Genomic DNA, 57,671 nt, shown 5'->3' with positions numbered 1-57,671 from the left:
CCGCCTCCTACACCCCGCCCATGGACCTGCACCTCACGCCCCAGGCCCTCGCCTTCCGCGACCAGCTGCGCACCTGGCTGCGCGCGAATCTGCGCCGTCCGTGGCGCGAGGAGCTGCGCGACCCGGCGGCGACCGAGGACAGCCTCATCGCGCTGCGCCGCGCCTGGCAGAAGATGCTCTACGAGGCCGGCTACCTCGGCATGGACTGGCCCGCCGAGTGGGGCGGACGCGGCGCGACGGAGGTGGAGAAGTCGATCTTCGACGCCGAGCTGTCGCAGGCCGACGCGCCGCCGATCCTGAACATCCTCGGCATCGGCCTCCTCGGCCCGGCGCTGATCCACCACGGCAGCGAGGAGCAGCGTCGCCGCTTCATCCCGCCGATGCTGGCGGGCGACGAGATCTGGTGTCAGGGCTTCAGCGAACCCGGTGCCGGCAGCGACCTCGCGTCGCTGAAGACGAGCGCCGTCCTCGACGGCGACCACTTCGTCCTGAACGGCCAGAAGGTGTGGACGACGTTCGGGCCGTGGGCGGACTGGATCTTCGTCCTCTGCCGCACCGACCCGAAGGACCGCTACGGCGGCATCTCCTTCGTGCTCGTGAAGCTCGACACGCCCGGCGTCACGGTGCGGCCGCTGCGCCAGATCACGGGCGAGAGCGAGTTCGGCGAAGTGTTCTTCGAGGACGCGCGCGTGCCGAAGGAGCATCTCGTCGGACAGGTCGGCGACGGCTGGCGCATCGCCATGACGGTGCTCGCCTACGAGCGCGGCGCCAGCTCCCTCGCCTACTCCGAGCGCTACGACCGCGACCTCGGCTGCCTTGCCGAGGCGTGCCGCAGCGCCGGCCGCCTCACCGGCGCGGCGCGCGAGAAGATCGCGCGGCTCCTCGTCGAGAACGAGGTCATGCGCGCGAACGGCATCCGCATGCTGGCCACGTTCGCCGAGGGCAAGGCGCCTGGCACGGAGTCGTCGCTCGAGAAGATCTACTGGAGCGAGTTCGACAAGCGCTTCCGCGAGACGGCGCTCGATCTCCTCGGGCCCGGCGGGCAGCTGCTGCGCACGAGCCCGGGCGCGCGGCCCGACGTCGACTGGGCGCGCGAGTTCCTGTGGTCGCGCGCCGGCACCATCTACTCCGGCTCCTCCGAGATCCAGCGCAACATCGTCGCCAAGCGCGTGCTCGGCCTGCCCCAGGCCTGAAGGACCCCGATGCGATTCGAGCTCTCCGACGACCAGCAGCTCCTCCGCTCCTCCACCCGCGACTACTTCCAGAAGGCCGCGCCGCTCGAGGAGAGCCGGCGCACGATGGAGCACGCAGCCCAGGGCTTCGAGCCGGCGCAGTGGCGCCAGCTCGCCGAGATGGGCTACGCCGGCCTCGTCGCGCCCGCCGGCGCCGGCGGCCAGGGCCTCGGGGCGGTCGAGCTGGCCGTCGTCTGCGAGGAGGCGGGTCGCGTGTGTCTGCCCGGGCCGCTGCTCGACACGAACCTCGCCGCAGCTCTGCTCGCCCAGACGTCGTCCGATCTCCTCGCGCCGCTCTGTGCCGGCACGAAGCTCGTCACCATCGCGCGCGCCGACGCCCTCTTCGCGGGCGGCCCGCCCGAGCCGCTCCAGACGAGCGGCGGCCGCCTGCGCGGCACGCGGCACTTCGTGCCCTTCGCCGCCGCGGCCGACGCGCTCTGCGTCGTCGCCCCCGACGGCGTGTGGCGCGTCGACGGCCCGTTCCGCACGACGCCGACGCCGACCATCGATCCGGGGCAGCGCTTCGCCAGCGTCGCGTTCGACGGCGCGGCGACGCGGCTCGGCGACGCGGCGCTGCTCGAACGCGTCGACCGCCTCGCCGCCGTCGGCGCCGTCGCCATGTTGCTCGGCCTCATGCAGCGCGCCCTCGAAACGACGCTCCAGTACGTGCAGACGCGCTCCACCTTCAACCGCCCGATCGGCGCGTTCCAGGCGCTCCAGCATCGGCTCGCCGACATGCTGCTGCGGGTCGAGTCGACGCGCTCGGCCGTCTACCGCGCCGCCTGGTGCGTCGATGCCGGCGACGCCGACACCGCCCTCGCCTGCGCCGCGGCCAAGGCCTACGCCGGCGACGCCGCCCGCCTCGTCTGCGGCGAGGCGATCCAGATGCACGGCGGCATCGGCTTCACCTGGGAGCTCGACCTGCACTTCTTCTTCAAGCGCGTGAAGACGCTCGAGCAGTTCTACGGCTCGACCGAGACGCGCCTCGAGGAGGCGATGGTCGCGGCCGGGCTGTAGCCGCGCAGCGGCACGTCGTCAGGGAGGGTGCGCGCGATGCGGGTCCTGTTCGTTCACCCCAGCCCGCTGATCTTTTCCGAGATCTATCTGCGTCTCGAGCCGCTCGGGCTCGAGACGGTCGCCGGCGCGGCCGAGGCGGCCGGACACGAGGTGCGGCTGCTCGATCTGCAGGTCTTCCGCCCCGCCGACTACCGCCGCGCGCTCGGCACCTGGCGGCCCGACGCCATCGGCTTCTCGCTCAACTACCTCGCCAACGTGCCCGAGGTGGTCGCGATGGCAGCGGAGGCACGCACGCAGCTGCCCGACTGCCGCATCGTGGTCGGCGGCCACAGCGCGTCGTTCACCGCCGCCGACCTGCTCCGCCACGCCGGCGGCGCGATCGACTGCGTCGTCCGCGGCGAGGGCGAAGGCGTCATCGCCCGCGTGCTGGACGCCTTCGCGGGCGGCGCTGCGCTCGAAACCATCCCCGGCGTGGTCACGGCGGCCGGCAGCGGGCCTGCCCCGCTCCTCGAGCCCGACCTCGACGCACGACCGCCCGCCCGCCATCTCACCCGCCGCCGGCGCAAGTACTTCATCGGCGAGCTCGACCCCTGCGCGTCGGTCGAGTTCACGCGCGGCTGCCCGTGGGACTGCGCGTTCTGCAGCGCGTGGACGTTCTACGGCCGCAGCTACCGCAAGCGCTCGCCCGAGGCCTGCGCCGCGGAGCTGGCGCGCATCGCCGAGCCCAACGTCTTCCTCGTCGACGACGTCGCGTTCGTGCGCCCCGAGGACGGCATGGCGATCGCCGACGCGATGGAGCGGCGGGGCGTACGCAAGCAGTTCTACCTCGAGACCCGCGCCGACGTGCTGCTGCGCCACCCCGAGGTCTTCGCGCGCTGGGCGAAGCTCGGCCTGCGCTACATGTTCCTCGGCATCGAGGCGATCGACGAGGAGGGCCTCCGGCTCCATCGCAAGCGCGTCCACCTCGGCGACAACACCCGTGCGCTCGAGGTCGCGCGCCATCTCGGCATCGTGGTCGCGATCAACCTCATCGCCGACCCCGACTGGGACGAGCGCCGCTTCCAGGTGGTGCGCGAGTGGGCGCTCGAGGTTCCGGAGATCGTCAACCTGACGGTCAACACGCCCTACCCCGGCACCGAAACCTGGCACACCGAGTCGCGCCGCTTCACGACCCGCGACTACCGCCTCTTCGACGTCCAGCACGCCGTGCTCCCGACGCGCCTGCCCCTGCGCCGCTTCTACGAAGAGTTCACGCGCACCATCGACGTGCTCAACAGGAAGCACCTCGGCTGGCGGGCGCTGTGGGACGTCTTCGGCGTCACCGCGCGCCTGCTCGCGCGCGGGCAGACGAACTTCCTGCGCATGCTGTGGAAGTTCGGCGGCGTCTACGACGTCGACCGCCTGCTCGCCGACCACGCCCGACCCGTGACCTGCGAGCTGTCGCTGCCGGGCGGGACCCACGTCCGGCCCCCGGCGGAGGCGCTCTACGTGCACCGCGCCAGCGCGGTCGCCGGCGCCTGATCCGCGCCGCGACGTCACGTCGCGCGTTGACGACCGGGCGGCCTCCCCGCATCCTGCGCCCCGTGCAAGCGCGCGGCATCGCTCCCTACGGGATCGCGCTCCTCGCCGTCGGCGTCGCGACGGTGACGAAGCTCGCGCTCGATCCCGTGCTCGGCGGGCAGGTGCCCTTCATCCTCTACTTCGGCGCCGTCGTGCTGTCGGCCTGGGCCGGCGGCGTCGGCCCGGGCCTCGCCGCCGCCGCCGCGTCCGGCCTGATGGCGGCGCTGGTCTTCGCGCCGCCGCCGGCCTCGCCGCTGGCGCAGCTCGTGCGCCTCGGCATCTTCCTCGCCGAGGGCGCGCTCATCAGCCTCGTCGCCGGTCGCCAGCGCGCCGACCGCGACCGCCTCGCCGCCGAGCTCGCCCACCGGCGCGCGGCGCAGCAGCGGCTCGTCGAAAGCGAGAGCCGATTTCGCGCCGTGGTCGAGTCGAACATGATCGGCATCCTCTTCTGGCACGACGACGGCCGCATCACCGACGCGAACGACGCCCTCCTGCGCATGCTGGGCTACGACCGCGAGGCGCTGGCGCGCGGCGAGCTCGACTGGCGCACCCTGGTCGGCGCCGATCGCCTCGCGCGCCACGAGCGCGCCCTCGACGAGATCCACATGCGCGGCGTCTGCGCGCCGTTCGTGTCCGACATCCGCCGGCGCGACGGCTCATACCTTCCGATCCTGTGCGCCGGCGCGCGCGTCCGTCCCGGCGAGGGCGTGAGCTGGCTCATCGACCGCACCGCGCAGCAGCGCGCCGAGGACGCGCTGCGCGAGACCGCCGAGATCCTCGACACCGTGAACCAGGTCGGGCAGCGGCTGGTCGCCGAGCTCGACGTCGACCGTCTCGTGCAGTCGGTGACCGACGCCGCCGTGCAGGCGAGCGGCGCCCGCTTCGGCGCGTTCTTCTACAACAAGGTCGACGCGCAGGGAGAGTCGTACACGCTCTATACGCTCTCGGGCGTGCCGCGCGACGCGTTCGCGCGCTTTCCCCTGCCGCGCAACACCGCCCTCTTCGGCCCGACGTTCCGCGGCGAGGGCAACGTCCGCCTGGGCGACGTGCGCCGGGACGCGCGCTACGGGCAGAACCCGCCCCACCGCGGCATGCCCGAAGGCCACCTGCCGGTCGCGAGCTACCTCGCCGTCCCGGTCGTGTCGCGCGACGGGGCCGTCCTCGGCGGCCTCTTCTTCGGCCATCCCGAGCCGGGCGTCTTCACCGAGCGCGCCGAGCGGGTGGTGAGCGGCCTCGCCGCGCAGGCGGCGATCGCGCTCGACAACGCGAGCCTCCTCGAGCGCGAGCGCGGCGCCCGCGAGGCCGCCGAGGCGGCGACGCGGGTGAAGGACGAGTTCCTGTCGGTGCTCTCGCACGAGCTGCGCACGCCGCTCACCGCCATCCTCAACTGGCTGCGCGCGCTCCGGCGCGAGGCCGATCCGACCCGCATCACGCACGGGCTCGCCGGCATGGAGCGCGCGGCGCGCGCGCAGTCGCGGCTGATCGAGGACCTGCTCGACGTGTCACGCATCGTGGCCGGCCGCCTGCGTCTCGAGCCGCGCCCGGTCGACGTCCGCGAGTCGATGCGCGCCGCCGTCGAGATGCTCGCTCCGACCGCCGAGGCCAAGGGCGTGACGCTCCGTCACGAGCTGCCCGACCTGCCCCTCGTCGTCGCCGGCGACCCGCATCGCCTCCAGCAGATCGCGTGGAACCTGCTCAGCAACGCCGTCAAGTTCACGCCGCGCGGCGGCGAGGTGTGCGTCGCCGTCGTCCGGCACGACGACGCGGTGCGGATCGTCGTGCACGACTCCGGCTGCGGCATTCCGTCCGACTTCGTGGACCGCGTCTTCGATCGCTTCGTGCACCGCGAGGCCGCCGCGACGCGGCGCGAGGGCGGGCTCGGCCTCGGCCTCGCGATCGTGCGCCACCTCGTCGAGCTGCACGGCGGCCGCGTCGAAGCGGCGAGCGACGGCGACGGCCGCGGCGCCACCTTCACGGTCACGTTGCCCGCGGCGGAGATGGCTGCGCCCGCTACGTTGCCGTCCGACGCCGTTCCGGATAGCGGAGCATCGAGCGTCGCCGAGGGAAGTCGAGGATGACGATGGGACACAAGCCGATCCTGGTGGTGGAGGACGACGCCGACGTACGCGAGTCGCTGGTCGCGCTGCTCGAGTCCGAGGGCTACACGGTCGCCGCGGCCGCGGACGGCGGCGAAGCCCTGACGCTGCTGCGCGCCGACGGCGCCTGCATGGTCGTGCTCGACCTCTTCATGCCGGTGATGAACGGCTGCGCCTTCCTCGACGCCCAACGCCAGGACGCGAGCGTGGCCGACGTGCCCGTCGTGGTGATCACCGCCGACCCCAGCGCCGCCGACAAGGTGCGCAGCCGCGTCGTCGACGCGCTGGTGAAGCCGCTCGACCACGAGCGGCTCCTGCAGATGGTCGCGACCTACTGCTGACGCCATGCCGCATCGCGTGGTGGTCTGGGGGACCGGCAACGCAGGCAAGCCCGCGATCCGGGCCGTCGTCGCCAACCGCGCCCTCGAGCTGATCGGCGTCCTCGTCTCGGATACGGCCAAGGTGGGCCGCGACGCCGGCACGCTCGCCGGCCTCCCCGCGACGGGCGTCGTCGCCACCAACGACGTCGACGCCGTCCTCGGCCTGCGTCCCGACGCCGTCGTCTACACCGCCACCGGCGACACGCGTCCCGGCGACGCGGTCGACGACGTGCTGCGCTGCCTCGCCGCCGGCGCCAACGTCGTCTCGAGCGCGATCTACCTGCTGCTGCATCCGCCGTCGGTGCCGGACGACCTCCGCACCCGCGTGGAGGAGGCCTGCCGCGGCGGCGGCACGTCGATCTTCGTCTCCGGCATCGATCCCGGCTGGGCCGTCGACCTGCTGCCGCTCGTCCTCTCGGGCGTCGCCACCCGCATCGACGAGCTGCGCTGCCGCGAGATCTTCGACTACGCGACCTACGACCAGCCGCACGCCGTCCGCAACCTCATCGGCTTCGGCCGCCCCCTGGGCGAGACGCCGCCGATGCTCTTCCCCGGCGCGCTCGACATGGTGTGGGGGTCGATGGTGCGCGTCCTCGCCGACGGGCTCGGCGTCCGCCTCGACGGCGTCGAGATCGTGGTCGAGCGGCGGCCGCTCGCGCGCACCATCGACACGCCGGAGATGGGCGTCTTCGAGGCGGGCACGCAGGGCGCGTTCCGCTTCGAGGTGCAGGGCGTCGTCGCCGGCCGGCCGCGCGTCGTCTGCGAGCACGTCACCCGCATCGACCCGACGTGCGCGCCGGAGTGGCCGCAGCCCGCCCCCGGCCAGCGCGGCAGCTACGCCGTCCTGGTGACGGGCGAGCCGTCGTTCGAGGTCGCCGTCACGCTGCACGCCGGCGGCGGCAGCGCCGCCGACGCGGGCAACGCGACGGCGGCCGCACGCCTCGTCCATGCGATCCCCGCCGTCTGCGCGGCGCGGCCGGGCATCCTCTCGACGCTCGACCTGCCGCTGGTGACGGGGCGCGGGCTCCTCTAGCCGCGCTTCAGTGGGCGCAGGCGCCCGCGTTCCAGGTGCAGCCCGACGGCAGGCGGCCGTCCTTCAGGAGCGAGCACTCGGCCTTGCAGTCGAACTCCGTGACGCTGGCCTTGCAGGTCGGCGCGCCCCCCGCCTCGGCCGGCGGATAGCAGCAGCACCCGGTCGGCGCACCCTTCGGCTCGCCCGTCTTCGGGTTGATGTCGTCGAGGCACGACTCGGCGATCCACCCCCCGCTCATCGGCCGCGCCTCCTGCGTCTTCGAGGCCTCCACGAACTTGCCCCAGGCCGCCTTCCAGTCGGCCTTGGTGTCGAACTTCGGCGCCTGCGGCTCCTGCTTCAGGCACTCCGCCTGCGTCAGGTCCGAGCACCGGTAGGCGATCCCGTCGGTGACGCAGCAGCATCCCGTCCCCGCCTGCCCCATCTGCGCGCCCGCCGTCGCCGCCACCACGAGCACGATCCCGATCCCGAGCCACGTCGCACGCCCGCTTCGCCGATCCGCCATCACGAGTCCTCCCCCTTGGGTGGGTCGAAAGTGCGGCGGACATAGCAGGGCGCATGGCGGCAGGTGAAGCGGGGATGACGATCCCACGCGATAGACCGCATCAGCCCAAGGCGAGCGGACATCACCCGAGAACGCGCTCCGCATTGTGCCAGTCGAGCAAACGCTCGTCGGGCCGCTCCGCGGGGCGGCGTGGCCGACGAGCCGGGGCGCCCGTGGCAGCCTCGAGCACCGGTAGCGAGTGCTCCGCCGTCACCGCGCACGCGCTCTCGTACGCCGTCGTCCCTCGCCTGCGGTGAGATCGTAACCTTGGCCACGGAGGTTGAACTTCGCCCAATCGTGCGGCTGTCGTACCCAGCCTCACGCGGGAAGAAGACCGGACTGGCGAGGAGGATGCATCCGATTCTGGTGGCATTCTTCCCGTCCCGACCTACCGCCGTCGCATTCGAGCTCCGGTAGGCGCCGATCCGCTTGCGCATCGTCGCGAAGTCGCGGGTTGGTTAGCGTTCTTGCGGCGCCCTGGGCAACTTCGCCATGTGCCCCCGGGGCTTTCCCCGTCCGCGCCCGCTGGTGTAGGCACCGAGCCGCCCGCCCACCCGCACCAAGGAGGACCCGTCATGCGCGCCGCCGTACTCGAAGCCATCCGCAAGCCGCTCGTCGTTCGCGACATGCCCGATCCGCAGTGTCCGCCGAACGGCGCGATCATCCGCGTCGAGGCGAACGGCATCTGCCGGACCGACTGGCATCTCTGGACGGGGGACTGGAGCTGGGTCGGGATCGTGCTGCCGATGCCGCACGTCATGGGGCACGAGTTCTGCGGCGTGATCGAGGAGGTCGGGCCGGAGACGCGACGCTGGAAGAAGGGCGATCGCGTGATCGTGCCCTTCTCGCAGGGCGAGGGCACCTGCGAGTGGTGCCGCAGCGGGCATCAGAACGTCTGCGACACGCCGCTCGTGCCGGGCGTCGCCTACGGGGGCGGGTACGGGCGCTACGTCGGCATGCCCAACGCCGACGTGAACCTCGTCGGGCTGCCCGAATCGGTCTCCTTCGTCGACGCCGCCAGCATGGGCTGCCGCTACATGACCGCGTTCCACGCCGTCGTCGACGAGGGCCAGGTGCGCGCCGGCGAGTGGGTCGCCGTGCACGGCTGCGGCGGGGTCGGGCTCTCGGCGGTACAGATCGCGGCGGCGCAGGGCGCCAACGTCATCGCCGTCGACGTCTCCGACGAGAAGCTCGCGGCGGCGAAGACGGAAGGCGCGATGCACACCATCAACGCCGCCAAGGACGAGCCGATCGGCGCCATCATGGGCCTCACCGGCGGCGGCGCGCACGTCTCGCTCGACGCCCTCGGCATCGCCGCCACCTGTCGCAACTCGGTGATGTGCGTGCGCAAGCGCGGGCGGCACGTGCAGGTCGGCCTCACCTCGGGCGCCGAGAAGGGCGAGATCGCGCTGCCGATCGACATCATCGTGCTGAAGGAGATCCGCATCCTCGGCTCGCTCGGCATGCAGGCGCCGCACTTCGCGGGCATGCTGCGCATGGTCGAGGCCGGGCGGCTCGATCCCGGCAAGCTGGTCACGAGGACGATCGGGCTCGAAGAGGCGAGCAGCGTCCTCGAGGCGATGGACCAATACCGGACGCTCGGGGTGACGGTGATCGGGCAGTACTGAGCGAACACCACGGACCGGCGCGCGCGGGCCGCGGCCCGTCCTTGTCGCGCCGGAGCGCCGCCGCTAGAACCGGGACCCCATGAGCGCCGATCCCTGGTTCCAGTCCCTCTTCGCCGAGCGCATCGGCGGTGCCGGCTACGGCAAGGGCACCGACATCTACAAGTTCGAGAAGATCAAGCGCGCCAAGCGGCAGGCGCTGGCCGAGCACCCCGAGCGTACGCTCATCGACTTCGGCATCGGCGAGAACGACGGCATGGCGCCGGCCGCCGTGCGCGAGCGGATGAAGGCGGAGATCGACCGCCCCGAGAACCGCGGCTACGCCGACAACGGCATCGCCGAGTTCAAGGAGGCCGTCGCGCGCTTCATGCAGCGCACCTTCGGCGTCGGGCTCGACGCCGCCACGCAGGTGAACCACTGCATCGGCTCGAAGCCCGCGCTGGCGATGGTGCCGGCGTGCTTCATCGACCCCGGCGACGTGACGCTCATGACCGTCCCCGGCTATCCGGTCGCCGGCACCGCCACGCGGTACTTCGGCGGCGAGGTGCACCGCCTGCCGCTGCTGCGCGAGAACGGCTTCCTGCCGGATCTCGACGCCATCCCCGCCGACGTGCGCCGGCGCGCCAAGCTGCTCGTCATCAACTACCCGAACAGCCCGACCGGACGCCTCGCCACCACCGACTTCTACCGCCGCGTGGTCGACTTCGCGCGCGCCAACGAGGTCATCGTCGTGCAGGACGCCGCGCACGGCCTCCTCTGCTACGACGGCGAGCCCCTCTCCTTCCTGTCCGTCCCCGGCGCGATGGACGTCGGCCTCGAGATCCATTCGCTGTCGAAGGGCTTCGACATGATCGGCTGGCGCCTCGGCTGGTTCTGCGGCCACCCGACGCTCGTCCAGGCGCTCGCCGACGTGAAGGACAACGGCGACTCCGGCCAGTTCATCGCCATCCAGAAGGCCGCCGTCGCCGCGCTCGACGACCCCGCCATCTGGCAGGGGATACGCGCGAAGTACCGCCGCCGGCTCGAGAAGCTGGTGGCGATGCTCGGCCGCTGCGGCTTCACCTGCGCGATGCCGGGGGGTACCTACTTCCTCTACACCCCGTCGCCGAAGGGGACCGCGAGCGGCCGCACCTTCGAGAACGCCGAGGCCGCGAGTCAATTCCTCATCCACGAGCACTCGATCGTGACGGTGCCGTGGGACGACGCGGGGCCCCATCTGCGCTTCTCGGTCACCTACGAGGCGGCCGACGAGCGCGCCGAAGACGCCCTCATGGCGGCCGCCGAGGAGCGGCTGCGCTCGATCCAGCCCGTGTTCTGACCGCCGGCGCTCAAGTCCGCGGCGGTTCCGGCCGAAGCAGGGCTTGATGGATTCGCGCCAGGACCACGTCCGGCACGCAGCTAGCTAGCGGGGACAGGTGATGGACGCGGCACCCCTCGCGCTCGTGCCGTCGGCAGGATCTGCCGGGCGGCCGCACGCCCCGGAGGAACGGCTCGACCCGGCGCTGGGCACGCTCGTGCGTAGCCTCGGCGCGACGGGCGGCGCCGTCTGCCTGTTCGGCTGGGGCGAGGCGACGCTGCGCCTGGCGGCCGAGGTCGGGCTGTCGGACGAGGGCTGCCGCATCCTGCGGATCATGCGCGCCGGCGACGGCGGCTGGGACGCCGCCCTCGCCTGCCTGCGCGACCGCCGGCCGCGGGTGGTCGTCGCGAGCGACGAGGCCCCCCTGCCCGTGCTCGTGCCCGACGGGGAGCCGGCCGGCGCGATCGCCTGCCTGCCGCTCGTCGTCGACGGCCGCCCGCTCGCCGTCGTCCTCCTCGTCGGAGCCGACGCCGACACCTTCGCCGACGCCGCGCTCGTCGGCGGCGGCGAGCGCCTGGCCGTGATCGCGCGGCTCGTCGAGACCATCCATCACCGCGCCCGCGCCGGGCAGCGCCGGCGCCGGACGACGCCCGCGCTGCTCGACACGATCGCCGAGCAGGCGCTGCGCGGCGTCGCGCCGGTCGTCGCCGAGGTCGGCCGGCTGCTCGAGTGGGCGCGCGCGCTGCCGGGCGTCGGCGCCGTGGCCGATCAGCTGGCGACGCGGTGTGGAGCCCGAGCGCCGCGAGCGCCTGCGCCGCGTGCTCTCCGGGCTCGGAGGTCGAGAACGCCCGCTCCGGCGACGAGCGCTCGCGCGCCGCCGTCGACGCCGAGGGCGCCCTCGCGACCGAGCGCCGGCGCGAGCGCGCTGGCCGCCGAGCCTGCGGCGTCGCGGAGCGGGCTCGGCCATCGCCGACGAGATCGCCGGCGCTCGTCGCCCGCGCGACGGTCGACCGCGAGGAGACCTGGCGCGCCGCCCAGGTGAGATCACCGCCGCCGCCGAGGCGCAGCGGGGCTGCCGCCGTCGCCGACGCCGAGGGCGCCTCGCACCGCGCCTCGCGACCGCCGACACGACGATCCTCGCCCTGCGCGACGAGGTGCGCCGCGCGACTGCGGAAGCGGAGCGCCCCGCCGGCGCCGAGCACGGCGCCTGCGTCGCGCGCGAGCAGTGCAGCGTGCCGCCGACGAGCTGCGGGCGCGGGCAGCGGCCGCGACCGAGCGCGCCGAGGCGCTCGCGGCCGTCGCCGAGAGCCTGCGCGAGGAGCGCGGCGGTTTGATCGCGCGCTGGCGCGACGAGGCGGGCACACGGCGCACGCCGCCCTGCCGACGCGGAGGCGGCCCTCGCCGAGGCCCGCACCCGCGGCCGCGCGCTCGAGGACCAGCACGAGCGGCAGGCCGCGGGGCTGGCTGCCGCCCAGGCGCGCGCGGCGCGCCTCGAGGATACGCTCGCGGTGACGCGGGCGGGGCACGAGGACGAGCTCGGGGTGGTCCGCGCGCAGCTGTCGGCCACCGAAGCCGCGCGCGTGCTGGCCACGACGGAGCTCGAGGCCCTGCGCGAATCGCTCGCCGAGGCGCAGGCCATCATCCTCCACATGGAGGCGGTCGCCGTGCTCGACGAGCAGGGTGCCGCGGACCGCGAGCGCTTGCTGCGACAGACGGCCGACCTCGGCCGGCGCGCCGAGACCGCGCGAGCGGCGGCGGCCGGCGAGCTGGCGCAGGTCCGCACGCAGCTCGGCGAGGCACAGAGCGAGGCGCGCCTCGCGCGCGACCAGATCGTGCGCCTCACCGACGAGACGGCTCGCCTGCGGATGGCGCACGACGCCGCCACGGCCGCGCAGGCCGCGCTCGACGCCGAGCTGACGGCGGCGCGGGCCGGGCACGCCGACCGCGACGCCGAGATGGCCGCGCTGCGCACGCTGCGCGAGGAGCTCGAGCGCAGCGCCGACGCCGCCCGTGCCGAGATCGTCGCCGCCGAGACGCGGTGGAGCGCGCAGGTCGCCGCCGCGGAGGACACGGCCGTGCAGGCCCGCGAGCGCGCGAGCGCACTCGAGAGCGAGCGCGATCGCCTCGCCGCCGAGCTCGAGGAGACGGTCGCGGCGCAGTGGCGCGCGCGCGACGAGCTCGCCGGCGCACTCGAGCGCGCCGGCGCCGATCGCGACGCGACGCTGGAGCACGCCCGCTCGCTCACCGAAACGGCCGAGCAGGCCCGCGCCCACGCCGTCGCCGAGGCGGAGGCCCTGCGCGGCGCCCTCTCGGAGGCGCAGCGGCAGATCCTCGCGCACGACGACGAGACCCGCCGGGTCGCCGCCGAGATCGCACGCCTCACCGCCGGCGAAGCCGCGGCACGGGCGGAGATCGAGCGCCTGCGCACGCCGTCGGTGCCCCCAGACGCCGCGCCGGACGCCGCGCCGGCCGTGCGCCGCGAGGCGGCGCCCGACGGCCCGATCGTGCTGCTCGACGCCGACCCGGCGGTGTGGCCCGCCGACGACGGCGTCGTCGCGCTCGCGGCGGGCGGCGACATCGCCGCCCGCGTCGCGGCCGCGGCCCCCGGACGCATCCTCGTGAACCTGTGCGGACCCGGCACGCTCGCCGCGATGGCCGCGCTGCGCGCCGCCGGCGTGTCGGCACCGATGCTGGGCTGTCTCGTGGAGCCGGGCAGCGACGACGTGCTCCTGCTCGGCCGCGTCGAGCCCGCCGCGCGCCCGCCGGACCCCGACGCGCTGCTCGCGTTGCTCGCGCCCGTCGCGGCTCGCGGCGGCCGCGTGCTCGCCGCGGGAACCGACGCGAACGCCCTCATCAGCCTGCGCCAGGCGCTCACCCGCGCCGGCATGTCGGTTTCGATCGGCTGGGACGCGAAGCAGGCGGCCGACCTCGTCGAGATCGTCCATCCGCACTTCCTCGTCGTCGACCTCGCGCTGCCGCCGCGCGGCGCGTGCGGGCTCGTCGCGCAGCTCGCGGCGCCCGAGAACACGCCGATGGCGGTGCTGATCCCCGGCTCGGCGGACCCGGCCCCGAGCTTCGCCGCCGCGCTCGCGGAGCGTCGCACGACGACGCCGACGTTGTCGCGCGCCCGCGCGCTCGAGCACGTCGTGCGCGCACGCGGCTGAGCCTGCGTTGCCCTTGACCCCGCGGGTCCCGACGCGCAAGCAGGGGCCCACCATGCGACGCGGGGCGTGCGATGCGGGGCTCGGGGGGCGGCTCGTGGTGGGCATCGTCTGGCTCGCCGGCGCCGCCGCGGCGCTGGCCGCGGAGGCGACGGTCGTCCAGTTCGTCCCGCAGGGCACGGTGAAGACGCCGCGCCAGGTGACGGCGCGCTTCTCGGCGCCGATGGTCCCCTTCGGCGACCCGCGCGCGGCGGCGCCGCCCTTCACCGTCGACTGCCCCGAGGCGGGCAGCGGCCGCTGGATCGATCCGCGCACCTGGGTCTACGACTTCGAGCGCGACGTGCCGGCCGGCCTGCGCTGCACGTTCACGCGCCGCGACGACCTCGCGACGCTCGCCGGCGACCCCGTCGGCGGCGAGGCGACCTTCGGCTTCGACACCGGCGGCCCGGCCGTCCGGCGCGCCACGCCCGACGACGGCGACACCATCGTCGAGGATCAGGCCTTCGTGCTGCTGCTCGACGCCGCCGTCGATCCCGCCTCGGTGCCCGAGCACGTGTCCTTCGCGATCGAGGGCCTGCCCGAGCGGGTGCCGGCGAAGGTGGTCGACGCGAGCGAGCGCGACGCCATCCTCGCCGCGCTGTGGGAATGGCAGAAAGACGGGCCGACGGTCGTCGTCGCGTCGCCGCAGCGCTTCCCCAACGACGCCCGCGTCGAGCTGCACTGGGACGCCGGCGTGCGCACCACCGACGGCGTCCCGACGACGTCGCCGCAGACCTATTCCTGGAAGGTCCGCCCGCGCTTCACCGCCGAGTTCCGCTGCGCGCGCGAGAACGCCGATCGCGGCTGCGTGCCGCTGCTGCCGATGGAGCTGCGCTTCTCCGCGCCGGTCGCACGGGCGATGGCCGCGCAGATCGCCCTGATCGGCCCCGACGGCGCGCGCATCGCCCCCGAAGCGCGCGACGACGACGCCGCGACCACGACGGGCGTCACCTTCGCCGGTCCCTTCCCCGCCGCGGCCACGTTCCGGGTCGAGCTGCCTGCCGACGTGCGCGACGACGCCGGACGCGCGCTCGTCAATGCCGACAGCTTCCCGCTGACGGTGAAGACCGATCCCTACCCGCCCCTGGCGAAGTTCTCGTCGCGCTTCGGCATCCTCGAATGGAAGGGCGATCCGACGCTGCCCGTCACCGTGCGCGACCTCGAGCCCGGCGCCGGCGGCCAATCGCTGCGCGTGCGCGGCAACGTGGCGAAGATCCCGGCCGAGGACCCCGCCGCCATGATCCACTGGCTGCGCCGCGTCGCCGTGGCGCCGCGCGACGCGTCCGTCTTCGGCAAGACGCCGCCGCCCGGGCTCGACGCGTTCAAGCTGCCGCGCGTGCACGGCGACCAGGCCTTCGAGGTGATCGGCATCCCGCTCGCGTCGCCGGGGCTGTGGGTCGTGGAGCTCCAGAGCCGCCGCCTCGGCGCCTCGCTCCTCGGGCGCGACGTGCCGTTCTTCGTCCCCACCGCAGCGCTGGTGACGAACCTCTCCGCCCACCTCAAGTGGGGCCGCGAGCGCTCGCTGGTCTGGGTGACGACGCTCGAGAGCGCGACGCCGGTCGAGAACGCGCGCGTCACGGTGCACGACTGCCACGGCAACACGCTCGCGCGCGGCACGACCGATGCGCGCGGCGTCGCCGACGTCCCCCTGCCGCAGTGGCCCGAGGTCCCCAGCTGCCACGAGGAGCGGTTCCAGGTGCCCGAGGAGTTCTTCGATTGGTCGCAGATCCGCGCCATCGACGACCTCGGCGGCGGCCTCTTCGTGGTCGCCCGCACCGACGACGACATGACCTTCGTGCACTCGTCGTGGGACGAGGGCATCGAGCCGTACCGCTTCGACCTGCCATCGGAGCCGTGGACCGGGCCCGCGCTCGTCCACACCATCCTCGACCGCGCGCTCTTCCGCGCCGGCGAGACGGTGCACATGAAGCACCTGCTGCGCGAGCGCACGCTCGCCGGCTTCGGGGCCGTCGCCGCGGCCGACCGGCCGATCACGCTGCGCATCCGCAACACCGGCACCATGGAGACCTGGGAGCAGTCGCTCGCCTGGAACGAGCGCGGCGCCGCCGAATCCACCTGGACGATCCCGAAGACCGCCAAGCTCGGCAGCTACGCCGTCTCCCTCGTGACGCGCGCGAAGCCGGGCGAGCCGTGGACCGCGCGCGAGCTCGAGGGCGCCTCGTTCCGGGTCGAGGAGTTCCGCGTCCCGCTCATGCAGGCGACGCTGCAGCTGCCCGCCGTCCCGCTGGTGGCGCCGAAGAAGGTGTCGGCCGAGGTCGCGGTGCGCTGGCTCGCCGGCGGCGCCGCGGGCAAGGTGCCGGTGCGCGTGCGCGCCGAGGAGCGGCCGGCGGGCTTCGAGCCGCCCGCCGACGCCGGCGACTACCGCTTCGCCGAGGGCACGGTGCGCACCGGCATCGAGCGCAGCGGCACCGGCATCGCCAACGAGGAGGACGGCGCCCCCGCCCACGACGGCCTGCGCCAGCTGCCGCGCCAGGACCTCGTCCTCGACGGCACCGGTACGACGCGTGCCCGCCTGCGCCTCGGCCGGCCGGCGCCGACGCCGCGCGAGCTCACCGTCGAGCTCGAGTACCGCGATCCGAGCGGCGTCGCGCACACCGTCTCGCGCTCCGTGCCGCTGTGGCCGGGCGACTGGATCCCGGGCATCGCCGCCGAGCGCTGGATCCTCTCCGAGGGCGATCTGCACGTGAAGAGCCTCGTGCTCGACGTCGAGAAGAAGCCGGTCGCCGGGGCAAAGGTCGTCTTCACGGTCTTCGACCGCACCACGTTCACGACCCGCAAGCGCGTCGTGGGCGGCTTCTACGCCTACGAGAACGTGAGCGAGGTGAGGCACGTCGGGCCGCTCTGCGAAGCGCCCACCGACGCGCAGGGCCGCGCCGAGTGCAGCGGCCGGCCCGACGTGAAGGGCACCGCCATCGTCGAGGCCAGCGTCACCGATCCGGACGGGCACACGGTGTCGACGTACACCTACGTCTACGTCTCCGCCGAGCGCCCGCACTGGTTCGAGCCCGGCGACGCCGACCGCATCGACGTCGTGCCCGAGCGGCGCAAGTGGGAGCCGGGCGAGACCGCGCGCTTCCAGGTGCGCATGCCGTTCCAGAAGGCGACGGCGCTGGTCACCGTCGAGCGCGAGGGCGTCGGCGACACGTGGGTCGTGCCGATCACGGCCGAGAAGCCCGTCGTCGAGGTGCCGATCACGGGGGCGCACGCGCCGAACGTGTTCGTGTCGGTGCTGGTCGTGCGCGGCCGCGTCGGCGACGTGCAGCCGACGGCGATGGTCGACCTCGGCCGGCCGGCCTTCAAGCTCGGCATCACCGGCATCGACGTCGGCTGGAAGACGCACACGCTCGACGTCGCCGTCGCCAGCGACCGTCCCGTCTACCGCGTGCGCGACACGGCGAAGGTCGCGGTGGCGGTGCGCAATGCCGACGGCACCGCGCCGGGCCCCGACGCCGAGGTCGCGATCGCCGCCGTCGACGAGGGCCTGCTCGCGCTGGCGCCGAATCCCACCTGGAAGGTGCTCGACGCGATGATGGCCCGGCGCGGCTACGCCGTGCGCACCGCGACGGCGCAGATGCAGGTGATCGGCAAGCGCCACTACGGCAAGAAGGCCGTCGCCGGCGGTGGCGGCGGCGGGCGCCAGTCGACGCGCGAGCTGTTCGACACCCTGCTCCTCTGGGCGGCGCGCGTGCCGCTCGACGCCGACGGCCGGGCGACGGTCGAGGTGCCGATCAACGACTCGCTCACGGCCTTCCGCATCGTCGCCGTGGCGACCGCGGGCCTCGGCCGCTTCGGCACCGGCGTCACGACGATCCGCACGACGCAGGACCTGATGGTGGTGCCCGGCCTCGCGCCGCTCGTGCGCGAGGGCGACGCGACCCGGGCCGAGTTCACCGTGCGCAACACCACCGAGCGCCCGATCACCGCCGTGGTGGCGGCCACGGTCGAGGGACTCGGCGCGACGCTGCCGGAGCAGACGGTGCCGCTCGCCGCGGGCGAGGCGAAGCTCGTGGCGTGGGACTTCACCGTGCCGTCCGACGTCGCGCGCCTGGAGTGGACGGTCGGCGTGCGCGAGGGGGACGGGGCCTCCGACCGCGTGAAGGTCGGCCAGGACGTCCGCCCGGCCGTGCCGGTGCGCGTGCTCCAGGCGACGCTCTTCCAGTGGACCCCGGGCGCGCCGCCGCTGCCCCTCGCCCGCCCCGCCGACGCGATCCCGGGACGCGGCGGCATCGACGTCGTGCTCGCGCCCTCGCTCGTCGCCGGGCTGGACGGCGCCGAGGCGTGGCTGCGCGCCTACCCCTACGGCTGCCTCGAGCAACGCGTATCGCGCGCCATCGGCCTGGGCGACGACCAGGTCTGGGCGCAGGTGACGGCGACGATGCCGGCGCACCAGGACGGCGACGGCCTGCTCAAGTACTTCCCGAACATGGATCAGGGCAGCGAGGTCCTGACGGCGTACGTGCTGGCGATCGCCGACGCCGCCGGCCGCCCGCTGCCCGACGGCGTGCGCGACGCCGCGCTCGAGGGCCTGCGCGGCTTCGTGCGCGGCACCCTCCAACGGCCGTCGCGCATGGCCGACCTGGTGCTGCGCAAGCTCGCGGCCGTCGAAGCGCTGGCGCGCTACGGCAAGGCGGAGCCGGAGCAGCTCGACGGCATCGTCGTCGAGCCCGAGCTGTGGCCGACCTCGGCGGCGCTCGACTGGTGGAGCATCCTCCGCCGCGTCGACGGCGTCCCCGACCGTGCCAAGCGTCTCGCCGCCGTCGAGAACGCCGTACGCGCGCGCCTCGACCTCTCCGGTACCACGCTGCGCTTCTCGACCGGCGGCGACGACGCGCTCTGGTGGCTCATGACCGGGCCCGAGGCGAACGGCGGCCGCCTGCTGCTGCTCCTCGTCGAGGGCGACCTCTGGCGCGAGGACACGCCGCGCGTCGTGCGCGGGCTGCTCGCCATGCAGCAGCGCGGCGCCTGGGCGACGACGACGGCGAACGCCTGGGGCAGCGTGGCGGTGCGGCGGTTCGCGGCCGCCTACGAGCGCACGCCGGTCGGCGGCACCACCGCCGCGACGCTCGGCACCGCGTCGGAGGAGCTGGCGTGGACCGCGAGCCCGGCGGGCGGGACGCTCGCCTTCCCCTGGCCGGACGCGCCGAGCACGCTCTCGGTCGCACAGCACGGGACGGGCGCGCCGTGGGTGACGGTGCAGTCGAAGGCCGCCATCCCGCTGCGCGAGCCGCTCGCGAGCGGCTATCGCATCACCAAGTCGGTGAGCGCCGTCGAGGTCGCCGAGGCCGGCACCTGGCACACCGGCGACGTCGCCCGCGTACGGCTCGAGCTCGACGCCCAGGGCGACATGGGCTGGGTCGTGGTCGACGATCCCATCCCGGCGGGCGCGTCGCACGTCGGCACCGGGCTCGGCGGCGACTCGGCGATGCTCGCCGCCCAGGGCGCCGACGTGAACGCGGAGGAGCCGACGTTCGTCGAGCGAGGGTTCGCCGGCTGGCGCGGGTACTGGGCGTGGCTGCCGAAGGGCAGGACGGTGGTCGAGTACGTCGTGCGGCTCGGCCAGCCGGGCACGTTCCAGCTGCCGCCGACGCGTGCCGAGGCGATGTACGCGCCGGAGCTGTTCGGCGAGATCCCGAACCCGCCATGGGTGGTCCGCTGAGCGACGCGGCGCTCTCCGTCGACGCGCTCGACGCCGGCGGCGGCGACGACCGCCTGCGGCGCGCGATCGGGCTCGCGCTCGCGCCGCTCGTCTTCGCGGGGCTGTGGCTCGCGCCGCTCGAGCTATCTGCGCCGGCGCATCGCCTCGCCGCGATCCTCGGTACGGTCGTCGTGCTGTGGGTCACCGAGGCCATCCCGATGGTGGTGACGGCGCTCCTCGGCGTCGCCGCGGCGGTGGCGCTCGGCGTGGCGCCGGCGAAGGAGGCCTTCGCGGCGTTCGCCGACCCGCTCGTCTTCGTCTTCGTCGGCACGTTCATCACCGCGCGCGCCATCTTCTTCCACGGGCTCGATCGGCGCTTCGCCTACGGCATCCTCGCCCTGCCCTTCGTCGAGGCCCGCCCGCGCCGCGTGCTCGCGGCCTACGTGGCCACCGGCGTCCTGATCTCGATGTGGATCAGCAACACGGCGACGGTGGCGATGCTCTACCCGATCGGGCTGTCGCTGCTCACCGTGCTGGAGTCGCGCGGCGCGACCGGCCCGCGCTACGCCAGCGCGCTGCTGCTCGGCGCGTCGTTCGCGGTCGCGATCGGCGGCCTGGCCACGCCGGTCGGCACGCCGCCGAACATGATCGGGCTCGGCTTCCTGCGCAACGAGATCGCCTACGACCTGCCGTTCTTCTCCTGGATGGCGCTCGGCGTGCCGGTGAGCGCGGTGCTGGCCGTCGCCTGCGTGCTGCTCCTCGGTCGCACGGCGCCGGCGGGCGGCCGCGTCGAGGCGCTCGCGCACGCCATCGCCGCGGAGCGGCGGGCGCTCGGGCCGTGGACGCTCGGGCAGGTGAACGCGCTGATCGCCTTCGCCGTGACCGTGCTCCTCTGGGTCGCGCCCGGCTTCATGGCCCTCGCCTGGGGCACGCAGGACCCGCTCTACAAGGCGTTCACGACCTACGTGCCCGAGCCGGTGGCGGCGCTGATCGGCGCTTCGCTGCTCTTCGTCCTCCCCGTCGACGTGCGCCGGCTCGAGTTCACGCTGCCGTGGGAGGAGGCCGTCCGCATCGATTGGTGGATCGTGTTCCTCTACGGCGGCGGGCTGGCGCTCGGCACGATGGCGTTCCAGACCGGCCTCGCCGAGGCGATGGGACGCGCCCTCGTCGGGCTCCTCGGCGTGCACGGCGAGCTCGGGCTGCTCGCGTTCTCCACGGCGATGGCCACCGTGCTGTCGGAGACGACGAGCAACACCGCGGCGGCGAACATGATCGTGCCGATCGCCATCGCGCTGGCCGAGGCGGCGGGGACGGATCCCGTGCTGCCCGTATTGGGCGCGTCGCTGGGGTCGTCGCTCGGCTTCATGCTGCCCGTGTCGACGCCGTGCAACGCCATCGTCTACGCGTCCGGCCGTATCCCGCTGCGCGACATGATGCGCCGCGGGATCGTGATGGACGTCGTGGGCGTGGTGCTCATCGTCGCGACCCTGGCCGTGCTCGGGCCGCTCGTCCTGGAGCCGCGCTGAGCTGCGGGCGCGCACGCAGCAGCGTACAGGTCGCGAGCGTGCGGCAGCGGCAGCGCAGCCCGCGACGCACGAGGCGCGCCATCGCCTGCGCGGCGGCGATGCGCGCCCGGAGCTCGGCCAGCTTCGCCGGCGCGAGCGCCCGCCAGGCGGTAGACGGCGACGCGTACGGGCCGCCGCGCAGCGCCCGGATCTCGGCGAGGGTGAAGCCCGCGCCGCAGGCGACGCGGATCGCTGCCAGCTCGCCCAGCACCGACGCAGCGTAGCGCCGCCGGCCGCCGCAGCGCGCCGGCGCCGCCAGCAACCCGATCTGCTCGTACCAGCGCAGCGCCGACGGCCGCAGCCCGCTGCGCCGGGCGACCTCGCCGATCGTCATCTCCGCCATCGCGTCCTCCCGCTTGACCTCGAGCGCGCTCGAAGTGGCACGCTGCCGGCCATGCACGACGATCGTCCACCCTCCGACGCGAGTCCACCGCCCATCGCCTGCCTCCTCGACCCCGCCGCGCTCGCCGCGCGCCGGGCAGATCTCGCCGCGCTGGCGGCCCGCGCCCTGCGCCGGATCGAGCGGGCGGACGGCGTCGTCCACCTCCACTTCGTGCGCGAGGCGGCGGGCGCGGTCACCGCGGCCGTCACTCTCGAGCGGCAGTGCTGTCCGTTCCTCGACTTCGCCGTCGCCCAGCCGGACGGCGGCGACCTCGTCGTGTCGGTGCGCGCGCCCGCGGCGGCGACGGCGGTGCTGGACGACTTCGTCGCCCTGCCGACGCTCGGCGAGGCCGGCTAGGCGCGAGAGGCCTGGCCACCCCAGAGCGGATCCCGCATGCTCGCACGCGATGCGATGGGTGATCGCCGCGGGCGTGATCGCGAGCGGGATCGGCGCCGGCCTCGCGGCCCTCTACCTCACGCGTCCCGCGGTGCCGGCGTTCGCGACCGTGCACGCCGAGCACCGGCCGTCGGACGTGCGCCTGCTCGATCGCGACGGCGTCGTGCTGCACGAGCGGCGCACCGATCCGTCGCGGCGGCGGCTCGACTGGGTGCCGCTCGGCGACGTCTCGCCCGCCCTCCGGGCGGCGGTGCTCACCGCCGAGGACCGGCACTTCCGGACGCATCGGGGCGTCGACTGGCCGGCGTTGGTGCGCGGGCTCCTGCGCCGGCGTGGCGCCAGCACCGTCACCATGCAGGTGGCGGCCCTCGTCGACCCGGCGCTGCGCGTCCACCGTGGCCCGCGCGGGCCGCGTGCGAAGTGGCGCCAGATCCGCGTCGCGCGGGCGCTCGAGCGGGCCTGGAGCAAGGACGAGATCCTGGAGACGTATCTCAACCTCGTCACCTTCCGCGGCGAGCTGGTCGGCGTGGGCGCGGCGGCGGGCGTGCTCTTCGGCAAGGCGCCGCACGGGCTCGACGCGGCGGAGAGCGTGACCCTGGCCGCGCTGCTGCGCGCCCCGGCCGCCGCGCGCGAGCGGCTGACGCAGCGGGGCGCGGCGCTGGGCGCGGCGATGGCGCCGCCCGTCGCCGCCGGCGCCGTCGCGCGCGCGGTGGCCACGGCGCTGACCGCGCCGGTGGGCGGCCGGCCGGCGCCGGCGTGGGCGCCGCACGTGGCCCGTCGCCTGCTGCCCAGCGGGGCGGTCCGGGCCGACGTGCACAGCACGCTGTCGGCTCCGCTCCAGCGCGCGGCCGTGACGGCGCTGCGCCGCAACCTCCTCGCGGTGCGAGCGCGCGGCGTCGAGGACGGCGCCGTGCTGGTGGTCGACAACCGCAGCGGCGACGTGCTCGCCTACGTCGGCTCGAGCGGTGCGCTGTCGCGCGCCCCGCACGTCGACGGCGTGGTCGCGCGCCGTCAGGCGGGCTCGGCGCTGAAGCCGTTCCTCTACGGGCTCGCGCTCGAGCAGCGCCTGCTGACGCCGGCCACCCTGCTCGAGGACGCCCCGCTCGAGATCGCCACCGCGCAGGGGCTCTACCGCCCGCGCAACTACGACGAGCGCCATCGCGGTCTCGTCTCGGTGCGCACGGCGCTCGGCGCATCGCTCAACACGCCGGCCGTGCGCGTCCTCGAGCTGCTCGGCGGCGAGCCCTTCCTGGCGCGTCTGCGTGCGCTCGGCTTCGCGGGGCTGACGCGCCCGGCGACGCACTACGGCCCCTCGCTCGCGCTCGGCTCGGCGGACGTCTCCCTGTGGGAGCTGGTGGGCGCCTATCGCGGGCTCGCGACCGGCGGGCTCGCGAGCCCGCTGCGCCTCACCGGCGACGAGGCGCCGGCGCCGACGCGCGTCCTCGCCGCCGACGCCACCTTCCTCGTCGCCCAGGTCCTCGCCGACCGCGAGGGACGCAGCCCGACCTTCGGGCTGGAGAGCGTGCTCGCGACGCCCGGCTGGAGCGCCGTCAAGACCGGCACCAGCAAGGACATGCGCGACAACTGGTGCGTCGGCTTCTCCGCTCGCGTCACCGTCGGCGTCTGGGTGGGGAACTTCTCCGGCGCGCCGATGCACGACGTCAGCGGCGTCACCGGGGCCGCGCCGATCTGGGCGGAGCTGATGGCCGCGATCCAGCGCGACGCGCCGAGCCGGCCGCCGGAGCCACCGGCGGGCGTGGTGTCGGTCGCCGTCACCTTCCCGCGCGACCTCGAGCCGGCGCGCCCGGAGTGGTTCCTCGCCGGCACCGAGACGCGGATGGCGGGCGCACGGGCGCTGGCCGGAGCCCCGCCGCGCATCCGCACGCCCACCGCGGGGACGCGGATCGCGCTCGATCCGGACGTCCCGGCCGGCCATCAGCGGCTGCTGCTCGAGGCCGACACCGGGGACCGGCCGCTGCGCTGGCGGCTCGACGGGCAGGACCTCGGGCCGGCGCACGCGCCGCGGCTCTGGGAGCCCCGCCCGGGGCGGCACGTCCTGGCGCTGGTCGACGCCGCGTCCCGCACGTTGGACGAGGTGGCGTTCGAGGTCCGCGGCCGCTGAGCCCGTCAGCCGAGCGATTCGCTGCCTCTCGGAACGGCAGCGAGGCGCTCGGCGATGCGCAGCACGAGATCGTCGAGCGGCTCGCGGTCGGACGTCAACGGGGCGTCGATCCACGCGGCGACGAGCGCACGGGCCTCCGCCTCGCAGGGATTCGCGGGCGTCGGAGCGGGCGGCGGCGCCGGCGGGAGCGGAGTCACGAGGCGGAGATGAGCGGCCATGTCGTGGAGGAAGCAAGCGGCGCACCAGCACGCGCCGCCCGCCGACGTAGCTTCGCGTCCGTCGTCGGCGACACGGCGTCCACGTGCGTGGACACCGCGACCGCCACCGCGGACGCGCCGCCCGCTCGGCGCGGGACGCCGCGTCGTTGACCACGGCACCAGCCCGGCCTACGACCCCGCCATGAGCTTCGAGGTACCGGCGCACGTCCGGCCGATCCGCGATCGCGTGCGGCGCTTCGTCGAAGACCGGGTCTACCCGGCCGAGCCGGTGCTCGACCGCGGCGACGAGGCCGCGCACCGCGAGATGGCGGCCCTCATGGACGCCGCGAAGGCCGAGGGATTGTGGGCCCTCGGTCACCCGCAGGATCTCGGCGGCGGCGGCCTCCCCTTCCTCGACTACGTCTACGTGAACGAGATCGTCGGACGCGCCGAGCACGCCATGATCGCGCTCGGCACCCACTCGCTCCAGGACTCGCTCATGCTGCGCCAGTACGCGAGCCCTGCGTGGCGCGACCGCTACCTCCGCCCGCTCGTCGCCGGCGAGGTGTTCCCGAGCTTCGCGATGACCGAGCCCGAGGTCGCCAGCTCCGATCCCACCCAGCTCCAGACCCGCGCCGTCCTCGACGGCGACCACTGGGTGATCAGCGGCCGGAAGTGGTTCACGACCGGCGCCAACCGCGCGGCCTACACCACGGTGATGGTGCGCACGGAGCCCGACGCGCCCGTGCACCGCGCCTTCAGCATGATCGTCGTGCCCACCGGCACGCCCGGCTACCGCATCGTGCGCGAGACGCCGGTCCTGGGACTCCTCGGCGGCCACTGCGAGGTCGCCTACGAGGACGTGCGCGTACCGCGCACGAACCTGCTCGGCGAGCGCGGCCAGGGCTTCCTCATCGCCCAGCAGCGCCTCGGCCCGGGCCGCATCTTCCACGCCATGCGCTGGCTCGGGCAGGCGCAGCGCGCCTTCGACCTCATGTGCGAGCGCGCCAACGCGCGCGTCGCCTTCGGCGGCCCGCTCGCCGAGAAGCAGTCGATCCAGAACATGATCTTCGACACCGCCGCCGAGATCCAGGCGTGTCGCCTGCTCACCCTCGACGCCGCCCACAAGATCGACGCCGGCGATCCGGCGCGGGTCGAGATCGGCGTCATCAAGGTCGTCGGCGCGAAGATGCTCCACGACGCCATCGATCGCGCCATCCAGGTGTTCGGCGCCAAGGGCCTGACGCCCGACACGCCGCTCGAGCGCATGTACCGCCACGCGCGCTTCGCGCGCATCTACGACGGTCCCGACGAGGTCCATCGCACGACGGTGGCGCGCCTGCTGCTGCGCCCCTACCGCGAGGGCGGCCGCTGGGACTTCGGCCTTCGCTGAAGGAGAACCCGATGCCCTACTCCGCGGACGAGCTGGACGAAGCCTTCGAGCACTACTGGCGCACGGGCGCCGTGGGCGAGGACTGGGACGCCTGGGCCGACCTCTTCACCGAGGACTGCACCTACTTCGAGCACTACTACGGCACCATGGAGGGCCGGGAGACGGTGCGTGCGTGGATCAAGCCGGTGATGGCGCGCTACCCGGAGATCTACACCTACTACGAGTGGCACGTCGTCGATCCGGCGCGCGGCCGGGTCACGTTCTACATGCAGAACCGCCGCGACCACCCGAACGGCACCGACACCTTCGACTTCCCCGGCATCTCGATCCTCGAGTACGCCGGCAACGGCACGTGGAAGCGCGAGGAGGACTTCTGGGCCTGGAAGGGCCGCGAGACCGCGATGGCGGGCTGGGAAGCCGCCTGCAAGGAGCTCGATCCGGGTTTCGCGCAGAAGGCGACGCGCTGGCACTGGCCCGCGGCGCCGCAATGGGCGCGCGGCGGGCGCTCGTATGCCGAGCGGCCGCGGCGCTAGGCGAGGCGCGGCGCTCCCGCCGGCGGAGCCGTGACGCCCGCCGACTTCGAGGCCCTCGGGCTGTGGGATCCCGCGGCGCCCGACGCCGCGGAGCGCCTCGCCGTGCTCGGCTACCTCGTCGAGCTGGGGGCGACCGCCGACGACCTGCGCGCCTCGGCCGGCGATCTTCCCGGGCTCGGCTACGCGCTCGTCATGCGCGACCCGGGGCCGCGGTGGACGCGCGCCGAGCTGGCCGAGCACGCCGGCGTGCCGGAGGCGTTCGTCACCGAGTTCCGCCGTGCCGCGGGCTTCGCGGATCCGGGGCCCGAGGAGCGCATCTACGGCCCCGCCTGGGTCGACGTCGTGCACACGATCCGCGCGGCCGAGATGCTGTTCGGACACGAGGCGGTCGTCCACCTCACGCGGGTCGTCGGGGCAGCGCTCGCGAAGATCGCCGACGCCACCGTCTCCGCGTTCCACGTGAACATCGGCGCGACGCTGGCGGACACGCCGCTACTGGAGCGGGCGCGCGCCAACGCCGCCACCGCCACGCTCATGCCCGGCGTCGTGCGCGCCATCGACGTCCTGCTCCGCCAGCACATGCTCGCGGCGCGCCGGCCGCCCGACGTCGGCTCGCAGGACGGCTGGACGCAGCGGCTCGCGATCGGCTTCGTCGATCTCGTCGGCTCGACGGCGCTCGCGCAGGAGCTGACGGTGCACGAGCTGAACGGCGTGCTCGCCGACTTCGAGCAGACGGCGTCCGACCTCGTCACCCGCCATGGCGGCCGCGTCGTCAAGCTCATCGGTGACGAGGTGATGTTCGCGTTCGCCGACCCGGCGGCGGCGTGCGAGGTGATGCTACGGCTCGTGGAGGAGGTTCCGCAGCACGACGGCCTGCCGCCGGTGCGCGGCGGCCTCGCGCGCGGCGACGTCCTCAGCCGCGACGGCGACCACTACGGCTCGGTGGTGAACCTCGCCGCGCGCCTCGTGAAGCTGGCGCGGCCGGGCACGGCACTCGTGTCGCAGGACATGGCGGACCGGCTGCCGCCGGCGTACCGCGCCGTCGAGATCCAGGTCCGTCGCCTGCGCGGGTTCGAGGGCCGCCAGCGTCTGTACGCGCTGCGGCGCGCCACGGCGCACGAGCCCTCCTGACGGTGGGGCCATCTCCGATATGGGAGTCGCAGCCGCAGCCCTCCCCGGTTTGCGGGCACGGCACGCGCCCGACGGCCGCCAGCGAACCCGGGCCGAGCGGAGTCGATCGGACGAGCGGCGCTCGGGGCGGGCCGAGCGGGCTGCCGGCACGCAACGACGCGGACCTGCTGTCCGAGCGGATCCGGATGCAGGTGTGGCGGCGTCCACCATGCGCCGCGACCTTCGAGCCGTCCCTGCCGTTGCGGCCGCCGGCCTCCGCACCGACCGCCGCCGCTCCTGACCGTCAGGAAGCGCGCTCGTAGACGACGACGCTGCGGATCACCTCGCCCGCGTGCATGAGGTCGAAGGCGCGGTTGATGTCGGCGAGCGGCATCGTCGCGCTCACCATGGTGTCGAGCGCGAGGCGGCCGGCCATGTACTTGTCGACGTACTGCGGCAGCTGCGTGCGCCCGCGTGTGCCGCCGAACGCCGAGCCGCGCCACACGCGCCCGGTCACGAGCAGGAACGGCCGCGCGTGGATCTCCTCGCCCGCGCCGGCGACGCCGATGACGATGCACTCGCCCCAGCCCTTGTGGCAGCTCGCGAGCGCCTGCCCCATCACCTCGACGTTGCCGATGCACTCGAAGGCGTAGTCGACGCCGCCGCTCGTCATCTCGACGAGCGCCCCCGGCAGATCGGCGACGGCCCTCGGGTCCACCGTGTCGGTGGCGCCGAGCTGCGTGGCGAGCGCGAACTTCTTCGGGTTGGTGTCGACGCCGATGATGCGCTCGGCGCCGGCCATCACCGCGCCCTGGATCACCGAGAGCCCGATGCCGCCGAGGCCGAACACCGCCACGGTCGAGCCCGGCGTCACCTTGGCGGTGTTCAGCACGGCGCCGATGCCGGTCGTGACCCCGCAGCCGAGCAGACACACCTTGTCGAGCGGCGCGTCCTTGCGGACCTTCGCCAGCGCGATCTCGGGGACGACGGTGTACTCCGCGAAGGTCGACGTACCCATGTAGTGATGCAGCGTCTTTCCCGCGTGCGAGAGGCGGCTCGTGCCGTCCGGCATGAGGCCCTTCCCCTGGGTCGCCAGGATGGCGCCGCACAGGTTCGTGCGGCGGGAGAGGCAGAACTCGCACTCGCGGCACTCGGGGATGTAGAGCGGGATCACGTGATCGCCGACGGCCAGCGAGCGCACGCCCGGCCCCACCTCGACGACCTCGCCCGCCCCCTCGTGGCCGAGCACCGTGGGGAAGAGCCCCGACGGGTCGCGCCCGCTCATGGTGTAGGCGTCGGTGTGACAGACCCCGGTCGCCGCGAGCCGCACCAGGCACTCGCCCGCCCTGGGACCTTCGAGGTCGATCGTCTCCACCTCGAGCGGCCGCTTCGGTTCCCAAGAGATCGCCGCCTGCACCTTCATGCTCGTCCTCCCATGCGGGTCGTCGGATTTGTGCGCCGCGCCGACGGGCGGGCATAATACGGGCGCCGCGAACGCGGCGACAAGCGAGATGCCGGCGCGTCATACCAGTCGTACCACGAGCAGCCGGGTCTGGAGCCGCTGGCCGGACCACAAGCTGCTCGACGTGCGGCTCTGCGATCTGGGACTCGACCTCGAGCGCTCGCCGGTCCATCCGCGCATCCAGCAGCTCTACCGCGAGCTCGAGCGTCGCCACCTCGCCTTCCGGCCGCACTTCTGGCTGTCCGACGACTGGTACACGCCCGACGGCGTCCCCGGCATCGCGATCCCCTTCTACATGGCGCACCGCCGGCTCATGGAGCTCGAGCGGACGCAGATGCGCGAGGTCGAGGGCGGCACGCCCGAGTGGTGCATGCGCATCCTGCGCCACGAGACCGGCCATGCGATCGAGAACGGCTACCGGCTGCGCCGCCGCCGCCGCCGCCAGGCGCTCTTCGGCAAGACGTCGGAGCCCTACCCGCAGCACTACGCGCCCAAGCCCGACTCGAAGCGCTACGTCCTGCACCTCGAGTCGTACTACGCCCAGAGCCACCCGGACGAGGACTTCGCGGAGACGTTCGCCGTCTGGCTCACGCCGGGCTCCAAGTGGCGGCGGCAGTACGCCGGCTGGCCCGCGCTGCGCAAGCTCGAGTACGTCGACGAGGTCATGAAGGCGCTCGCCGACGTGCGCCCCGTCGTGCATACGCGCCGCGTGATCGATCCGCTGCGCACGCTCACGCGGACGCTGCGCGAGCACTACCGCGAGAAACGCGCCCGCTACGGGCTCGAGAGCCTGCGCGAGTACGACCCCTGGCTGCGCAAGGTCTTCTCCACGCAGAAGGAGCACCAGAGCAATCCGCCGGCGGCGCGCTTCCTGCGCCGCGTCCGCCCCGAGCTGCGTCGCAAGCTCGCGGCGCTCACGGGCGAGCATCAGTACACCATCGATCGCGTGCTCGACGACATGGTCCAGCGCGCCGCCGAGCTGAAGCTCCGCCTCATCCAGGACGAGGACGCCACGCTGCTCGACTTCGGCATCCTCCTGACCGGCCAGATCATGCGGTTCCTCCGCAGTGGCCGCCATCGGGTGGCGCTATGAAGAAGAAGAAGCTCCGATTGCTGGCGCTCATGGACGAGAACCTGGTGCCGCCGGACGACGTGAAGGGCATCGACGTCGCGCACGTCGAGTGGAAGACCGAGTTCGACGTCGTCAGCACGCTGCGCGAGCTGGGCCACGAGGTGCAATGCCTCGGCGTCGGCAGCGACCTCGGCGTCGTGCGCAAGGCGATCGGCGAGCTGCAGCCGCAGGTCGTGTTCAACCTGCTGGAAGACTTCCACGACGTCCCGATCTACGACCAGAACGTCGTCAGCTATCTCGAGCTGCTGCGCGTGCCGTACACGGGCTGCAACCCGCGCGGCCTCATGCTGGCGCGCGACAAGGCGATCTCGAAGAAGCTGCTCTCGTTCCACCGCATCCCGGTGCCCGAGTTCGCGGTGTTCCGCATGGGGCGCGCGGTGAAGCGCCCCGCCCGTCTCGCCTTCCCGCTGATCGTGAAGTCGCTCACCCGCGAGGGCAGCGCCGGCATCGCGCAGACGTCGATCGTGCAGGACGACGAGAAGCTGGAAGAGCGCGTCCGCTTCATCCACCGTCGCCTCGGCACCGACGCCATCGCCGAGCGCTTCATCGACGGGCGCGAGCTCTACGTCGGCGTCCTCGGCAACGCCCGCCTGCGCGTCTTCCCGGTGTGGGAGCTGCTGTTCACGAAGCTCCCCGAGGAGAAGCCCCGCATCGCCACCGAGAAGGTGAAGTGGGACCGCGCCTACCAGAAGAAGGCCGGCATCAAGAGCGAGGCCGCGAAGGGCCTGACCGACGAGCAGCTCACCCGCATCCAGACCCTGTGCAAGCGGATCTACCGCATCCTCGAGCTGAGCGGCTACGCGCGCATCGATCTGCGCCTCGACGCCGAGGGCCGCGTCTACGTCCTCGAGGCGAACCCGAACCCGCAGCTCGCCTACGGCGAGGACTACGCCGAGTCGGCCGAGCGCGCCGGGCTCGACTACGATTCACTGATCCAGCGTATCGTGAACCTGGCGCTCGAGCGCGCGCCGAACGGAACGGCGAAGTAGCGGCGACCGCCGCCCCAGCGACACCGGCGGCGCGGCGGGCCGGTTGCCGGGTCACGGCCCGACGGTGTCCAGCCCGCCGCACACGCCGGCGGAACGGGGCGGGCCGGGAGCGCCTCGCCCCCGGCCCGCCCGCGTCAGTGCACGAACGCACCCATTGCCGAGCTACAGCCGAGCGTCACGCTCGAGCAGTCGGCTGGTGCGGCGGCGTTGCGCGCGTCGTACTGCCCGGTCACGTCCTTTTTCGCGCTCATGAAGCGCGTGCACTGCACGAGCGAGCCCATCGTCATGCGCACGCCGACCGCGCCGAGCGTCCCGTTCACCGAGAGCCCGACGGCGCCGCCCACGACCTTGAGCGTCTTGCCGCTCTTCAGCTGCGCGACCTTCGGCCCGGCCGGCTTCCCCTTCACCTTGTACTTGTAGAGCGTGCCGGCCGCGTTCGCCGACCAGTTCCCCGCCACGAACGCGAACGAGGCCGAGTTCCCGTTGCTCGCGCACAGCGTGAGCTCCGCTCCGACGTCCCGCGGATCGTTCGGCCCCCCGACGGCAGGCGCGACGAGAGTCTTGTCCTTGGACAGGAAGAGAAGCTTCTGCTTCCCGTTCTTCTCCTTCAGCTGCAGCTTCACGGCCGACACCGGCTGTGCACCGGCGACGGCGGCCGTCCCCACCAAGAGAGCGACGGCAACGGACAGGGCGAGCGTTCGCATGCGGTTCCTCCTGCGCGGCGCTCCAGCAAAGTTGCGGCCATGGCAGCGGGCACGGCGGGCGCGGGCGGAATCGTTTCCGAGTGACGATACCGCACCAGGTGCGTCGCAAGATTGCCGGCGCGGGGTCCAGCGCGGTTCGGCGCGGGCGCCGCGCCGCGCACGCCGTGCGGGGTCTCGGCGTCGGTGGGCGCCGTCGTCGCTGCGACAGGTCGGCCCGAGCACGAGCAGCCACGACGGCGGCGGAGCACGGGCGCATCGCCTCGGCAGGAGTTGCCCCCGCGACCTCCGGCGGCCGACACGGCGCCGCGGCAACCCACCGGTCGCCGACCGTCCAGGTGCACCGCCGTCCAGGTGGACTCAACTCAATATGATCGGGTTCGAAGAGATCGAAGTGGCCAGCGGATCATGAGCCCGCAGCGTCAGCTGCGTGATCGCACGTGGACGGCGGTACACCAGCTTCCACTCGACCTGCCGGCGATGGACTCGGAGTCGGGCACGCGTCCGTCGAGGGCAGGAGGTCGACGCGTCGCCCCACGGCCGCCGCACGCGGAGCACGCCGCACGCGGAGCACGACGACACGCGCGCCCTGAAGACGCGCCGCCGCTCGCCGTGATTCGTCGGCCTTCCGCTCCGCGCGGCCGCTGGCGCCGCGCGGCGCTGCCACCGTCGCCATCGGGCTCGCACCACAGACCCCACCGCCCGGACCAGAGGCACACTTGACAGCCTGCTATCTTTCAGCTAATCCTTGCACAATCAAGCCATGGCCCGGCGCGAATTCACCATTCGCCGGCACGGCGGGCGACGGGCCGGCGCCGGCCGCAAGCCGACCGGGTCACGCCGCAACATGCCGCACCGCCCGCGCGCCCTGCACGACGGCCGCGCCCCCGCGCACGTCACGCTCCGCGCCGTCTCCCTGCCCGTCTCGCTGCGCAACGCGTCCCTCTTCCCGGTGGTGCGCGCGGCACTCGCCCGCGCCTCGGGGGCGGCGTTCCGCGTCGTCGCCTTCTCCGTCCAGCGCGACCACGTCCATCTCGTCGTCGAAGCGGATACGCCGCCGGCGCTCGCGCGCGGCGTTCAGGGGCTCGCGGTGCGGGTCGCGAAACGCGTCAACGCGCTGCTCGGGCGACGCGGCGCGCTCTGGGGCGATCGCTACCACGCACGCGATCTGACCAGCCCGCGCGCCGTGCGCAACGCGCTCGTCTACGTGCTGCAGAATCGCCGCAAGCACGGCGACGCCGAGGGGCCGCGCTTCGATCCGTGCTCGTCGGCGCGCTGGTTCCCGGGCTGGACGCATCGCGTGGAGGCGGCACCGACCGCGCCCGTGGTGACGGCGCGAACCTGGCTCGGGCGGTGAGGGTGGCGGCGGCACGGGCTGCTCGACCCGGCCGAGCGGCCGCAGCCGACGCGACGACGCGGGCCGTGATCGGGCGCCGCGCTCGCCTCCAGAGTCTCTGCATCCGTTCCGCCGCAGCGCGGGAGACCCCGGCTTCCCCGCGGACCCGGCCGAGTCGCCCCCGCGCCACCCGAGAGGACGAGAGGATCTGACGCGCGCCGCGCAACGCGCTCGTGTGCGTGCGGCAGAATGATCGCACGCACGACGGCGTCGAGGGTCTCGCGTTCCAGGGTGATGCATCGCTCCGGGGTGCGGTGCTGGCGGTGCCCTCGTAGCGGCGCCACGGGCCGAACCCGAGCGCCCGCAGCCTGCCGCACCTCCCACCCAGGAATCCCTCGAATCCCCCGCCGCGCGGGAGACCGCGCCCACCGGCCGCGCCCCCCTCAGCGCCCGAGGAGCCCGTTGAGCCCCTTCTTGAGCAGGTTCTCCGTCTCCTTCCCCACGCCCTTCCCCGCCTTCGCGCCGCCGCCGAGGAGCTTGCCGACGCCCTCCTCGAGGAGGCCGCCGCGCAGGGCCCTCACGAACAGGCTCGGGTCGGGTTTCACGGTCACGTTGGGGAGGGTTCCGGAGACGTGGAAGGGGACCGCGATGAGGCCGGCGTCGTTGGTGATGAAGCGGGCTTCGCGGATGCTGGCGACGACGTCGGCGGTCAGGCCGCGGCCGGCGGTGAGGGTGCCCTCGGCGTCGACGGCGCCGGCGAGACCGATCGTGCCGGCCATCGTGACCGTGTACTCGGGCGCGGTCAGGACGAGGTCGTTGGTGCGGGCGGCGCCGTCGGCGACGCGGGCGGTGGCCTGGAGGCGGTCGAAGCGGGTGTTGGTGGCGCCGAGGAGCGCGGGACGCTTCTCCCGGAAGCGGTTGCTGACGAGGTCGCCGAGAACGGGCAGGCCGCCGATGCCGGCGACGACGCCGCCCAGGAGGTTCACGCCCTTCACGGCGCCGTCGCGGACGTCGAGGCGGGCGGTGCCGACGAGGGAGCGGCGCAGCACCTTCGGGGGGCCGGCCGTGCCGCGCAGCGCGGCCGACGCGTCGACGGTGCCCTCGACGCGGTCCGCGAGGCCGTCGTCGCCGCGCAACGCCGCCAGCTGCGCGAGCACGAGGCCGCGGGCGGTGCCGTCGACGGCGAAGCGCGGGGCGGCGCGGTCGGTGAGGTCGAGCGTGCCGGTGCCGGCCAACGTGCCGCCGAAAGCCTGGGCGTCGAACGACTCGACGGTCGCGATCGGATCCTGCCAGCGCACGCTGGTCGTGAGCCGCCGCAGATCGGCGTCGCGCAGCGTGGCCTCGGCGGCGCGCACGACGAGACGCACGCCGTCGCCGCCGAGCTGGGCGTCGACGGCGAGGTCGCGCAGCACGTCGGGGCGCGTGCCCTCCTGCGGCAGACCGAGGTCGGCGAGCGTGATCGCGTCGGCCTCGATGCGGAAGGCGCCGCTCGGCGCGGCGAGGTCGCGCACCATGCCGCTCGCCGTCAGCGTGCCGCTGCCGACGCGGACGCGGGTCGGGGGCAGCGTCGCCGTGTCGCCCTCGAAGCGCACGGTGGTCGTGAGGCCCGACACGCCGGCCGGCGCGCCCGGCGGGCGCACGCGAACGTCGTACAGCGCGAGCGTGCCGTCGAGCGCCGGCGGGCGGGCGGCGTCGGCGGGGCCGAGCGCGCGCAGATGGAGCTCGAAGGCGCCGCCGAGATCGTTGCCGCGGAGCACGGGCACGAGCCCTTCGAGGCGCTCGAACGACGTGCGGCCGGTGTCGAGCTGGAGATCGAGCCGGGGGGGCGTCGACGTCGTGACGGTGCCGTGCGCGGTCGCGTCGAGGCCGTCGCCGCGGATGGCCGCCGCCTCGACGACGACCGCCTCGTCGGTGTGCCGGCTACGGGTCTCCACGCGCAGCGGCACGCCCGCCGGCTTGTCGAAGAACGTGCCGTGCGCGACGCGCGCGCCGGTCGCGACGATCGTGGCTTCGAGCGCCAGCTCCGGGCGCCTACCGCGGGCGACCAGCCGGACGCTGAGCGGCCCCTCGACGACCAGCGGGGGCGGCAGCGCGGCGTCCAGCTCCGGCAGCGCGTGCCGCAGCGCCGCCAGCTCGATCGGGGCCAGCTCGGCCGTGACGTCGACCGCCATGGTGTCGGGCGCCGGGGGATTGTCGACGGGGCCGACCGTGCCGTCGAGGCGGAGGTTCGGCGCGGCGGCGTCGAGCAGCGACGCGCGCAGCGTGACGTCGATCGGCGCATGCAGCCCGACCGGCGAGGCCTCGAGCGCCACCGCACGCAGCAGGAGCTCGCGCGGCGGGGCGGTCCGCCGATCGACGAGGCGCACGGTGCCGTCGTCGATCGTGAGCCGCCCGATCACGAGCGACGCCACGGGGAACGGGATCGCGTCGCGGCCGGGCGCCGCCGGCGCGGGGTCGGCGACCCGCCGCACGCCCCACGTCTCGTGCCGGACGCGCGACGGCGGACGATGGCCCAAGGAGTCGACGTTCCACGCCGTGCCGTCGCGCACGAGCGTCACCGCCGGCTCCGCCAGCACGACCTCGGCGATCCGGTAGTGGCCCACGAGCAGGGGCAGGAACCGCAGCCGCACGAGGACGCGGGCCGCGCGGAGGAAGTCGCCCTCGCCCCAGGCTGCGTCCTCGCCGATGCGCACGCCCTCGACCTCGACGCCGCCCCGCATCGAGACGGACAGCCGCTCGTAGGCGACCGGCCGGCCGAGCGCCTCCGACACCTGCGTCGTCAGCCACGTGCGATTCGCCTCCAGCCAGTCGTCGAGCCGGGCGAGCGCCACGCCGAGCGCCGTGGCGACGGCGACCACCGCCACCACGCCCACCAGGAGCCACCGCCGCATGGCGCGGAGCGTAGCCGCCACCGCCTTGCCTGGGAAGCGGTCCGCGGCTACGCGGGGACGATGCTCCTCGACGCGGTCCGCATCGGCGCCGACGATCCCGCCGCGACGATCGCGGACTACGCGCGCCTGCTCGGCGTCCCACCGACGCCGCTCGGCGACGGCGGCGCGCGCTTCGCGCTGGAGCGCGGCGCGGTCGAGATCGCGCCCGGCCGCGACGGCATCGAGTCGCTGCGCTTTCACGCCGCCGGAGTCGAAACGCCCCCCGCCGACTTCCTCGGCCCGACGATCGAGGTCGCCCCCGGCGTGCCGCCGCCGGCGCCCGCCGTCGGCGGCATCGCGATCGACCACGTCGTGATCCGCTCCGCCGACGCCGAGCGTGCCATCGCGCTGTGGCGTGATCGCGCCGGCCTGCGTCTCGCCCTCGATCGTCCGTTCCCGGAGCGCGGCCTGCGCCTGCTCTTCTTCCGCTCGAACGGCATCACGCTCGAGCTGGCGACGCCCCTCCCCGCGCCCGCGTCGCGCGACGTCCCCGACGCCCTGCACGGCGTCAGCTATCGCGTCGCCGACCTGCCGCTCGTACGCGGGCGCCTCGTGGCCGCCGGCGTGGACGTCAGCGAGGTGCGTACGGGGATGCGCCCGGGGACCATCGTCGCGACGGTGCGCTCGCACACCGCCGGCGTTCCCACGCTGCTGCTCCAGCGGGTGTCAGACGTCTGACCGTTCCCAGACTTGAGACCCACACCGTCCGTCGCTAGACCCCTAGCAGCCCGTGCGGCGCGCCGACGCCGACGCGGCAGGGAGGAACGGCGGATGATGGACGGGACCTCGAGGGTCCGATGGCACGCGGCGCATCGTGCCCTGGCGGTGGTGCTCGCCGCGGGCCTGACGCTCGCCGGCACGCGCACCGGCCTCGCGCAGAGCACTGCGCCGACGCCGCAGCAGCTCGACACGCTGGTGGCGCCGATCGCGCTCTACCCCGACGCGCTCGTCGCCCACATCCTGCCCGCGTCGACCTACCCGGTGGAGATCGTCGAGGCCGCGCGTGATCTCCAGAACGGCGGCAAGCCGTCGGCGGCGGACATGAACGCGTGGGACCCGAGCATCCAGGCGCTCGTCTCCGTGCCGTCGGTCATCACCATGATGAACGACCGCCTCAGCTGGACGACGGAGCTCGGCCAGGCCGTGTCGCAGAACCAGCAGGCGGTGATGGATGCGATCCAGCGCGTGCGTGACAAGGCGAAGCAGGCGGGAAACCTGACCTCTAACGCGCAGCAGACGGTCTCCACGCAGGGCGACACCATCGTCATCGCGCCGACGAACCCGCAGGTGATCTACGTGCCGCAGTACGACCCCGTCGCCATCCTCCAGCCGGCGCCGCTGTGGGCGACGCCGGGCTACGGCCTGCTCACCTTCGGCGCGGGCTTCGCCGCCGGCTACTTCACCGCCTACGCCTGCCACTGGGGCGGCGGCTGGGGCTGGGGCGGCGGCGGCAGCATCACGGTGAACAACAACTACCACTGGAACCACACCACGAACGTCAACAACGTCAACGTGAACAACGCGCGCTACTCGAGCTGGAACGCGCCGAAGAACGTCGGCCACATCACCAACACCTATCCCGGCGCGAATCGCCCGGTGGACCAGGGCAAGCTCGGCGGCGACGGCGGCCGCTGGGGCGACGACGGCTTCGGCGGGCACGACGACGGCTTCGGCAAGGGCGGCGGCTTCGGCGACGGCGGCGCCAAGCGCGACGACGGCTTCGGCGGCGGCCACGGCGGCGGCTTCGGCGACGACGGCTTCCGCGGCATGGGCGGCGACGGCTGGGGCGCGCGTGACGCGAGCGACCGCGGCGCCCGCTCCTTCGGCGGCGACGGCTTCGGCGGCGACGGCTTCGGCGGCGGCGGCTTCGGCCGCGGCGGCGGCTTCGGCGGTGGCGGCTGGGGTGGCGGCGGTCATGGCGGCGGCTTCGGCGGGTTCGGAGGCGGCGGCCGTGGCCGGCGCTGAGCGGAAGGGGACGACGATGCGGACGACGATCGCGCTGGGCACCGCGCTCCTCCTGTGCACCGTCGCGGCCTGCGGGCCGAAGACGACGAAGCCGAAGGCGCCGCACGACACGTTCGCGACGCCGAAGGAGGCTGCGGACGCGCTCGTCCAGGCCTGCCGGACCGGCGACCTCGCGGCAGTGCACGTGATCCTCGGCAGCAGCGAGCCGCCGCTGTTCGCCAGCGGCGATCCGGCGCGCGACACCGCGCGCTGCAAGCGCCTCGTCGACGCCGCCGACCAGATGATGCGCCTCGACCCCTGGCGACAGGGCGCCGTGCTGGTCGTCGGCGTCGACGACTATCCCGTGCCGGTGCCGCTCGTACAGGACGCCTCGGGGTGGCGCTTCGACGCCGCCGCGGGCCAGCAGGAGATCCTGCGCCGCCGCGTCGGCGAGGACGAGCTCACGGCCATCGCCACCTGCCGGGCGTGGGCCGAGCGCGGCGGGGACGCGCCGAAGCACGCCTACGGCTACGCCTACCGTGTGGTCGGCACGCGCCAGCGGCCGACGCTGATCGCGTACCCGAGCGCGCACGGCCTGACCGGCGTCTACACCTTCCAGGTGGCGCGCAAGGGACGGGTCTACGAGAAGGACCTCGGGCCCGAGACGGCGACGGCGGCGACGGCGCTGCTCGCCGGACACGACGACACCTGGAAGGCCACCTGGGACTGACGCGCGCCGGAGGCGGGCGGCGGTAGCCACGCCGCCCGGCTCCCGGCGAGCAGCGGCGCGCGCAAGCGTGCCCCGCTGCACGATCGGACGCGGCTGCATACTCGTGCAGCGCGTCGAAGTACGCGCCGGCGGTGCAGCCCGACGGCACGCGGGTTGCGACGTCGCAGCGCAGCGGTTGCCGTCATGCCCACCGCGCGCTGGCTCCTCCTCTCGCTGCTCGTGCTCGCCGCTCCGGCGGCGGCGGAGCCCGAACGCGCGCCCACGCCTGGAGACGTCGCCTTCGCGGCCTGCCGTGCCACCGACCCCCTGCCGCCCGAGGCGCGGCTCGAGGCGCTGGAGCACGTGCGCACCGGGGCCGAGATCGCGCTCGCCGCGGCGCCCGACGATCCCGCCGCCCACCTCGCCGTGTTCTGCGCGCTCGGCCGTCGCCGCCAGCTGCTCGGCCTCGGCATCCCGGCGCTCGGCGAGGTCCGCCGCATGCGACGGCTCATCGACCACGTCCTCACGCTGGCGCCCGACTGGGCCGAGGCCATCGCCGCGAAGGGCGGCTTCCTCTGCGCCCTGCCCCGCCTGCTGGGCGGCGACCGGCCGCAGGGCGTGCGCCTCCTGCGCCGCGCCATGCTCCTCGATCCGACCAACGCCGACGCGCGGCGGCTCTTGATCGAGTACGGCGGCGAGGACGCCCTGCCCCCGGCGCTGGCCGGATCCAGCCTCGGGCGCTGAGCCGGCGCCCTACTGGCCGGCCGGCGCCGTGCCGCCGGGCTTGAAGCGGTAGATCTGATACGGCGCGTTGTCCTCGACGGCGCTGCCGGCCGTGAACAGCACGACTTCGAGCGCGCTGCACGTCAGGTAGAGCCAGCCGTCGGGACCGAACGAGAGGCCGTCGGGCCAGCGCAGCATCGGGTCCTTCACGAGCGTGCGCAGACGACGGTCGGGCCCGACGGCGAGCACGGCGCCGTGCTCGGGATCGGTGAGATACAGGTTGCCCTGGTCGTCGCTCGACATGCCGTCGCTGATCGTCTTCGGCGCGTACGACTCCACGCGCGCGGCGAGCGCCTCGGGCGACAGCGCCGGGTCACGCAGGTCCGCGGCGCGCACGCGCCACAGCGTCGCGCCGGTCACCGGGCCGTAGTAGAGCCACTCGCCGCGGCGGTCGAGCGCGATCGAGTCGACGCCGATGCGCAGCGTGTAGATGCCGAGCACGACCATGTCGCGGCCCTGCGCCTGGATGCGGTAGTCCTCGGTCTCGACGGAGGGGTGCTGGTCGAGCACCCGCCGCGTCGTGCGCGTGCGGACGTCGTGCACGAGGATCGCGGGCTTGTGCACGATCGGACTCGCGTCGGCGATGTAGATGGTCTCGCCGGCGGGGTCGACCTGGAAGTCGTTCAGCATCGACAGCGTGCCGGCGACGTCGTCGTCGAACTCGTAGCGGTAGACCTCGGCGTCGGTCGCGAGGTCGAAGGCGAGGAGGCGCGGCGTGCCGCGCCCGTACCCCGCGTGATCGAGCGCCCAGAGCCGGTTCTGGCGATCGATGCGCAGCGACAGCACCGTCTGCCAGTCGGCGAACTCGGCCGACGGATAGGGCACGGGCTCGCCGTCCACCAGCTCGAGGACGTTCAGCGGCGGCGCCGCGTCGGGATGGTACGTGAAGAAGACGCGGCCCTCGGCGGAGACCGCGATGTTGCCGGGCGGAAACGGCAGGTTGGCGACGGTCTCGATCGCGCGCGTCGAGATCTCGGGGGCCGTGGTGCGGTCCTCGAGCCGCGCACCGCCGCCGTAGAGCACACGGATGAAGCCGATGCCGACGACGACGACGACCAGCGCGACGAGCAGCGCGCGCTTCATCCGCCGTTGCCCGCCTGCATCGCGAGCGCCGCCGCGTAGGCGCGAATGCGGTTGGCGTTGACGCCCATGTCGCCGCGGCCGTCGCGCGACTTGGAGCGCATGTCGACGCGGCTCGCGCCGGCGCCGCTCGCGTCGGGCCGGACGCGGATGACGACGTCGTCGACGAAGCCGAACACCTGCGACGTCGACGTCGCCTCGAGGAGCCCGCGCGTGGGATCGGCCCAGGTGACCGTCCAGGCCGGCATGCCGACGGCTACGCGACGCGCCAGCTCGAAGGCCTCCGGCGGCGCGCGGTGCACGGTGACGGGGCCGAGGTCGGCGCAGCACGAGCGCTGCACCGCCGCGAACGCGGGCGGATAGGCGAGGTCGCGGCCGCGGTTCGCGCCGAGCGCCGCCGCGTGGGTGAAGGCGGGCGGGTCGTCGAGGTCGGTCGTGAAGTCGTTGATGGCGGGCGCGCCGCGGCTGCCGGCGGCGAGCGCGACGAAGCCGAGGCCGGCGAGCGCGGTCAGCATGCGCGCGCGGGAGAACCCGTGGCCGCGCACCGCCTGCACGACCGCCGCCAGCGAGACCAGCGTGGCCAGCAACCCGCCGAGCGCGAAGACGACGAAGCCGGAGAGGCCCGAGACCACCCGCAGCCATGCCAGGAGCGGCCCCGCTCCCATCGCCACCACCGCACAGACCCCCGCCACGTCGAGCCCGCGCGACGGCGCCGATCGCCCCATCCGCGCCATGCGGGCGAGCTATCCGCCGCGGCGGCGCGCGTCAACTTCCACGCGCCTGCCACGCGAGGCTTTTCCCCGTGGAACCCGCCGGCTATATCGAACGGGTCGGACGTTCGATGGCGATCGTGCAGAGTCCTTCCGTGGTCGGACTGATCCTCGCGGGGGGCGAGGGAAAGCGGCTGTATCCCCTCACGCGCGACCGCGCCAAGCCGGCCGTCCCCTTCGGGGGCCGCTACCGCATCATCGACTTCGTCCTCTCGAACTTCCTCAACTCCGGCGTCTACAAGCTGTCGGTCATCACCCAGTACAAGGCCGGCTCGCTGATGCAGCACCTGGCCCGCGGCTGGCAGCTCGCGGCGCAGGTCGGCCACTACGTCGCCCCGGTGCCGCCGGCGATGAACCTCGGGCCGCGCTTCTTCCAGGGCAGCGCCGACGCCGTGCTGCAGAACCTCGATGTGGTCGAGAACGAGCGTCCCGACCACGTCGCCGTCTTCGGCGCGGACCACATCTACAAGATGGACGTCCGCCAGATGCTGGCGTTCCACATCGAGCACGAGGCCGACGCCACGGTCGCCGTGATCCCGGTGCCGGCCGAGGAGGCGAGCGGCTTCGGCATCGTCGAGACCGACGCGCGCGGGCGGGTCACGGGCTTCGTCGAGAAGCCGGTGGTCGCGCCGGGCACGACGGGCACCCGCCTCGCGTCGATGGGCCTCTACATCTTCCGCACCGACACGCTGACGCGCTCGATCACCGCCGACGCGGAACGCCCCGACTCCACGCACGACTTCGGCCGCGACATCCTGCCCACGCTGGTGCCGTCGGGCCGCCTGCTGGCCTACGACTTCTCGACCAACGAGATCCCCGGCATGCGCGAGCACGAGCGCGGCTACTGGCGCGACATCGGCACGCTCGACGCGTACTGGCAGGCCTCCGAAGACCTCGTCTCGGTGTCGCCGAGCTTCTCGCTCTACAACCCGGCCTGGCCGATCTTCACGGCGTACTACCCGTCCGCACCGGCCAAGTTCGTGTTCTCGGACAAGGACCAGAACCGCGTCGGCATCGCCACCGACTCGATGGTCTCCGAGGGCTGCATCATCAGCGGCGGCCACGTCGACCGCTCCATCCTCGGCCTGCGCGTGCGCGTGAACAGCTTCTCGAACGTCAGCGAGTCGATCCTGTTCGACGACGTCGACGTCGGCCGCTACGCCCGCATCCGCCGCGCCATCGTCGACAAGGGCGTCGTGATCCCGCCCGGGACGACCATCGGCTACGACCCCGAGGAGGACCGGCGCCGCTTCGTCGTGAGCGAGGGCGGCGTGGTCGTCGTGCCGAAGGGCTACCGGTTCGGCTGAGTCGTCTCCGCCGCTCAGGCCGTCGCGGTGCGGGTCTCCCCGCCGTCCACGGCGTCCGTCTGGGCGCCGTTCTCCGGCTCCACGAACAGCTCGCGACGGATGCGGTCGCGCTCGGCGTCGATCTGCACCGCGGTCGCGCCGAGGCGCTCCATCAACGACACCGCCATCGCGATCGCGATCTCGCCCTCGCCCGAGAAGCCCGCGTCGACGCCCAGCGCCCGCAGCGCCGCGGCCTCGCGCAGGTAGGCGGTTCGCACGAAGACCTGGAGCTTCGGATTCAGCTCGCGCGCGACGCGTACGACCTCGCCCGCGTCGACGCTCGACGCCGCGATGATGAGCGTCTGCGCCTCCTCGATGCCGGCGTGGTGCAGGATCTCCCGCTGCGCGGCGTCGCCGTAGACGACCGGGCGTCCGGCGGCGAGCAGCGACTGCACGGTCTCGATGTTCATCTCGATGACCACCACCTGGATCTCGTTGTCGCGCAGGATGCGGCTCAGGGTACGGCCGACCGGGCCGTAGCCGACGACGACGACGCGATGGGCCGCCTCGTCGACGGGCTCGACGTTCGTCTCGGGCCCGGCGGGCCGCCGGTCCCAGCCGCGCGATGCCAGCCAGTCCGACACCGGGTCGACGGCCTTGTAGAGGAGCGGGTTGATCGTGATCGAGACCACGGACGCGACCACCAGCGCGTTCGTCGCCTCGGTCGGCAGGATGCCGAGCGAGATCGCGAGCGCCGCCAGGATGAACGAGAACTCGCCGATCTGCGCCAGCGCGACGGCGATCGAGAGCGCCGAACGGATCGGCCGGCCGAAGAACAGCACCACGGCGATGGCGGCGATGGGCTTGCCGATGACGACGACGGCCAGCGTCGCGAGCATGAGCCCGAGCCCGTTCGCCACCACGGCCGGGTCGAAGAGCATCCCCACGGAGACGAAGAAGAGGACGGCGAAGGCGTCCCGCATCGGCAGCGCGTCCGACGCCGCCCGCGCGCTGAACTCCGACTGGCCGACGACCATGCCGGCGAGGAACGCGCCGAGCGCCATCGAGGCGCCGAAGAACTTGGCCGAGCCGACCGCGATGCCGAGCGCCAGCACCAGGACCGTCAGCGTGAACAGCTCGCGCGAGCGCATGCGCGCGACCAGCCCCAAGAGCCACGGGATCACCCGCTGGCCGGCGACGAGCGTGAAGACCACGAGCGCGCTCAGCTTGAGGAGCGCGAGCCCGAGCGTCGTCCACAGGGATCCGCTCGCCTCGGCGCCCGCGCCGTAGAGCGCGGGCAAGAGGACCAGCACCAGGATCGTGAACAGGTCCTCGACGATGAGCCAGCCGATCGCGATGTGGCCGCTCGGCGTGTGCAGCGCCTGGTTGTCGGCGAGGACGCGCGTCAGCACGACCGTGCTGGCCACCGAGATGGCCATGCCGAAGACGATGCCCGCGGTCCACGACCACCCGAACATCCGCGTGACGACCGCGCCGAGGATGGTCGCCACCGCGATCTGGGCCACCGCGCCCGGGATCGCGACCCGCCGCACCGCCATCAGGTCCTTCAGATGGAAGTGCAGGCCGACCCCGAACATCAGCAAGATGACGCCGATCTCGGCCGCCTGGGTGGCGATCGAGTTGTCGGCCACGAAGCCCGGCGTGAAGGGGCCGACGAGGATGCCGGCGACGAGGTAGCCGACGATCGGCGACAGGCCCAGCCGCTGGGTGAGGATGCCGAGGGCAAGGGCCGCCGTGAAGCCGCCGGTCAGGGTGAGGATCAGGTCGAGATCGTGCGGCATGGCGCACGACCCTGACATGCATGGCGGCGGCGGTCTACCACCGGACGCATCCGGCCCGCCCCGGGCCGGTCGGGTCCCTCCCGGACGTCGTCGCACCGTCCCGGCCACCGGGGGGCGGAGCCATACGCCCGTGGCGGAAGCGCCGCGCACATCCGCCGCGGGCCGATCGCAGCGCTCCCGGAAGGACTCCGGCGCGCCACACGCTCGTCGGCCGCCGACGAGCGCCTATTCGCGGCGCGCCGGCGAACGGGTCGTGCCGCTGGGCGCGGACGAGACGGCCTGCGGCCCGGGCCGGCCGGCCCGGGAACCCGGCCAGCAGCCCCGCCGAGGCCAGCTACCCGGTCACGCCGTCCGAAACGCTCGTGACGGCGACGTGCGCCGTGCCGGCGTCGAACGACGACACCACCGACCTCGGCCTCCACACCGGGCGCACGATCAGGCGCTTCCAGTGACGAGACCCGCGAGGACGGCGTCGGCCGCACGCTCGCCCGACTCGATCGCGCCGTCCATGTAGCCGGCCCAGACCGTCGCCGAGTCGGTGCCGGCCCAGTGGATGCGGCCGACCGGCTCGCGCAGCACCGGCCCGTAGCGCGTCCACACGCCCGGCGGCAGGTGCGCGCCGTAGCAGCCGCGCGTGTACTCCTCGGCCGACCAGTCGCGCTCGACGAGCTCGATCGGGTGCGCCGCCTGCGGGCCGAAGAGGCGCTCCAGGTGCTGGAGCACCGCCGCGCGCCGTGCGACGGGGTCGATCGCGCCGAGCGCCCGCGCGTGGTCGCCCTCGAGGAAGGCGACCAGGATGCCGCGTTCGGCGTTCGGGCGGCTGCCGTCCATGGTCGCGTCGACGGGACCGGCGTCGCTCGCCGAGTTGCCGCTCAGCCCGTCGTCGCGCCAGAACGGCTTCGGGTAGACGAGCTGGAGCTTGATCACCGAGCCGTGCGGCATGCGCTGCGTCAGCTGATCGCGCGCCGCGGGCATCGGCGGCTCGTACACCAGGCGGCCGGCGAGCGTCGGCGGCAGCGCCACGACGACGTGCGCCGCCTCGACGACGCAGCCGTCGGCGACGACGCGCACGCCGTTCGCGTCCTGCGCGATGCGGCGCACGGGCTGCCCGAGACGCACCACGTCGCCGAGCTTCGCCGCCAGGCGCACGGCGATCTCCTGCGAGCCGCCGAGGAAGATGTCCTGCTGCGCCCCGCCCTCCATCCCCGTCAGCGGATCGAAGCCGCCTGCGGCGCGGATGTAGAAGAGCGCGAAGAGCAGCGACAGGCATGCCGGCTCGGCCGCGAACACCGCGCGGAACGCCACCCGCAGGGCGCCGCGCGCGGCAGCGGTGCCGGCGCCGTACTCGCTCGTGAGCCAGGTCTCGACCGTCTGGCCGTCCCACTCCGCCGCCCGCGCGGACGCCCAGGGCCGCTCGACGTCGACCTCGAGCGCCATCTCGTCGAGCCGCTGCTGCGCGCCGAGGAAGTCGGTCAGCACCTCGGGCGGCAGCGTGAAGATGTCGCGGTACGTGGTGCCGTCGACCTCGAGCACGAACGCGCCTGCGGTCGACGTCGGGTACCACGCGACGCCCATCTCGCGCGCCAGCGCGTAGAGCCGCTCCTGCCCCGGCCCGACCCACTGCGCCCCGATGTCGACGGTGCTGCCGTCGGCACACACGTGGTTCAGCGAGCGCCCGCCGACGCGGTCGCGGGCCTCGAGGAGGACGACGCGCTTGCCGGCGTCGCGCAGGCGCCGAGCGGCGGTGAGGCCGGCGAATCCGGCGCCGACGACGACCACGTCGGCGCGCTCGGTGGGGGCGGGCATGCGGTCGTTGTCTGCCGTGCCGGCGGGCCCGGTCAAGTCCGGCGCGGGCGGTGCGGCTCCGCGCAGCGATCGCCGCATTGCCTCCACCCGAGGCGACGCGCCCGATGGCCACGCTCGCCGGGCGCCACGATCAGCGCCACCGACGGCACTCTCGCCAGCTCGCCCTGCCGCTTGGTCCGCGTCTTGGCGAAGAGGCGCTCCACCCGGCCGCGGATCGTGTCGATCGCGATGGATCGCTCACGAACGCCATGCTCGCGGCGGAGGACCCGTCGTTCTCCACGCGCGGCGACCGCGATCACCATCACGGCGTAGGCCTGTCGGCCCGACGGGTGGGACACCGACAGCGCGCCGCCGACACCGCGACCATCCGCTCCCGCTGCGCGCACCGACCGCCGCAAGCGACGAGCGGCCTGCGCGCGCCGGCGGCGCGCCATGGCGTCGATCCGGGCCTGCCTCAGCCGCCGGCCGGGGTCCAGGTCGGGTCGGGATCGTACGCCGTCATCGCCGCCGCCACCGCGTCCGTCTGCGCGCCGAGGTCCTTCTGGTAGACGCGGCCGCCCGCGTCGACGACGAAGGTCATGATCCCGGTCGAGCCGTAGACCGCCGGATACGCCACCAGCGCGAAGCCGCGGGTCATCCGCCCGCCGGCGACGTAGCTGCGCGCGCCGCCCGGCGCGCTGCTGCCCTGCGCGGCCAGCACGCGGAAGCGGTAGCCGCGCCATGCCCCCGACGGGTCCGCCAACGACGCGACCACCGGGGCCAGCGGGCTCGCGTCCCGGCCGCCCTTCGTCGACGCCCAGTACAGGCCGTCGCGCTTTCCCGGCGTGCTGGCGAGCCGCTGTGCGTAGGCGCCGCCGGCGATGCGTCGCTTGGCGTACTCGTCCTGCGCCGCGACGTAGATGCGGCACGCGTCGATCGCTTCGAGCTCGTTCGCGCCGATGCGGCGGCGGCGGATCTCCGCCATCCCGGCCGCGAGGTCGAAGTGCCAGCCCTTGCCCTCCTTCACGAGCGGGATCGGCATCGCCCAGTCGTCGGCGCCGAGCACGACCGAGACCGTGTCGGGCGCGATCGGGTCGAGGCGCAGCGACTCCTTCGCGGCCGCGAGCAGCTTGTCGCAGCGCTCGCGGTCGGCGACCGGGTCGCCCGTGCTGACGACGGGCCGCGCCTGCTCGCCGAAGACGGCCACGACCTTCGCCTCGTCGTTCGTCCCGCATGCCGCGAGGAGCGCGTCGACGGCGGCCTTCGGCGTGGAGAAGCGGGGCGCGCCCGTGCGCGCGCCCGAGGGCGCATGGGTGGCGCAGCCGGCGACGAGCACCACGGCGGCCAGGATCGGAAGCGTTCGCATGTCGGTCGTCCTCATCGCCGTCCCCGGAAGCCGCCGCCCCGGAAGCCGCCGCCGCCGAACCCGCCCCCGCCGAAGCCGCCGCCGCGGTCGAAGCCACCGAAGCCGCCGCCGAAGTCGCGGCCGCCGCTGCTGCCCGCGCCACGACCGCTCGCCTCCTGCGCCCCGAAGCCGCCGCCGCCGAGGCCGTGGAAGGCGTCGCCGCCCGAGCCGCCGTCGCCGCCCCAGCCCGAGTGCCGTCCGCCCCAGCCGTTGCCGCCGGTGCCGCCGAGGTTGCCGCTGCCGGTCGTCTCGGTGTTGCGGTTCTGGCCCGGCGACCACGTGCCCTTCTGGCCGTCCTTGTCGTACTGGTTCGTCGACGGGTTGTAGGTTCCGTACTTTCCCGTGTTCGGATTGTACGCGCCGTAGGTGCCGGTCCGGGCGTTGTATCCGGTGTAGGTGTTGCTGCCCGCGTGGTAGGTGCCGCTCGAGCCCGTCTGGGGATTGTAGCGCGTGTACGACCCGCCGCCGTGGTAGTACGTGTTCGCGTTGTAGTTGTTGTTGTAGCTGTAGTGATAGTTGTTGTTCACCGTGACGCTGTAGCCGCCGTGGTAGCCCCAGTCGCACGCGTACGCGGTGGCGGCGCCGGCCGCGAAGCCGATGCCGAACGTCATCAGCGGCGCGTAGGCGTACGCCGGCGGCGGCGCCAGGATGGCGACGGGGTTGTACTGCGGCACGTAGATCACGGCCGGATTCGCCGGCTCGATGACGATGACGTCGCCCTGCGACTTCACGACCTGCTGCTGGTTCGACTGCAGGTTGCCCGCCGCCTGCGCCTGCCGCCGGACCGCCTGGATCGCCGACATGACGCCGGTCTGGTCCTGCACCACGGCCTCCCCGAGGCGGGTCGTCCAGCCGATCTTGTCGTTCATCATCTTGAGGACCGACGGATACGACAGCAGCGCCTGGACGCTCGCGTCCCATTGCCCGGCCGTCGCCTCGTCGGGGCGTTGTCCGCCCGCCACCGCGCGCGCCGCCTCCACCACCTGAACCGGCTGGGTCGACGCGGGGAGGATCTGCGCCACCAGCGCGTCGGGATAGAGCGCGATGGGTGCGACGAGCTTCTGGAGGTCCTGCGATTGCGCCGACGCTACCGACGCCAACCGGGCGACCAGCGCCAGCGGCACGACAGCCCGAGTCCAGGTTCGCATGCGATACGACTCCCGTCGTTGAGGTTCGCACCATCTTGCCGCTTCGACACCGCTCCTTTCAATCTCCCGCGCGAGGAGACCGGTCCTCGCGGGGCGCCGCCGGGTCGAGTGGCGTCGGCGGTCCCCAACTTTGTCGCGCGGCGTCCCTGCCCGACCTCGGCCCGCCATGTTAGTCCCCGACGATTCGTCCGGGGAGGGATCCTATGCGCCTGCTCTCGTACTGCGTGCTGCTGCTCGCCGTCGCCGTGCCGCCCGTGCACGGCGCCGATCAGACCATCCTCGGCAGCAAGCTCCAGGTGAAGAATCCGAGCACGCCCGAGAAGCGCAAGATCACCGGCGTCGCCAAGGAGAAAGGCAGCACGAACACGCTGGTGGGTGATCCGCTCGCGAACGGCGCCACGCTCACCGTCGGCGCCGGCGGCGGCACGCCGACACGCGAGACCTGGATCCTTCCCGCCGGCCTCGACCCGGCGACCGGCAAGCCGTTCTGGATCGGCGACGCCGCGAAGGGCTTCAAGTACGCCGACGCCAAGGGTGCCAACGGCCCGGTGAAGAAGCTCCAGCTGAAGAAGTCGGGCTCCGGCGTCTTCCAGATCGCGGTCGGCATCGACGCCAAGCGCGCACCCGTGGGCGTGGTGCCGCCGAACCCCGGGACCGACGCCTGCCTGCTCCTCGAGCTCGGCGGCGGCGACTCCTACAGCGTCGCCTTCCTCGACGGTCAGGTGAAGAACAAGGGCGCCGCGCAGTTCCAGATCGGGAAGCCGACGCTGGAGGCGTCGTGCGTCGTCGCCACGACCAGCACGACGACGTCGATCCCCGAGAGCACGACCACCACCACCGAGAGCACCACGACCACCGTCGAGACCACGACGACGACCACCACCAGCTCGACGACGAGCACCGTCCCGTGCGTGCCGGCGCCGGAGGTCTGCGACGGCGTGGACAACGACTGCAACGGCGTCGTCGACGACGCGCCGGGCGTCGGCGCCGTCTGCCACAGCGACGACAACCGGTTTCCCGGCGACGGCGCCTGCCGCACCACCGGCACGAAGGTGTGCAGCGGCACCGAGCTCGTCTGCTCCGCGGTGACCGCCGACTGCGCCACGCTGCCCGGCGGCTGCACCGAGGTCGCCGACGGCATCGACAACGACTGCGACGGCGCCGTCGACGAGACGTTCAACGCCAAGGGCGCGAACGGCGGGTTCTTCGTGAAGCCCGTCGTCACCCAGATCGGCGCGTCGCTCTGGATCTACAGCTACGAGGCGAGCCGCTCGGCGGCCACGGCGACGTCGCCGGGGCGCGGCAACGGCTACACCACCCTCGCGCAGACGCCGGCCGGCTCGACGCTCGACAAGACGCCGCCGACGTCGGCGCCGGGCCGCCTCGGCTGGAGCAACGTCACCGGCCCGGAAGCGGAGCAGGCCTGCGCGACCGCCGGCGGCGCGCTGTGCACCACGGCGCAGGCGCAGACCGCGTGCGCCGCGACCGTGTCCTGCACCTGGGGCTATGCCCCGCGCACGGCGGCGTCCTGCCAGCAGCCTGCGACCGGCAGCAAGTTCTGCAACCTGGCGGCGTTCGACACCAACGTCGTCACGGCCGGCAACCAGGACGACGTGCTGCCCGGCGGCTCGCCGTTGCTCCAGAGCTGCTACGCCGACTGGTCGGCGCTTTTCGGCAACACCGCGGCGACGAACAAGGTCTTCGACGTCACCGGCAACCTGCGCGAGCTGACCAAGGCCACCGGCCCGAACACCTACACGGCGCTCGGGGGCTCGGCCCTGACGCAGCTCGAAGGCGGCGCCACCTGCACGTTCGCTACGTTCACCGTCGACCAGACCTTCGGCTCCCGCGACACCGGGTTCCGTTGCTGCTTCACGCAGGATCCGCGGCTGTGACCGCCGCCCAGAGGAGAGCCACGGACATGCTCGCGATTCGCTCGACGCTCGCCCCGGTGTTCGCCCTCGTCGCCGCCGTCGTCCTCGTCGGCACGGCGCACGCGCAGGAGCCCGCCGCCTGCCTGTCTTCGGACCCGGCGAGCTGGCCGCAGCCGTCGAAGCCGTACTTCCTCGTCATCGCCGACTCGAGCGCGTCCCTCACCACCGCGGTCGCGGCGGCGAACGCCTGCGGCTACCCGAACACCCGGCTCGGTCATCTGCGCTGCGCGCTCCGCAACACGATCAACGCCTATGCGGGTCTCGCCAACTTCGGCCTCGCCACCTACGCCTCGCAGCAGACGGGTTGCGACGCCGGGTGCGGCACGTGCGTCACGAGCGATCTGCCGGGCGGAGCCAACGGATGCGGGCCGGGCAGCGGAGCGACGCGCGCCGGCGCCAACATCGTCGTCCCGATCGCGCAGGACGACAATCTGCTGACGCCGCCGAACCCGCAGAACGCCCCCAGCTTCCTCGCCTGGTTCGACAACACGTGCAGCGGCAACACCGAGCTCTACGCCGGCGGCAACACGCCGCTCAACGGCGCGCTGCGCGACGCCTACCGCTACCTCTCCAACCAATGGACGTTCCCGGGCGGCGCCCCGACGTTCTCCACCCCCCTGGCGTCGGCCGCGCTCGGTGAGCGCGCCTGCCGCCCGGTCCAGGTCGTCCTCGTCACCGACAGCGACGAGAACTGCGACCCCCTCGCCGACGCCGTCGCGGCGGCGCAGCAGCTGTTCGCGACCGGCATCACGCTCGGCGGCAACGCCTTCGCCGTGAAGACGTGGGTGATCAACTTCGCCGGCGGGACGCAGGCGCAGCTCGATCAGATCGCCGCCGCCGGCGGCACGGGCGCCGCGCTCTTCGCCGCCAACGAAGGGCAGCTCACCCAGGCGCTGACGGCCATCGTCACCGGCGCCATCAAGCGGGAGACCTGCAACAACCTAGACGACGACTGCAACGGCTGCACCGACGAAGGCTTCGGCCACTTCGCCAACCAGCGCCCCCTCGGGCAGTGCTGCGCGTGGGCCAATGCGACCCAGCGCACGCTCTGCCTCAACAATTTCGCGACCTCGATCACCGCCGGCACCCCGAAGGGCAACCCGGCGCTGCTGCCCTGCACCACCGCGGCGCAGGCACAGAATCCGGCCCAGTGGCTCTGCTACGAGTCGCCCGACGGCTGCGACGGCATCGACAACGACGCCGACGGCCTGATCGACGAGGACGCGGTCTGCGGCCCGGGCCAGACGTGCGTCGGCGGCGCGTGCCACCCGTAGCCGTGCCGAGCCGTAGGCGTGCCGAGCTTGTACGGCCTACCGCGGTCCCGCTAAGGGACCCGCGATGCCCGGCGGATCCCGACGCCCGACCATCGCGGCGTCCTGGATCCTGACCGTCGCCGATGCGCTGACGAGCCTCGGCTTCGACGCGCACGGATGGCTCGCGCTGCACGGCCCCCCGTCGCGCGTCGTCCGGGGCGGCGACGGACGCGTGCCCTGGCAGCTGGCGACCAGCCTCTGGCACGCCGCCGCGGCCGACACGGGCGATCCGCATCTCGGGCTGCATGCGTCCGAGGCGGTGCCCACGGCGCTGCGTGACTCGTTGGCGTTCCTGGCGCTCAGCAGCCCGACGCTCGGCGTGCTGCTCGAGAACTACGAGCGCTATCAGGATCTCGTCGCCACTGCGCGCTCGCTGTCGCTCGAGCGCCGCGACGATCACGTCGCCCTCGTCCTCGGCGCCGACGCCGCGTCGCCGCTGACGACCCACCAGATCGAGTTCCACCTCGCGCTCGTCGCCCGCGTGTGCCGGTTCGTCGCCGGCGACGCCTTCGGCGCGCGCGCCGTCCTGCTGGAGCATCCGGCGCCTGACGCAGGCGATGCGGAGCACCGGCGCATCTTCGGCTGCCCGGTCCGCTTCCGGCAGCGGCGCAACGCCCTTCTCGTGGCCAACGAGGTGCTGGCGTGCCGATCCGCCTACGCGAACCCGCCGGCCTTCCAGGCCCTCGTCACGGACGCCGAGCAGCGCCTGCTCGACCTCGACGATGCACGCTGGACGGCCCGCGTCCGCGCGGCGGTGGCGGCGAAGCTGCCCACGGGCAACGTCTCCCTGTCCGACACGGCGCGGGCGCTGGGCATCGCCCCGCGCACGCTCCAGCGGCACCTGACGGCGGAGGGCGTCGGCTTCGCGGCGCTCGCCGACGACACCCGCCGCGAGTCGGCGATCGTGCTGATGGCCGGCGACCTGCCGCACACGGAGATCGCGCAACGTCTCGGCTTCGCCGACGTGCGCTCGTTCCGCCGCGCCTTCCAGCGCTGGACGTCGACCACGCCCGCCGCCTTCCGCCTGCGCGCCCTGCGCCGGTCCGGCACGTAGGGGCAGGCGATCAGACGCCGCGCAACGTCGCCGCGCCCGTATGCGGCCCGCGCCGGCGCCACAGCGCGAGCAGCAGGACCGACGACAGCACGTTGCCCGCCGCGATCACGACGAACACCGCCGGCGCCCCCATCCCGAGGCCGCGCGTGACGACGACGGCGCCGGCGAGGACGAGCGTCACCCGCACCGCCATCAGCAGCATCGGCGCCGTGGCGCGGCCGAGCCCCTGGAAGGCGAAGGCGAGCACCATGCTGACGCCGAGGAAGGGATACGACGGCCCGACGACCGCGAAGTAGGCCGCGCCGGCGTCGAGCACCGCCGCGTCGTGGGTGAAGAGCCCGAGCCAGAGGCGGGGCCAGAGCGCCAGCGTGACGCCGCCGGCGCCGAGGATCGCGACGGTGAAGACGCCGGCGGCGCGCACGTAGAGCCCGGCGCGCTCCGGGCGGCCGGCACCCACGGTGAGCCCGACCAGGGTCAGCACCGCCGAGCCGAAGCCGAAGGCGAACGAGAGCAGCACGAAGTCGAGGCGCGTGCCGAGGCCGAAGGCCGCGAGCTGGGGCTCGCCGAGACGCGCCACGACACCGGTCAGGATCAGCGTGCCGAGGTAGGCGATCGAGGTCGACAGCGCGGCCGGCAGGCCGACGCGCAGGATGTCGCGCGTCGGTGCGAGCCCGACGTGGCGCGGCAGCGCGGGGCGCACCGTGCTGCGGCCGCTGAACATGAACCAGGCGCGCGGCAGCGTCGCGAGGCCCTGGCAGAGGATCATCGCCAGCGCGGCGCCGGGCAGCCCGAGGCCGGCGCCGAACATGAGGAGCGGCGTCACGACGATCTGGAGCGCGAGCGACGTCGTCGCCCAGATCGCGGGGACGCGGGCATTGCCCTCGCCGCGCAGGACGCTGTCGAACATGCCGCCGACGAAGGTGATGAAGGCGCCGCCGAAGACGATGCGCGCGAACGTCACCGCGTCGGCGAGCACCCGCCCCTGCGCGCCCATGAGCGCGAAGATCTTGGGCGCGAGCGGCACGACGAGGAGCCCGAAGGCCGCCCCGATCACGACCGACAGCACGAGCGCGTGCCCGGCCGAGGCCGCCGCGAACTCGCGCCGGCCCGCTCCGAGCGCGCGCGCGACCGCGGCGGCGGAGCCCGAGCCGATGCCGCCGCCCATCACCGTCACCGCCAGCAGCGAGATCGGGAAGACCAGCGACACGGCGGCGATGGCGTCGACGCCGAGACGCGAGACGAACCACGTGTAGGAGACGTTGGAGACGGCGGCGACGGCCATGACGAGCGTCGTCGGCAGCGCGAGCCGGAGCACCGCACCGCGCGGCGTGAGGCCGAGCAGGCTCGCCGCGGCGTCGCGGCGCGCAGCGGCGGTCGGCGCGGGGGGCGGAGCTTCGCGGCTTGCGTCCTTCCCGGGCGCGGAGTAGCGGGCGGCCATGAGCGACACGTCCTACATCGTACAGAAGGTCGACTGGTTCCAGTTCCGCGCCGCGGACGGCGAGGCGTTCTTCGTCATGGTGTCGTCCCTGCCGAACGGGTTCTTCACCGCCGTGCCGGTCCAGATCGCGCTCACCCGGGCCGAGCACGGCAACATGGCCCTCGCCGCGACGCCCGAGGAGGCGCTGGCGCAGCTGCAGACGACGCTCGCCGGCAAGAGCCCCGCCGAGCTGTTTCCGCCCGACGCGCACGAGGCGTGACGCGGATGCAGTTCGCCATCCAGGTCGGCGGCGGACAGGTCCGGCACGACCGCACCGGCATCGAGGCGATCGTCGCCGACGCGGTCCTCGCGGAGGGGCTCGGCTTCGACGTGGTGTTCGTGCCCGACCACTACGTCTTCGAGGCGATGGGCGTCCTGCAGGCGACCCCCGCCTACGAGCTCTTCTTCGTGATGGCGACGCTCGCGCAGCGCACCCGGCGCATCACCATCGGCAGCCACGTCGCCTGCCTCCTCTTCCGCCACCCGGCCATGCACGCGCGGCTGTTCGCGCAGATCGACGAGGCGAGCGGGGGGCGCGTGCTGGCCGGCGTCGGCGCGGGGTGGACGCGGGCCGAGTTCACGATGATGGGGATCCCGTTCCCCGAGCCGAAGGAGCGGCTCGCGATCCTCGACGAGGCGGTCGCGATCATGCGAGCCCTGTGGCGCGAGGAGCGCGTCACCTTCGCCGGCACGCACTTCAGCGTCACGGACGCCGTCTGCGCGCCGAAGCCGGTGCAGCCCGGCGGCCCGCCGCTCATGCTGGGCGGCAGCGGCGCAGGCGTCCTGCGCCGCGCCGGCGCGTTCGCGGACATCGTCCACATGATCCCGGCCATCGGCACCGCCGGGACCACGACCCTCGAGGCCTTGCGCGCGTTCGGCGACCAGACGCTGCCCGCGAAGCTGGCCCGCGTCCGCGCCGCCGAAGCCGACGCGGGCCGCGCGTCCGGCACCGTGCGCTTCGCCTCGACGATCTTCACCTACGCGCCCACCGAGAGCCCGGAGCAGACGCGGACGCTGCTCGGGGGCCTGTCGGGCATGTTCGGCCTCTCGCCCGAGGAGACGCGGCGCCACCCGATCGTCCTCGCCGGCACCCCCGAGGAGATGGCGGAGGAGCTGCGACGGCGCGAGGCGACCCACGGGCTGTCGCTGCTCGCCATCAACTTTTCCAGCGAGACGCAGCTGCGCGACTTCGGCGAACGGGTGCTGCCGCGGATGCGCTGACGCGCGGCGATGCAATCGCGCATGGCGGCGGCGCGGGTATTCCCGTAGCGGCTCCGGATCGCACCCTCGGAGGCGCCGTTCAGCCATTCCGTGGTTCCGTCGCGGCGAGCCCGTGTGCTAACCCGTACCGGCGCCACGATCGTCGGCGGGGGGACCGACGACCATGCCCGAGTCGATCGGGCGACCCGCCCGTGCAGCCGACCCGACGCCTCGTCGCGCAAGGAGACGTCATGAGGTCGATCGCCCGCGCCGCGCTGTTGCCCCTCCTCGCGAGCGTGCTCGCCGCCGCCCCTGCCGCGGCCACGTTCGTCACCTTCGAGACCGGTCAGGTCCGCCCGCTCGCCCAATCGCCCGACGGCACACGCCTGTTCGCGCTGAACACGCCGGACGCGCGCCTCGAGATCTTCGGCGTCGGCGCCGGCGGGCTGACGCACGAGGCGTCGGTGCCGGTCGGCCTCGAGCCGATCGCGGTCGCGGCGCGCAGCAACGCCGAGGTGTGGGTCGTGAACCACCTCTCGGACAGCGTCAGCATCGTCGACGTGGCGGCGAATCCGCCGCGCGTCGTGCGCACGCTGCTGGTCGGCGACGAGCCGCGCGACATCGTCTTCGGCGGCCCGGGCAACGGCCGCGCGTTCATCACGACGGCGCACCGCGGTCAGAACAGCCCGGTGAACCCGCAGCTCCAGACCCCGGGCGTCGGCCGCGCCGACGTCTTCGTCTTCGACGCCGCCAATCTCGGCGCGACGCTGACCGGCACGCCGCTCACGGTGCTGTCGCTCTTCGGCGACACGCCGCGCGCGCTCGCGGCGACGCCCGACGGCAGCACCGTCTACGCCGCGGTCTTCCACTCCGGCAACCAGACCACGACGCTCTCCGAGGGCCTCGTCTGCAACGGCGGCGCCACGGCCGCACCGTGCAACGTCGGCGGCTTCACCATGCCGGGCGGCCTGCCGGCGCCGAACACGAACTTCCAGGGCATCCCGCAGCGCGAGGTCGGCCTCATCGTCAAGTGGAACCAGGGTGCCGGCCAGTGGCAGGACGAGCTCGGCCGCAACTGGAACAACGCCGTGCGCTTCTCGCTGCCCGACCTCGACGTCTTCCGCATCGACGCGAACGCGAACCCGCCCGCGCAGACCGGCACGTTCGCCCACGTCGGCACGGTCCTCTTCAACATGGCGGTGAACCCGGCGAACGGGAAGGTCTACGTCACCAACACCGAGGCGAAGAACGAGGTGCGCTTCGAGGGGCCGGGCACGTTCTTCGGCAGCACGACGGTCGAGGGGCACCTGCACGAGTCGCGCATCACCGTGCTCGACGGCGCCAACGTGATCCCGCGCCACCTGAACAAGCACATCGACTACCACGTCGTGCCGAGCCCCGCCGGCGTGAAGGAGAAGAGCCTCGCGACGCCGCTCGGCATGGCGGTGAACGCCGCCGGCACGCGGCTCTACGTGGCCGCCTTCAGCTCGGCGAAGATCGGCGTCTTCCAGACGGCGGCGCTCGAGAACGACACGTTCGTGCCCGACGCGGCCGACCACATCGCCCTGACGGGCGGCGGTCCGAGCGGGCTCGTGCTCGACGAGGCCCGCAACCGCCTCTACGTGCTGACGCGCTTCGACAACGCGGTGTCGGTGGTCGACCTCGGGACGCGCACCGAGTCGCAGCGGACGTCGCTGCACAACCCCGAGCCCGCGTCGGTGAAGCTCGGCCGGCCGGTGCTCTACGACGCGCGCGCGACGTCGTCGAACGGCGAGGCGTCGTGCGCCTCGTGCCACGTCTTCGGCGACCTCGACTCGCTGGCGTGGGACCTCGGCAACCCCGACGACACCTACCTCAACAACCCGAACCCGATCCGCGTGCCCGGCGTCGATCCCGACTTCCACCCGCTGAAGGGGCCGATGACGACGCAGAGCCTGCGCGGCATGGCGAACCACGGCCCGATGCACTGGCGCGGCGACCGTACCGGCGGCAACGACCCGGGCGGCGACCCGCTGAACGAGGAGCAGGCGTTCAAGAAGTTCCTGCCCGCGTTCGAGGGACTCCTCGGGCGCAACGGTCCGATCAGCGACGCCGAC

Annotated in this window: 44 protein-coding genes and 1 pseudogene (1 of these 45 only partly in view); 31 read left to right on the top strand and 14 right to left on the bottom strand. The window is 73.8% G+C overall.

Annotation, left to right across the window (positions count from 1 at the left end):
• Window positions 1–20 precede the first annotated feature (20 nt).
• The 6 genes from KIT14_08255 to KIT14_08230 all read left to right on the top strand — a co-directional run bounded on the left by KIT14_08255 (window position 21) and on the right by KIT14_08230 (window position 7,318).
• The gene (locus tag KIT14_08255; protein ID MCW5890530.1) at window positions 21–1,193 is read left to right on the top strand and encodes an acyl-CoA dehydrogenase family protein; all 1,173 of its coding nucleotides are present in this window, start codon (window positions 21–23) and stop codon (window positions 1,191–1,193) included.
• A gap of 9 nt (window positions 1,194–1,202) precedes the next feature.
• Complete coding sequence (locus KIT14_08250; protein MCW5890529.1) at window positions 1,203–2,249, top strand: acyl-CoA dehydrogenase family protein; 1,047 nt, start codon at window positions 1,203–1,205, stop codon at window positions 2,247–2,249.
• A 36-nt stretch (window positions 2,250–2,285) separates the two neighbouring features.
• Window positions 2,286–3,770, top strand: coding sequence for a hopanoid C-3 methylase HpnR (hpnR, locus tag KIT14_08245; GenBank protein ID MCW5890528.1), 1,485 nt, complete (start codon window positions 2,286–2,288; stop codon window positions 3,768–3,770).
• Between the two features lie 62 nt (window positions 3,771–3,832).
• Window positions 3,833–5,887: a GAF domain-containing protein gene (locus KIT14_08240; protein MCW5890527.1), complete on the top strand. Its 2,055-nt coding sequence runs from the start codon at window positions 3,833–3,835 to the stop codon at window positions 5,885–5,887.
• A gap of 2 nt (window positions 5,888–5,889) precedes the next feature.
• On the top strand, window positions 5,890–6,246 hold the full coding sequence (locus tag KIT14_08235; GenBank protein MCW5890526.1) for a response regulator: 357 nt from the start codon (window positions 5,890–5,892) through the stop codon (window positions 6,244–6,246).
• A 4-nt stretch (window positions 6,247–6,250) separates the two neighbouring features.
• Complete coding sequence (locus tag KIT14_08230; GenBank protein ID MCW5890525.1) at window positions 6,251–7,318, top strand: dihydrodipicolinate reductase; 1,068 nt, start codon at window positions 6,251–6,253, stop codon at window positions 7,316–7,318.
• 7 nt (window positions 7,319–7,325) lie between these two features.
• Here the strand turns inward: KIT14_08230 and KIT14_08225 are convergent, their stop codons facing one another.
• Window positions 7,326–7,820, bottom strand: a complete 495-nt coding sequence (locus tag KIT14_08225; GenBank protein MCW5890524.1) for a hypothetical protein — start codon at window positions 7,818–7,820, stop codon at window positions 7,326–7,328.
• 614 nt (window positions 7,821–8,434) lie between these two features.
• Between KIT14_08225 and KIT14_08220 the strand changes: the two genes are divergently transcribed.
• The 6 genes from KIT14_08220 (at window position 8,435) to KIT14_08195 (ending at window position 21,163) form a co-directional block, all read left to right on the top strand.
• A complete protein-coding gene (locus KIT14_08220; GenBank protein MCW5890523.1) occupies window positions 8,435–9,487 on the top strand; it encodes a zinc-dependent alcohol dehydrogenase family protein in 1,053 nt (350 codons plus the stop codon).
• Window positions 9,488–9,566: 79 nt separating this feature from the next.
• Entirely contained in the window at window positions 9,567–10,802 is a 1,236-nt protein-coding gene (locus KIT14_08215; GenBank protein MCW5890522.1) for an LL-diaminopimelate aminotransferase, read from the top strand.
• 100 nt (window positions 10,803–10,902) lie between these two features.
• Entirely contained in the window at window positions 10,903–11,823 is a 921-nt protein-coding gene (locus KIT14_08210) for a GAF domain-containing protein (GenBank protein ID MCW5890521.1), read from the top strand.
• Window positions 11,824–12,289: 466 nt separating this feature from the next.
• The gene (locus KIT14_08205) at window positions 12,290–13,945 is read left to right on the top strand and encodes a hypothetical protein (GenBank protein MCW5890520.1); all 1,656 of its coding nucleotides are present in this window, start codon (window positions 12,290–12,292) and stop codon (window positions 13,943–13,945) included.
• Between the two features lie 52 nt (window positions 13,946–13,997).
• Window positions 13,998–19,658: a hypothetical protein gene (locus KIT14_08200; protein ID MCW5890519.1), complete on the top strand. Its 5,661-nt coding sequence runs from the start codon at window positions 13,998–14,000 to the stop codon at window positions 19,656–19,658.
• Window positions 19,643–21,163, top strand: coding sequence for a DASS family sodium-coupled anion symporter (locus KIT14_08195; protein ID MCW5890518.1), 1,521 nt, complete (start codon window positions 19,643–19,645; stop codon window positions 21,161–21,163). The genes KIT14_08200 and KIT14_08195 overlap by 16 nt, the downstream gene beginning before the upstream one ends.
• On the opposite strand, the gene KIT14_08190 is transcribed toward KIT14_08195, so the two are convergent.
• Entirely contained in the window at window positions 21,111–21,545 is a 435-nt protein-coding gene (locus tag KIT14_08190) for a MerR family transcriptional regulator (GenBank protein MCW5890517.1), read from the bottom strand. The genes KIT14_08195 and KIT14_08190 overlap by 53 nt on opposite strands.
• 51 nt (window positions 21,546–21,596) lie before the next feature.
• On the opposite strand from KIT14_08190, the gene KIT14_08185 reads away from it, so the two are divergent.
• Complete coding sequence (locus tag KIT14_08185; protein MCW5890516.1) at window positions 21,597–21,941, top strand: hypothetical protein; 345 nt, start codon at window positions 21,597–21,599, stop codon at window positions 21,939–21,941.
• A gap of 49 nt (window positions 21,942–21,990) precedes the next feature.
• On the top strand, window positions 21,991–24,102 hold the full coding sequence (gene pbpC / locus KIT14_08180; protein ID MCW5890515.1) for a penicillin-binding protein 1C: 2,112 nt from the start codon (window positions 21,991–21,993) through the stop codon (window positions 24,100–24,102).
• A 5-nt stretch (window positions 24,103–24,107) separates the two neighbouring features.
• Here the strand turns inward: pbpC and KIT14_08175 are convergent, their stop codons facing one another.
• Window positions 24,108–24,320, bottom strand: a complete 213-nt coding sequence (locus KIT14_08175) for a hypothetical protein (GenBank protein MCW5890514.1) — start codon at window positions 24,318–24,320, stop codon at window positions 24,108–24,110.
• Between the two features lie 181 nt (window positions 24,321–24,501).
• On the opposite strand from KIT14_08175, the gene KIT14_08170 reads away from it, so the two are divergent.
• From KIT14_08170 to KIT14_08160, 3 genes are read left to right on the top strand one after another with little or no spacing between them, the layout of a single operon-like run.
• Window positions 24,502–25,692: an acyl-CoA dehydrogenase family protein gene (locus tag KIT14_08170; protein MCW5890513.1), complete on the top strand. Its 1,191-nt coding sequence runs from the start codon at window positions 24,502–24,504 to the stop codon at window positions 25,690–25,692.
• A gap of 11 nt (window positions 25,693–25,703) precedes the next feature.
• Window positions 25,704–26,225 carry a nuclear transport factor 2 family protein gene (locus KIT14_08165; protein ID MCW5890512.1) on the top strand — a complete coding sequence of 174 codons (522 nt, stop codon included), beginning with the start codon at window positions 25,704–25,706 and terminating at the stop codon, window positions 26,223–26,225.
• A gap of 30 nt (window positions 26,226–26,255) precedes the next feature.
• The gene (locus tag KIT14_08160) at window positions 26,256–27,356 is read left to right on the top strand and encodes a hypothetical protein (protein MCW5890511.1); all 1,101 of its coding nucleotides are present in this window, start codon (window positions 26,256–26,258) and stop codon (window positions 27,354–27,356) included.
• A gap of 283 nt (window positions 27,357–27,639) precedes the next feature.
• Here the strand turns inward: KIT14_08160 and KIT14_08155 are convergent, their stop codons facing one another.
• Window positions 27,640–28,758, bottom strand: coding sequence for an S-(hydroxymethyl)glutathione dehydrogenase/class III alcohol dehydrogenase (locus KIT14_08155; GenBank protein MCW5890510.1), 1,119 nt, complete (start codon window positions 28,756–28,758; stop codon window positions 27,640–27,642).
• A gap of 88 nt (window positions 28,759–28,846) precedes the next feature.
• Between KIT14_08155 and KIT14_08150 the strand changes: the two genes are divergently transcribed.
• Together KIT14_08150 and KIT14_08145 are read left to right on the top strand one after the other, a co-directional pair.
• Window positions 28,847–29,890, top strand: a complete 1,044-nt coding sequence (locus KIT14_08150; GenBank protein MCW5890509.1) for a putative zinc-binding metallopeptidase — start codon at window positions 28,847–28,849, stop codon at window positions 29,888–29,890.
• Entirely contained in the window at window positions 29,887–30,918 is a 1,032-nt protein-coding gene (locus KIT14_08145; protein ID MCW5890508.1) for an ATP-grasp domain-containing protein, read from the top strand. The genes KIT14_08150 and KIT14_08145 overlap by 4 nt, the downstream gene beginning before the upstream one ends.
• 134 nt (window positions 30,919–31,052) lie before the next feature.
• On the opposite strand, the gene KIT14_08140 is transcribed toward KIT14_08145, so the two are convergent.
• Window positions 31,053–31,622 (bottom strand): hypothetical protein, encoded by a 570-nt coding sequence (locus KIT14_08140; GenBank protein ID MCW5890507.1) that lies wholly within the window; start codon window positions 31,620–31,622, stop codon window positions 31,053–31,055.
• Between the two features lie 760 nt (window positions 31,623–32,382).
• Here KIT14_08140 and KIT14_08135 point away from each other — a divergent pair.
• Window positions 32,383–32,976, top strand: coding sequence for a transposase (locus tag KIT14_08135; protein MCW5890506.1), 594 nt, complete (start codon window positions 32,383–32,385; stop codon window positions 32,974–32,976).
• Between the two features lie 422 nt (window positions 32,977–33,398).
• Here KIT14_08135 and KIT14_08130 read toward each other — a convergent pair whose 3' ends face one another.
• Window positions 33,399–35,846, bottom strand: coding sequence for an AsmA family protein (locus KIT14_08130; protein ID MCW5890505.1), 2,448 nt, complete (start codon window positions 35,844–35,846; stop codon window positions 33,399–33,401).
• 60 nt (window positions 35,847–35,906) lie between these two features.
• Between KIT14_08130 and KIT14_08125 the strand changes: the two genes are divergently transcribed.
• The 4 genes from KIT14_08125 to KIT14_08110 all read left to right on the top strand — a co-directional run bounded on the left by KIT14_08125 (window position 35,907) and on the right by KIT14_08110 (window position 39,282).
• Window positions 35,907–36,563 carry a VOC family protein gene (locus tag KIT14_08125; protein MCW5890504.1) on the top strand — a complete coding sequence of 219 codons (657 nt, stop codon included), beginning with the start codon at window positions 35,907–35,909 and terminating at the stop codon, window positions 36,561–36,563.
• Window positions 36,564–36,656: 93 nt separating this feature from the next.
• Window positions 36,657–37,850, top strand: coding sequence for a DUF3300 domain-containing protein (locus KIT14_08120; protein ID MCW5890503.1), 1,194 nt, complete (start codon window positions 36,657–36,659; stop codon window positions 37,848–37,850).
• A gap of 16 nt (window positions 37,851–37,866) precedes the next feature.
• Complete coding sequence (locus KIT14_08115) at window positions 37,867–38,559, top strand: DUF2950 family protein (GenBank protein MCW5890502.1); 693 nt, start codon at window positions 37,867–37,869, stop codon at window positions 38,557–38,559.
• A gap of 183 nt (window positions 38,560–38,742) precedes the next feature.
• Window positions 38,743–39,282 (top strand): hypothetical protein, encoded by a 540-nt coding sequence (locus KIT14_08110; GenBank protein ID MCW5890501.1) that lies wholly within the window; start codon window positions 38,743–38,745, stop codon window positions 39,280–39,282.
• A 9-nt stretch (window positions 39,283–39,291) separates the two neighbouring features.
• On the opposite strand, the gene KIT14_08105 is transcribed toward KIT14_08110, so the two are convergent.
• Both KIT14_08105 and KIT14_08100 read right to left on the bottom strand, forming a co-directional pair.
• Window positions 39,292–40,404, bottom strand: a complete 1,113-nt coding sequence (locus tag KIT14_08105) for a hypothetical protein (GenBank protein ID MCW5890500.1) — start codon at window positions 40,402–40,404, stop codon at window positions 39,292–39,294.
• Window positions 40,401–41,135 carry a DUF1499 domain-containing protein gene (locus KIT14_08100; GenBank protein MCW5890499.1) on the bottom strand — a complete coding sequence of 245 codons (735 nt, stop codon included), beginning with the start codon at window positions 41,133–41,135 and terminating at the stop codon, window positions 40,401–40,403. Before KIT14_08100 ends, KIT14_08105 begins: the two co-directional genes overlap by 4 nt.
• Before the next feature lie 107 nt (window positions 41,136–41,242).
• Here KIT14_08100 and glgC point away from each other — a divergent pair, with 107 nt between their 5' ends.
• Window positions 41,243–42,478 (top strand): glucose-1-phosphate adenylyltransferase, encoded by a 1,236-nt coding sequence (gene glgC / locus KIT14_08095; GenBank protein ID MCW5890498.1) that lies wholly within the window; start codon window positions 41,243–41,245, stop codon window positions 42,476–42,478.
• Window positions 42,479–42,492: 14 nt separating this feature from the next.
• On the opposite strand, the gene KIT14_08090 is transcribed toward glgC, so the two are convergent.
• The 5 genes from KIT14_08090 to KIT14_08070 all read right to left on the bottom strand — a co-directional run bounded on the left by KIT14_08090 (window position 42,493) and on the right by KIT14_08070 (window position 48,597).
• Window positions 42,493–44,259 (bottom strand): cation:proton antiporter, encoded by a 1,767-nt coding sequence (locus tag KIT14_08090; protein ID MCW5890497.1) that lies wholly within the window; start codon window positions 44,257–44,259, stop codon window positions 42,493–42,495.
• Between the two features lie 435 nt (window positions 44,260–44,694).
• A complete protein-coding gene (locus tag KIT14_08085) occupies window positions 44,695–46,065 on the bottom strand; it encodes a flavin monoamine oxidase family protein (GenBank protein MCW5890496.1) in 1,371 nt (456 codons plus the stop codon).
• A 32-nt stretch (window positions 46,066–46,097) separates the two neighbouring features.
• The gene (locus KIT14_08080) at window positions 46,098–46,499 is read right to left on the bottom strand and encodes a hypothetical protein (GenBank protein MCW5890495.1); all 402 of its coding nucleotides are present in this window, start codon (window positions 46,497–46,499) and stop codon (window positions 46,098–46,100) included.
• 20 nt (window positions 46,500–46,519) lie between these two features.
• A complete protein-coding gene (locus KIT14_08075; GenBank protein MCW5890494.1) occupies window positions 46,520–47,410 on the bottom strand; it encodes a DUF2950 domain-containing protein in 891 nt (296 codons plus the stop codon).
• A gap of 11 nt (window positions 47,411–47,421) precedes the next feature.
• Window positions 47,422–48,597, bottom strand: coding sequence for a DUF3300 domain-containing protein (locus KIT14_08070; GenBank protein ID MCW5890493.1), 1,176 nt, complete (start codon window positions 48,595–48,597; stop codon window positions 47,422–47,424).
• A 203-nt stretch (window positions 48,598–48,800) separates the two neighbouring features.
• On the opposite strand from KIT14_08070, the gene KIT14_08065 reads away from it, so the two are divergent.
• From KIT14_08065 to KIT14_08055, 3 genes are all read left to right on the top strand, one after another.
• On the top strand, window positions 48,801–50,492 hold the full coding sequence (locus tag KIT14_08065; protein MCW5890492.1) for a putative metal-binding motif-containing protein: 1,692 nt from the start codon (window positions 48,801–48,803) through the stop codon (window positions 50,490–50,492).
• Window positions 50,493–50,518: 26 nt separating this feature from the next.
• Window positions 50,519–51,805, top strand: coding sequence for a hypothetical protein (locus tag KIT14_08060; GenBank protein MCW5890491.1), 1,287 nt, complete (start codon window positions 50,519–50,521; stop codon window positions 51,803–51,805).
• Window positions 51,806–51,869: 64 nt separating this feature from the next.
• Window positions 51,870–52,898 (top strand): AraC family transcriptional regulator, encoded by a 1,029-nt coding sequence (locus KIT14_08055; protein MCW5890490.1) that lies wholly within the window; start codon window positions 51,870–51,872, stop codon window positions 52,896–52,898.
• Between the two features lie 10 nt (window positions 52,899–52,908).
• On the opposite strand, the gene KIT14_08050 is transcribed toward KIT14_08055, so the two are convergent.
• Window positions 52,909–54,345 carry an MATE family efflux transporter gene (locus KIT14_08050; GenBank protein MCW5890489.1) on the bottom strand — a complete coding sequence of 479 codons (1,437 nt, stop codon included), beginning with the start codon at window positions 54,343–54,345 and terminating at the stop codon, window positions 52,909–52,911.
• Here KIT14_08050 and KIT14_08045 point away from each other — a divergent pair.
• The 3 genes and pseudogenes from KIT14_08045 to KIT14_08035 form a co-directional block, all read left to right on the top strand.
• Window positions 54,335–54,595, top strand: coding sequence for a hypothetical protein (locus tag KIT14_08045; protein ID MCW5890488.1), 261 nt, complete (start codon window positions 54,335–54,337; stop codon window positions 54,593–54,595). The two genes, KIT14_08050 and KIT14_08045, sit on opposite strands and share 11 nt — an antisense overlap.
• Window positions 54,596–54,600: 5 nt before the next feature.
• Window positions 54,601–55,596 (top strand): LLM class flavin-dependent oxidoreductase, encoded by a 996-nt coding sequence (locus KIT14_08040; GenBank protein MCW5890487.1) that lies wholly within the window; start codon window positions 54,601–54,603, stop codon window positions 55,594–55,596.
• 230 nt (window positions 55,597–55,826) lie between these two features.
• Window positions 55,827–57,671: pseudogene (locus KIT14_08035) on the top strand (hypothetical protein) (it continues 834 nt past the right edge of the window).

It is taken from the genome of bacterium (assembly GCA_026129405.1).
GTDB lineage: Bacteria > Desulfobacterota > Binatia > DP-6 > DP-6 > JAHCID01.
Note: the sequence above shows the minus strand (reverse complement) of the source record. Positions and strands in the feature narration are given on the sequence as shown.

What these genes read in the sequence shown, in the direction of transcription:
- KIT14_08255 (MCW5890530.1), top strand. Translation starts at nt 21, where the DNA reads ATGGACCTGCACCTCACGCCCCAGGCCCTCGCCTTCCGCGACCAGCTG.
- KIT14_08250 (MCW5890529.1), top strand. Translation starts at nt 1,203, where the DNA reads ATGCGATTCGAGCTCTCCGACGACCAGCAGCTCCTCCGCTCCTCCACC.
- hpnR (MCW5890528.1), top strand. Translation starts at nt 2,286, where the DNA reads ATGCGGGTCCTGTTCGTTCACCCCAGCCCGCTGATCTTTTCCGAGATC.
- KIT14_08235 (MCW5890526.1), top strand. Translation starts at nt 5,890, where the DNA reads ATGGGACACAAGCCGATCCTGGTGGTGGAGGACGACGCCGACGTACGC.
- KIT14_08230 (MCW5890525.1), top strand. Translation starts at nt 6,251, where the DNA reads ATGCCGCATCGCGTGGTGGTCTGGGGGACCGGCAACGCAGGCAAGCCC.
- KIT14_08225 (MCW5890524.1), bottom strand. Translation starts at nt 7,820, where the DNA reads ATGGCGGATCGGCGAAGCGGGCGTGCGACGTGGCTCGGGATCGGGATC.
- KIT14_08220 (MCW5890523.1), top strand. Translation starts at nt 8,435, where the DNA reads ATGCGCGCCGCCGTACTCGAAGCCATCCGCAAGCCGCTCGTCGTTCGC.
- KIT14_08215 (MCW5890522.1), top strand. Translation starts at nt 9,567, where the DNA reads ATGAGCGCCGATCCCTGGTTCCAGTCCCTCTTCGCCGAGCGCATCGGC.
- KIT14_08210 (MCW5890521.1), top strand. Translation starts at nt 10,903, where the DNA reads ATGGACGCGGCACCCCTCGCGCTCGTGCCGTCGGCAGGATCTGCCGGG.
- KIT14_08200 (MCW5890519.1), top strand. Translation starts at nt 13,998, where the DNA reads ATGCGACGCGGGGCGTGCGATGCGGGGCTCGGGGGGCGGCTCGTGGTG.
- KIT14_08195 (MCW5890518.1), top strand. Translation starts at nt 19,643, where the DNA reads ATGGGTGGTCCGCTGAGCGACGCGGCGCTCTCCGTCGACGCGCTCGAC.
- KIT14_08190 (MCW5890517.1), bottom strand. Translation starts at nt 21,545, where the DNA reads ATGGCGGAGATGACGATCGGCGAGGTCGCCCGGCGCAGCGGGCTGCGG.
- KIT14_08185 (MCW5890516.1), top strand. Translation starts at nt 21,597, where the DNA reads ATGCACGACGATCGTCCACCCTCCGACGCGAGTCCACCGCCCATCGCC.
- pbpC (MCW5890515.1), top strand. Translation starts at nt 21,991, where the DNA reads ATGCGATGGGTGATCGCCGCGGGCGTGATCGCGAGCGGGATCGGCGCC.
- KIT14_08175 (MCW5890514.1), bottom strand. Translation starts at nt 24,320, where the DNA reads ATGGCCGCTCATCTCCGCCTCGTGACTCCGCTCCCGCCGGCGCCGCCG.
- KIT14_08170 (MCW5890513.1), top strand. Translation starts at nt 24,502, where the DNA reads ATGAGCTTCGAGGTACCGGCGCACGTCCGGCCGATCCGCGATCGCGTG.
- KIT14_08165 (MCW5890512.1), top strand. Translation starts at nt 25,704, where the DNA reads ATGCCCTACTCCGCGGACGAGCTGGACGAAGCCTTCGAGCACTACTGG.
- KIT14_08155 (MCW5890510.1), bottom strand. Translation starts at nt 28,758, where the DNA reads ATGAAGGTGCAGGCGGCGATCTCTTGGGAACCGAAGCGGCCGCTCGAG.
- KIT14_08150 (MCW5890509.1), top strand. Translation starts at nt 28,847, where the DNA reads ATGCCGGCGCGTCATACCAGTCGTACCACGAGCAGCCGGGTCTGGAGC.
- KIT14_08145 (MCW5890508.1), top strand. Translation starts at nt 29,887, where the DNA reads ATGAAGAAGAAGAAGCTCCGATTGCTGGCGCTCATGGACGAGAACCTG.
- KIT14_08140 (MCW5890507.1), bottom strand. Translation starts at nt 31,622, where the DNA reads ATGCGAACGCTCGCCCTGTCCGTTGCCGTCGCTCTCTTGGTGGGGACG.
- KIT14_08135 (MCW5890506.1), top strand. Translation starts at nt 32,383, where the DNA reads ATGGCCCGGCGCGAATTCACCATTCGCCGGCACGGCGGGCGACGGGCC.
- KIT14_08130 (MCW5890505.1), bottom strand. Translation starts at nt 35,846, where the DNA reads ATGCGGCGGTGGCTCCTGGTGGGCGTGGTGGCGGTGGTCGCCGTCGCC.
- KIT14_08125 (MCW5890504.1), top strand. Translation starts at nt 35,907, where the DNA reads ATGCTCCTCGACGCGGTCCGCATCGGCGCCGACGATCCCGCCGCGACG.
- KIT14_08120 (MCW5890503.1), top strand. Translation starts at nt 36,657, where the DNA reads ATGATGGACGGGACCTCGAGGGTCCGATGGCACGCGGCGCATCGTGCC.
- KIT14_08115 (MCW5890502.1), top strand. Translation starts at nt 37,867, where the DNA reads ATGCGGACGACGATCGCGCTGGGCACCGCGCTCCTCCTGTGCACCGTC.
- KIT14_08110 (MCW5890501.1), top strand. Translation starts at nt 38,743, where the DNA reads ATGCCCACCGCGCGCTGGCTCCTCCTCTCGCTGCTCGTGCTCGCCGCT.
- KIT14_08105 (MCW5890500.1), bottom strand. Translation starts at nt 40,404, where the DNA reads ATGAAGCGCGCGCTGCTCGTCGCGCTGGTCGTCGTCGTCGTCGGCATC.
- KIT14_08100 (MCW5890499.1), bottom strand. Translation starts at nt 41,135, where the DNA reads ATGGCGCGGATGGGGCGATCGGCGCCGTCGCGCGGGCTCGACGTGGCG.
- glgC (MCW5890498.1), top strand. Translation starts at nt 41,243, where the DNA reads ATGGCGATCGTGCAGAGTCCTTCCGTGGTCGGACTGATCCTCGCGGGG.
- KIT14_08090 (MCW5890497.1), bottom strand. Translation starts at nt 44,259, where the DNA reads ATGCCGCACGATCTCGACCTGATCCTCACCCTGACCGGCGGCTTCACG.
- KIT14_08085 (MCW5890496.1), bottom strand. Translation starts at nt 46,065, where the DNA reads ATGCCCGCCCCCACCGAGCGCGCCGACGTGGTCGTCGTCGGCGCCGGA.
- KIT14_08080 (MCW5890495.1), bottom strand. Translation starts at nt 46,499, where the DNA reads ATGGCGCGCCGCCGGCGCGCGCAGGCCGCTCGTCGCTTGCGGCGGTCG.
- KIT14_08075 (MCW5890494.1), bottom strand. Translation starts at nt 47,410, where the DNA reads ATGCGAACGCTTCCGATCCTGGCCGCCGTGGTGCTCGTCGCCGGCTGC.
- KIT14_08070 (MCW5890493.1), bottom strand. Translation starts at nt 48,597, where the DNA reads ATGCGAACCTGGACTCGGGCTGTCGTGCCGCTGGCGCTGGTCGCCCGG.
- KIT14_08065 (MCW5890492.1), top strand. Translation starts at nt 48,801, where the DNA reads ATGCGCCTGCTCTCGTACTGCGTGCTGCTGCTCGCCGTCGCCGTGCCG.
- KIT14_08060 (MCW5890491.1), top strand. Translation starts at nt 50,519, where the DNA reads ATGCTCGCGATTCGCTCGACGCTCGCCCCGGTGTTCGCCCTCGTCGCC.
- KIT14_08055 (MCW5890490.1), top strand. Translation starts at nt 51,870, where the DNA reads ATGCCCGGCGGATCCCGACGCCCGACCATCGCGGCGTCCTGGATCCTG.
- KIT14_08045 (MCW5890488.1), top strand. Translation starts at nt 54,335, where the DNA reads ATGAGCGACACGTCCTACATCGTACAGAAGGTCGACTGGTTCCAGTTC.
- KIT14_08040 (MCW5890487.1), top strand. Translation starts at nt 54,601, where the DNA reads ATGCAGTTCGCCATCCAGGTCGGCGGCGGACAGGTCCGGCACGACCGC.